Source organism: Streptomyces sp. NRRL WC-3742 (assembly GCF_000720635.1).
Lineage (GTDB): Bacteria > Actinomycetota > Actinomycetes > Streptomycetales > Streptomycetaceae > Kitasatospora.
This window is the reverse complement of record NZ_JOCF01000030.1, coordinates 57,202-104,262: the sequence shown is the minus strand read 5'-3', so window position 1 is coordinate 104,262 and position 47,061 is coordinate 57,202. Positions and strand designations below refer to the sequence as shown.

Below are 47,061 nucleotides of genomic sequence, written 5' to 3'. Positions count from 1 at the left end.
CCCGTGGGCTCCGCCGCAGGCCACCCCTGCCCCCGCCCCGGCCGCGGCCCCGCTCCAGCCGCCGCCCCCGCCGCTGCCCTCCGGCGGCTGGGCCTCGGTGCCGCCGTCCGCGCAGTCCGGCCTCCAGCCCGGCATGCCGGGCACCCCGTCCCCGTACGGCCAGCCCTACGGCCAGCCGTTCGGCCACCCCTACCCGGCGCCCGCTCCGGCCGTCCGGGCCACCAACGGCCTCGCCGTCGCCTCCCTGGTGACGGGCCTGACCCTGATCTCGCCGGTGGCCCTGGTACTCGGCATCGTCGCGCTCTTCCAGCTCAAGTCCAGCCGCGAGCGCGGCCGGGGCCTGGCCGTGACGGGCGTGGTGCTCGGCGCGATCGGCACGCTGCTGCTCGCCCTCGCCATGGGCGTGACGAACGTCAGCTCGGCCCGCAGCGGCGACCGGGCGGCCCGCGGTGGCGGCAGCGTGCCGGCGGGGATGGTGCACTGGTCCGACCTGAGGACCGGGGACTGCTACAGCTCGGCGGAGGGCGGCAGCTCGGCCGACCCGAGCGGCGACGAGACGGTGTACTGGGTGCATCGGGTGGCCTGCACGGAGGCCCACCACGGCGAGGTGGCCGGCGCCGCCTCGCTCACCGACGCCGCGCACACGACCTACCCGGGCGAGAGCGATCTCCGGGAGCGGTCCGCGCAGCTGTGCCGCAGGGTGCTCGACGAGTACGCGCTCGACAGCTGGGCCGTCCCGGACGGCATGGACGACGTCTACCTCTACCCGACCAAGCTCAACTGGCTGCGCGGCGAGCGGGTCGTCACCTGCGCCTTCGAGGACCGCGACGACCAGCACGTGGGGACGGTCCGCACCGACCGGAGCACGATGAACGCCGCCCAGCTGGCGTACCTGGAGGCCGTGCGGGACTTCAACGGCGCCTCCGCCAACCGGCCGAAGAAGGACGCGACCACCGACCCCGCCGCCCACCGCGAGTGGGCCCGGAAGATGGCCGCCGCCTCCCGCGGCGAGGCCGGGGCGCTGCGCGCGGCGTCGGCGAAGTGGACGCCGGAGGTCGCCCCGAAGGTGGCCAAGCTCGCCACGGCCCAGGAGCAGGCGGCCTCGGCCTGGGACGACGCCGTCGACGGCTCGGACCTGTCCGGCGACATCCGCCGGGCGCAGGCCCTGGTGGCGAAGACCGTCCCGCTGAGCGTGGAGGTGCGGCGCTCGCTGGGCCTGGCCACCGGGGAACAGGCACCCGACCTCCGGGTGTGAAGGCCCGCCCCACTGGCCGTTACCCGTCGTTAACCGCGTCCGTACCGCACGGTAGCGCGCCGCACGTACGGTCGCGGGCGAGCCCCGGCCCGACCCCCACGCGGGCCGGGGCCTCTCTAGCCTGTGACGCATGGGCGCTCATCGGGTGATGCGACAGGACGACAACGGCAACCGCTTCCTGGTCGCGGCGGGACTGGAACGGGCGGAGGCGGAGCGCCTGGCCGCCGAGTTCGAGGCCCGCGGCCACAAGCAGCTCTACTGGGTCGAGGCGGAGGCGCAGGAGCAGGACGACGCCGCCGGCTGAGGCCGTAGGGTCGGGGCATGGACGAGCCCATCGAGAACGCCACCGAGAGCTCCGCCGACAGCTCCACCGAGAACCCCGGCGCGACCCCCGCCCCCCGGATTGTCGTCGGCGGCGCCCTGGTCCGCGGCGGCCGGGTGCTCGCCGCCCGCCGCAACACGCCCGCGTCGGTGGCCGGCCGCTGGGAGTTCCCCGGCGGCAAGGCCGAGCCGGGCGAGACCGAGGCGCAGGCGCTGGAGCGTGAGCTGCTGGAGGAGCTGGGCGTACGGGCCCGGGCGCTGACCAGGCTGCCCGGCGCGTGGACGGTCCGGCCGGGCCTGGAGCTGCGGTTCTGGACGGCGGAGCTGCTGGACGGCGAGCCGCGGCCGCTGCTGGAGCACGACGAGTTGCGCTGGCTGGGGCCGGACGAACTGGACTCCGTCGACTGGCTCGTCCACGACCGCGACGTCCTGCCGCACGTCGTCCCGCTGCTGCGAGTCCGAGGCGCGAAACGACCGGCGACGCGCGCTCGCCCGGATAGGTCAATCGGACAAGACGCCCCATAAGCCGGGATAGCCTGGATCCTGCTGGGTATGTCACTTTTCGGCCCAGTTCGTCACCATCGGTGAGCCGCCCCAGCCGGCGCCGCCGATCCCGACCAGAGCCGGAGGTCTCGCCGGTGCCGAGTACCGGGAACGGTCGCGGGGGAGAGCGGCGGACAGCGGGGTCCGCGGGGAGCGCCGCCGCCCGCGCCCGGCTGCGCAGGGGCGCCGCAGCGGGCGGCCCGCAGCCCCCGCCGGCCCGCCGCCGGGGTAGGGGCAACCCGGACGACCCGGCCGGTACGAGCACCATCCCGGCGCCCGAGCTGGCGCCGCACGCCCCTCCCTCGCACCCAGCGCCCTCCCTCACGCTCCCCGACGCCGCCGACAGCCCGGGCCTGCGCAGCCGCCCCGGCCGACCCTTTCCCGGCGGCCCCGCCGACGCCCCGTACGGCCCCGCCGCGCCCCCCGAGGGCGGCCTGCTCGACATGCTCAAGGTCGCCATCGCGATCCTGGACACCGCGGGCCGGGTGGTGCTCTGGAGCCCCGCCGCCGAGGAACTGCTCGGCTGGCCCAGCGAACTGCTCGTCGGCCGCCGCATCGAGGAGCTGATCCCCGACCAGGCGCAGGTCGGCCGCATCCGGGCCGCGATCCAGGACACCCTGCGCAACGGCCGCTGGGCCGGCCACGCCGAGCTGTTCGACCGGGACGGCCTGCCGGTCGCCGTGGACGCCCGGATCTCCCTGCTCGTCGACGGCGACGGCACCCCGTTCCTCCAGGCCAACCTGGCCGAGGCGTCCGCGGTCCGGGCCGTCGAGCGCGACCTCGCGGTGCGCGACGCGCTGTTCGAGCAGTCCCCGCTCGGCATCGCCATCATGGACACCGACCTGCGCTACACCGCCGTCAACCGGACCCTCGCCGAAATGAACGGCGTCGCCCCGGAGGACCACGTCGGCCGCACCACCGGCGAGACCCTGCCCGAGCGCGCCGCCGACGAGGTCACCGCCATCCAGCGCCAGGTGCTGGCCACCGGCGAGCCCGTCATCGACGTCACCCTCGCCTCCCCGGTCACCGCGCGCTCCGGCTACCGCTCGATCTCCTACAGCCGGATGACCGACCGCTCCGGCCGCGTCCTCGGCATCTCCGGCACCGTCATGGACGTGACCGAGCGCTACCGGGCCGTCGCCAAGGTCGAACACGCCCGCCGCCGGCTCTCGCTGCTCAACGAGTTCGGCTCCCGCGTCGGCGACCTCCTCGACGCCTCCCGCATCGCCCAGGAGCTCGCCAGCTCCGTCGTCCCCCGCCTCACCGACCACTCGGCGGTGATCCTGCTCCAGGCCGTCGCCCACGGCGACGACCTGCCCCGGCACGGCCACGACCGGCGCACCTCCCTGCTCCAGCTCGGCACCGCCTCCGTCCAGGACGGTCCCGAGGTCGAGGTGATGCTGCGGCGCGGCGCCCGGATCACCTTCGCCGAGGACTCCGCCTGCGGACGGGTGCTGCGCACCGGCGTGCCCGAACTGATCTCCGGCGCCGACCAGCTGGACGACGTCACCTACCCCGGCGACCCCAAGATGCAGGCCGCCCACGACCTCGGCGTGCACTCCATGCTGGTCGTCCCGCTGCGCGCCCGAGGCATCGTCATCGGCCTGCTGCTCGTCAGCCGCGCCGGCTACCGCGAGGGCTTCGACCGCGACGACCTCGCCTTCACCGTCGAACTCGCCGACCGCGCCGGCAGCTCCCTCGACAACGCCCGCCTCTACGCCCGCGAGCGCACCGCCGCCCTCACCCTCCAGCGCACCCTGCTCCCGCAGCAGGTCCCGCAGCCCACCGGCGTCGAGGTCGCCTACCGCTACGTGCCCGGCAGCAGCGGCACCGAGGTCGGCGGTGACTGGTTCGACGTCATCCCGCTGCCCGGGGACCGTACCGCCCTGGTCGTCGGCGACGTCATGGGCCACGGCCTGCGGGCCGCCGCCACCATGGGCCGGCTGCGCACCGCCGTACGGGTGCTGGCCGCCCTCGACCTGCCGCCGGACGTCCTGCTGCGGCACGTCCACGAACTCGCCGACGACCTCGCCCAGGGCCCGGACGAGGCGCTGCTCGCCACCTGCGTCTACGCGGTCTACGACCCGGGCACCTCGAAGCTGACCGTCGCCAAGGCCGGGCACATCCCCCCGGTGCTGGTCGTGCCCGGCGAGGAGGCCGACGGGCCCACCCGCACCGGCGGCCCGCTGCTCGGCGGCCGCGGCCGCATCCTCGACCTGCCCTCCGGCGCCCCCCTCGGCGTCGGCGGCGTCCCGTTCGAATCCGTCGAACTCAAGATCCCCGAGGGCAGCCTGCTCGCCCTGTGCACCGACGGCCTGGTCGAGTCCCGGGACAAGGACCTCGACGTGGGCCTCGGACGGCTCGTCACCGTGCTCCAGGAGCCGTACGCCTCCATCCAGGCCGCCTGCGAGGCCGTCCTCGACACCATGGAGCAGGGCCGCGAACCCGACGACGTCGCCCTGTTGCTCGCCCGGCTCGGCCACGGCCAGGCCGGCACCCTCACCGCCGGCTGGACCCTGCCCGCCGAGCCCACCGCCGTCTCCCGGGCCCGCCGCCTCGTGCGCGCCACCCTCGCCGAATGGGGCGTCGAACAGCTCACCGACACGGCGGAACTGCTGGTCAGCGAGCTGGTCACCAACGCCGTCCGCTACGCCAGCGCCCCGATCGGGGTACGGCTGACGCTCGGTGAGGCGCTGCTCGTCGAGATCTCCGACCCGCTGCCCGACCCTCCCCGGGAGCGGCACGCGGCCGAGGCCGACGAGGGCGGCCGGGGCCTGGAACTCGTCCGCCGCCTCGCACTGCGCTGGGGCGCCAGGGCCGAGGGCATGGGCAAGGTCGTCTGGTTCGAACAGGCACTACCGGACGGCGAGGACGACCGGCTCTGAGCTCCGCCGGGCCCCCGCGGGCCCGGCGCGCATATGCCATCACGCCCCCAGGGGGAGCGCGCACCCCGGAAGGGGGCGCGGACGTGGCATTGTGGTTGCGCGGGCGGTAGGACAAAAACCTTCGCCCGATCTGATGTTGTGATGTTGAGGGCGTGTGAACGTACCCCTCGATGATGAATACTCGGTCTTCTCGACATCCGGACGGTCGCGGGTTGGAGGGGTCGGTCCGTTGAACAGCACCCCGGCGCGGAACGCGCCGAGCAGCAGCGGTCATGCCGCTGTACCCGGGCAGGCCGGTGCCTTGCACCTGCCCCCACCCCCGGGACCACCGGGCACGGACCCCGCCCCGCCCCGCCACAGCCCCACACCGGAGGACCGGACGTGGGGCGCCGGCGACCCGGGGTCGATCTACGACTACATCCGCGTCGCCACCTTCGCGATCGGCCCCGACGGGCGGATCAGCCAGTGGAGCGAGCGCGCCGCCGAGTTCTTCGGCATCCCCGCCGCCGAGGCGGTCGGCGCCGACCCCATCACCACCTTCGTCCCCCGCGAGCTCTGGCAGCGCGGCCGCGCCCGGCTGGAACGCACCCTCGCCGGCGAGGAATGGGTCGGCACCACCCCCTACCGGGAGGCCACCGGCGGCGAAGGGCTCGCCGAGCTCTACCTGATGCCGGACAGCGCCCTGCCCACCGCAGGCGCCACCTGCCTCGCCGTCGACCTCGGCCGGCTGCGCCGCATCGAGACCGACCTCGCCGCCTCCGAGGCCGTCTTCGGGCAGACCCCCACCGGCTTCGTGCTCTTCGACGACCGGCTGCGCCTGCAGCGCGTCAACGACGCCTTCGCCTCCGGCATGGGCCTGGCCCCCGCCGACCTCGAGGGGCTCACCGCCCACGACATCTTCCCCGCCAGCGAGGCCGACCGGCTCACCGCCGCCCTGCGCAAGGTCCTCGCCACCGGCGAACCCGTCTTCGACCTGCGCTTCCACGGCACCGTCCCCACCCGAGAGGGCAACCGGCTCTGGGCCGTCTCGCTCTACCGCCTCGACGGCGCGGCCGGGCAGCCCATGGGCGTCGCCGGGCAGGTCTCCGACGTCACCAGCCGCCACGTCGCCGAGCGCGAGGCGGACGGCGTGCGCCGCAACCTCGCCCTGCTCAACGAGGCCAGCGCGCACATCGGCTCCACCCTCGACCTGGAGACCACCGCCAAGGAACTGCTGGACGTCGTCGTCCCGCCGTTCTGCGACCTCGCCACCGTCGACCTCTACACCGCGCTGCTCTCCGGCGAGACCGTCCCCAGCGCCGGCCGCCTCGGGGACAGCGTCCTCACCGACGGCAGCGGCGAACTGCGCCGCGTCGCCGTCTCCAGCGTCATCGGCGGCGCCTCCTCGGTGCTCGGCTCCGTCACGGGCCTGCCGATCGCCGAGGCCGGCGGCACCCTCTGTTACCCCCGCCGCTCCCCGCACGCGCGGGCGCTGCGCACCGGCCGCAGCGTCGTCCCCGAGCCCGGCCCCGACCCGCTGTTGCGCTCCACCCTGATCGTGCCGCTGGTCGCCCGCGACCAGGTGCTGGGCCTTGTCCAGCTCTCCCGCGCCATCGGCAGCGAGCCCTTCGACGCCCGCGACGTCGCCATCGCCGAGGAACTCGTCGCCCGCGCCGCCGTCTGCATCGACAACGCCCGGCTCTACCGCCGCGAGCACGAGCGCGCCCTGATCCTCCAGCGCAGCCTGCTGCCCCCGGGCAACCCGGCCGCCAGCGGCCTGGAGATCGCCTGCCGCTACCTGCCCAGCAACAACAACACCGAGGTCGGCGGCGACTGGTTCGACGTCATCCCGCTGCCCGGCAACCGCACCGCCCTGGTCATCGGCGACGTCATGGGCCGGGGCCTGCGCGCCGCCGTCGCCATGGGCCAGCTGCGCACCGCCGTACGGACCCTCGCCATGCTCGACCTCGACCCGGCCGAGGTGCTCACCGCCCTCGACGAGATCGCCCGCGGGCTCGGCGACGACTCCGTGCCCGCCGGCCCGCCCACCCAGTACGGCCGGCTCACCTCCTCGGCCGACGAGGGGGCCCGCGAGGTCTACCTCGCCACCTGCGTGTACGCCGTCTACGACGCCGTCACCCGCCGCTGCGTCTTCGCCAACGCCGGCCACCTGCCGCCCGTCCTGCTCAGCCCCGGCGAGCCCGCCCGGATGCTCGACGTGCCGCCGGGCCTGCCACTGGGCGTCGGCGGCGAGCCCTTCGAGGAGGTCGAGCTGACCCTGCCCGACGGCGCCCTGCTCGGCCTCTACACCGACGGACTGGTCGAGAGCCGCAAGCACCAGCTGGACGAGGGGCTCAAGGCGTTCCGGGTCGCCCTCTCCGCCGAGGACAAGGGCCTGGAGGACCTCTGCGACCATGTGCTCGGCGAGCTCGACCCGCACCACGGCGAGGACGACATCGCCTTGCTGATGGCCAAGGTGCACGCCTTCCCCGAGGACGCCGTCGGCAACTGGTTCCTGCCGCCCGAGCCCACCTCCGTCGCCAAGGCCCGCGAACTGGCCTGCAGCTGGCTGCTCTCGCGCGGCCTGGAGGAACTGGTCGACACCACCGAGCTGCTGGTCAGCGAGCTGGTCACCAACGCGCTCAAGCACGGGCGCGGCGAGATCCGGCTGCGGCTGCTGCGCGAGCGGGGCCTGGTCTGCGAGGTCTGGGACGACGGCTACGCCCAGCCCCGGCAGCGGCGCGCCCAGGAGACCGACGAGGGCGGGCGCGGCCTGCAGCTCGTCAGCCTGCTGGCCGAGCGCTGGGGCAGCCGGCGCACGCCCAAGGGCAAGATCGTCTGGTTCGAGCTGGCGCTGTAGCCACACAGGGCGCTGGGCCGTACGGGTGTTGCGCGCGGCGGCCCGCCGTGTCGGGGCGGGCCGCGCCGGGCGCCAGGTGTTGCCTGTCCGCCATGCGCGTCCGCCAGCTCACCGCCGCAGCCGCCGCGCTGCTGCTCGCCGCCGCCCTCGGCGGCTGCACCGAGGGCCACCACCGCACCCCGGCGCCCGCGCCGGTCCCGGCGGACCCGACCGCCACCACCGGGGACGTCCGCCCCGCCGAGCGCACCGCCGTCCGCGACGGCGGCACCGTCCGCTGGGCCCTGGACGGCGTCCCGGCCACGCTCAACGTCTACCAGCGCGAGGCGAACGCCGACTCGGCCGTGCTCGCGCACGCGCTCTACCCCTCGCTGTTCCGGCCCGACGAGCACGGCCGGCTCGCCCCCGACCCGGACTACCTGGCCGCCGCCGAGTCCACCCCGCCCGGGCAGCAACCGCAGGTCGTCACCTACCGGCTCAACCCCCACGCCGTCTGGAACGACGGCACCCCGCTGTCCGCCGCCGACTTCACCGCCCAGCGGGCCGCCCTCTCCGGCCTCGACCCGGCCTATCGGGGCGGCGGCCGTCCGGCCGGGTACGAGGCCGTCGACTCGATCGTCCAGGGCGCCGACCCGCGCGAGATCAAGGTGACCTTCCGGCGGCCGTACGCCGAGTGGCGATCGCTGTTCGCCCCGCTCTACCCGGCCGCCGAGACGGCCACCTCCGGCGCCTTCAACCGGGCGCTCACCGGCGGGAGCCACCTGAGCGCCGGCCCGTACAGCCTCTCCCGCTACGACGCGGACGGCGGGCGGGTCACCCTCGCCCGCAACCCGCTCTGGTGGGGGGAGCGCCCCAAGGCCGACCGGATCGACTTCCTGGCCGCGCCGCCCGAGCAGCGCCTGGACGCCCTCGACCAGGACCGGCTGGACGTCGCCCCGCTCACCGCCGCCGTGGAGAAGGACACCCGGGCGCTGAAGCGGGCCGAGTCGCTGCCCGGGATCACCGTCCACCGGGCCGCCGCGCCCTCGCTCACCCAGCTCACCGTCAACGCCGCCCGGGGCCCGCTCAATGACCCGGCCCTACGCCGGGCCCTGGCCCGGGCCGTCGACCGGCGGCGCGTCGCCGAGGCCGCCCTCGCCCCGCTGGGCCTGCCCGGCGCCCCGCTCGGCAACCACCTCCTCGCCCAGGGCCAGGAGGGCTACCACGACGACAGCGCGGCCGCCGGGCCCGCGGACGCCGCGACCCTGCTGGACGAGGCGGGGTGGAAGCGGCGGGGCGGCGGCACCCGAACCAAGGACGGCAGGGACCTGTCCCTCACCCTGCTCCTGCCCGCCGGATCGGCGAGCGCCGAGCGCACCGCCGAGGCCCTGCGCACGGGCCTCGCCGAGTCGGGCATCGCGGTCAAGCCCGTCACCGTCCCCGCCGAGACCTTCGTCCAGGACCACCTGGCCGCCGGGGACTACGACCTCGCGCTCTTCTCCTGGCCCGCCGGCCTGAGCCCGGCCGACGAACAGCGCCCCGCCTACGCCAAACCCCGCCCCGACCCCGACGGCGCGCTCGCCCCCGGCACCAACTACGGCCGCAGCGGCACCGAGGAGATCGACCACCTCTTCGACCGCGCCGCCGCCGAACTCGACCCCGACACCCGCCTCGACCTCCTCCAGGAGGCCGACCTCCGCATCTGGCAGCTCGGCCACTCCGTCCCCCTCTACCAGCGCCCCGACCTCGTAGCCGTCCGCACGGGCCTCCAGGGCGCCGGCGCCTTCGGCCTCGCCTGGCCCCGCTTCCAGGACCTCGGCTGGAGCGGCTGATCCAGGCGGCCGGTTGTGATCTTGGTCCCGCCTGAGCTGCCCGTTTCTGCCGCCCTGGGCGCTTCCCCGTACGATAGGGGGAAGCCGAGGCATGTCCAGATGCCCGGTGGGTGGACCGGTAGTAGCAGGCGGAACGGGCGACGGCGACCGACAGGGGTCGCAAGTGCGCGTCACGCAGCCGGGCGCCGCAACCCACGATTCCGGGAGAATCAGCAAGGCATGCCCACGCGCAACGACATCCGTAACGTCGCCATCGTCGCCCACGTCGACCACGGCAAGACCACGCTGGTCGACGCCATGCTCAAGCAGGCCGGCGCCTTCGCCGCCCACCAGCAGCTCGACGACCGCATGATGGACTCGAACGACCTGGAGCGCGAGAAGGGCATCACCATTCTCGCGAAGAACACCGCGGTCAAGTACCACCCCAAGGATGGTGGCGCGCCGATCACCATCAACATCATCGACACCCCGGGCCACGCCGACTTCGGTGGCGAGGTCGAGCGCGGTCTGTCGATGGTGGACGCGGTCGTCCTGCTGGTCGACGCGTCCGAGGGTCCGCTGCCGCAGACCCGCTTCGTGCTCCGCAAGGCGCTCAGCGCCCGCCTGCCCGTCATCCTCTGCATCAACAAGACGGACCGCCCGGACTCCCGGATCGACGAGGTCATCAACGAGACCTACGACCTGTTCCTGGACCTGGACGCGGACGAGGACCAGATCGAGTTCCCGATCGTCTACGCCTGCGCCCGTGACGGCGTCGCCTCGCTGACCAAGCCGGAGAACGGCACCGTCCCGGCCGACAGCACCAGCCTGGAGCCGTTCTTCTCCACGCTGCTGGAGCACGTCCCGGCGCCGAGCTACGACGAGGACGCCCCGCTCCAGGCGCACGTCACCAACCTGGACGCCGACAACTTCCTCGGCCGCATCGCGCTGCTGCGCGTCGAGCAGGGCGAGCTGCGCAAGGGCCAGACCGTGGCCTGGATCAAGCGCGACGGCTCGGTCCAGAACGTGCGCATCTCCGAGCTGCTGATGACCGAGGCGCTCACCCGCAAGCCGGCCGAGGTGGCGGGCCCCGGTGACATCTGCGCCGTCGCCGGTATCGGCGACATCATGATCGGCGAGACCCTGGCCGACCCGGAGAACCCGATCGCGCTGCCGCTGATCACGGTGGACGAGCCGGCCATCTCGATGACCATCGGCACCAACACCTCGCCGCTGGTCGGCCGCGGCGGCTCCGGCAAGGGTGCGGACGCCAAGTCCGGCGCGGGCAAGGTGGACCGCAAGGTCACCGCCCGCCAGGTGAAGGACCGCCTGGACCGCGAGCTGATCGGTAACGTCTCGCTGCGCGTCCTGGACACCGAGCGCCCGGACGCCTGGGAGGTGCAGGGCCGCGGTGAGCTGGCGCTGGCCATCCTCATCGAGACCATGCGCCGCGAGGGCTTCGAGCTGACCGTCGGCAAGCCGCAGGTGGTCACCAAGGAGGTCAACGGCAAGACCCACGAGCCGGTCGAGCGCCTCACGGTGGACGTGCCGGAGGAGCACATGGGCGCGGTCACGCAGCTCATGGGCATCCGCAAGGGCCGCATGGACAACATGTCGAACCACGGCTCGGGCTGGGTCCGCATGGAGTTCGTCGTGCCGTCGCGCGGTCTGATCGGCTTCCGTACGGAGTTCCTCACCAACACCCGCGGCACCGGCATCGCCCACTCGATCCACGAGGGCCACGAGCCGTGGTTCGGCACCCTGACCACCCGCAACAACGGTTCGCTGGTCGCCGACCGGGCCGGTGTGGTCACCGCCTTCGCGATGACCAACCTGCAGGAGCGCGGCGTGCTGTTCTGCGAGCCGGGCACCGAGGTGTACGAGGGCATGATCGTCGGTGAGAACTCGCGCGCCGACGACATGGACGTGAACATCACCAAGGAGAAGAAGCTCACCAACATGCGTTCCTCGAACGCTGACGTGGCCGAGTCGATCGTCCCGCCGCGCAAGCTCTCGCTGGAGCAGTCGCTGGAGTTCTGCCGCGAGGACGAGTGCATCGAGGTGACCCCGGAGACGGTTCGCATCCGTAAGGTCGTTCTCGACCAGAAGGACCGCGGACGTACTGCCTCGCGCGCCAAGAAGGCTTGATCCTGATGGCATAGACGGCCTTTGGCCGGAATGCCCGCCCCCCTTTCCGTTGGAGAGGGGGGCGAACTTTTTCAACTACTCCAAGTTGTCGGGGCCGCTATTCCGTGAATAGCGCTCATCACGTCAAGACGTCCGCTGAGCGAACGTGACAGTTCGTCATCCGTGACGACTGTCCGTTTGGTGCCTGTCTGGCTATGTCTCATATGTCCGGTTTTCGAAACTAACCGACTGTTCATGTGACCTAATTGAGATCGTCACTGGTCACTTTCGTGTCCGTGCGTGACGGATAGTGGGTGCAGTCAGGCTCGGGTCAAGGGTGAACGCGCAGGGGTGCGCGCCGAAACCACGAGCGCGGACGGCACAGCGGGTCAGGTTTCAAACCGTCCGCAGTGCCCTCCTCGTTGCAACGTCGAATTCAGGAGGCACACCGATGCGTGGTGGGAGCCAGGCCAAGTGGGTTGTCGCAGCTGTTGCTGTCGCCCTTGCCGCGACTGCTTGCGGTAGCAACGGAGGCGGCAACTCCTCCAACGGTGGTGGTAGCTCCGACGGTGCTGCCGTCAACCCCGCCGGCGTGTTCAGCTACCAGAGCGGTGAGCCGCAGCGTCCGCTGCAGCCGGCCAACGCCATGGAGAACCAGGGCGGCCGTATCGTCAAGCAGCTGTTCCAGGGCCTCGTCGACTACGACCCGGCGACCGGCGCTCTGCGCAACCAGGTGGCCGACAAGATCGAGACCACCGACGCCAAGCACTTCACGGTCACGCTGAAGTCCGGCTGGACCTTCCACGACGGCACCAAGGTGACGGCGAAGTCCTTCGTCGACTCGTGGAACTGGTCGGCCAACACGGCCAACAACCAGATCAACTCCGACTGGTTCTCGGACATCGTCGGCTACGACGCCGTCCACCCGGAGAAGGGTGACCCGACCGCGAAGGAGATGTCCGGCCTCAAGGTCGTCGACGACACCCACTTCACGATCGACCTCTCCTCCCCGGTCTCGTACTTCACGTACAAGCTCGGCTACTCGGCCTTCTACCCGCTGCCCGAGGGTTTCTTCAAGGACCCGGCCGGCTACGGCGAGAAGCCGGTCGGCAACGGCCCGTACAAGTTCGTGTCGTGGGAGCACAACAAGGCCGTCACCCTGGCCGCCTTCGACCAGTACGCCGGCACCAACAAGGCGAAGAACGGCGGAGTTGTCTTCCGCAACTACACCGCCGGTGAGGCCGCGTACAAGGACCTGATGTCCGACACGCTGGACGTCCTGGACCAGGTCGACTCCACCGACCTGCCCAAGTACAAGGACGACCTGGGCAAGCGCGCCGTCGACCAGCCGCAGGGTGCCATCCAGAACATCTCGTTCGCTCTGTACAACGCGGAGTGGACCTCGATGGACAAGGACAAGGCCGCCAAGGTCCGCCAGGGCCTCTCGATGGCGATCGACCGCGACACCATCACCAAGACCGTGCTGAACGGCAACCGCCAGCCCGCCGACGCGTTCGTGGCGCCCGGCGTCATGGGCTTCAAGGCCGGCGCCTGTGGCGACGCCTGCAAGTTCGACCCGGCGAAGGCCAAGCAGCTGATCACCGAGAACGGCGGCGTTCCCGGCGGCAAGATCTCCATCCAGTACAACTCCGACGGTGGTCACAAGGAGTGGGTGGACGCGGTCTGCAACAACATCCGCCAGAACACCGGTGTCGAGTGCCTCGGCGACCCGAAGCCCGACTTCAAGACCTCGCGTGACATCGTCACGAAGAAGCAGGTCAAGAGCATGATGCGTACCGGCTGGGTGCAGGACTACCCGCTGAACGCCAACTTCCTGCGCGACGTCTACGGCACCGGTGCCGCGGCCAACGACGCCGGCTACTCGAGCCCCGAGTTCGACAAGCTCGCCAAGGACGCCGACGCGGCCACGACGGTCGAGAAGACCGCCGAGCTCTACCAGCAGGCCGAGGCCGTTCTGGCCAAGGACATGCCGGCCATCCCGCTCTGGTACTACAAGACCAGCTCGGGCTACTCGAACAACGTCCAGAACGTGAAGTTCGACTCCTTCGGCAACCCGGTCTACACCGACGTCGAGGTCAAGAAGAAGTAATCGGTCGGCACCGCCTGACCCGGTGACAACGGCCGGTGCCCGTCCATCCCCACAAGGGCGAGGACTGGCACCGGCCGTTGGCACGCCGACTTATCTCTCCGGGTTGACGGGCCCGGCAGAGCCAACATGGAGGCACGATGGGGCGCTTTGTCGCAAGGCGACTGCTCCAGATGATCCCGGTGTTCATCGGAACCACCGCGCTCATCTTTTTCATGGTGCACGTGCTGCCGGGTGACCCGGTGGCTGCGATGTGGGGCGACAAGGCACCGGACCCGGTCCAGCTCGCCGCATTCAGGCACCAGTTGGGATTCGACAAGCCGCTGGTCCAGCAGTACCTCGATTACATGGGGGGACTGGTCACCGGCGACTTCGGCAAGACGCTGGGGAACAACCGCCCGGTGCTCGACGTGATCACCGAGGCCCTGCCGGTCACCATCCGGCTGGCGCTGCTGGCATTCGCCATCGAGATCGTGTTCGGCGTCGGCATCGGCCTGGTCTCGGGCCTGCGCCGCGGGAAGCTCTTCGACAAGGGCACCCTGATCCTGACGCTGCTGCTGATCTCGATCCCGGTGCCGGTGTTCGGCTTCGTCCTGCAGACGGTCGTCGGCCAGAACCTGGGCTGGGTCACCCCGACCGTGCAGAACAGCGATGACCTCACCCAGTTGATCCTCCCGGCCGTGGTGCTCGGGTCGCTCTCGCTGGCGTACGTCGCGCGTCTCACCCGTACCTCCATAGCCGAGAACATCAAGGCCGACTACGTGCGCACCGCGGTGGCCAAGGGCCTGCCGCGTCGCAAGGTGATCACCACTCACCTGCTGCGCAACTCGCTGATCCCGGTCGTCACCTTCCTGGGTACCGACCTCGGCGCCCTGATGGGCGGCGCGATCGTGACCGAGGGCATCTTCAACGTCAAGGGCGTCGGCAATGCGCTCTTCCACGCGATCAACCAGAAGGAGGGCTCGACGGTCTCCGGGTTCGTCGCCTTCCTGGTGCTCGTGTACCTGGCCGCCGGCTTGATCGTCGACCTGCTCTACGCGGTCCTGGACCCGAGGATTCGTTATGCCTGACCTGACCGAGAAGAAGGACGCGGGGAACATCCCCTCCCCGCGCGACGCGGCCGTCGCGGTCGCCGCGCCCAAGCCGGAGAAGGCCCGCAGCCTCGGCTCCGACGCCTGGCACGACCTTCGCCGCCGGCCGATCTTCGTGATCTCCGCGGTGCTGATCCTGCTGCTGATCGTGATCGCGATCGCGCCGAGCCTGTTCACCTCGGTGGACCCGCGCGCCGCCGACCTGCGCAACCACTACCTGGGCAAGCCGAACTACGGCAACTTCTTCCAGGAGGACTGGTTCGGCTACGACGTCCAGGGCCGTTCGATCTACGCGCGTGTCCTCTACGGCGCCCGCGCCTCGGTCATCGTCGGCATCTGCGTGACCGTCGGCGTGACCCTCCTCGGTGGCCTCGCGGGCATGCTCGCCGGGTACTACGGCGGCTGGGTCGACACGATCATCTCCCGCCTCACCGACGTCTTCTTCGGTATCCCGCTGCTGCTCGGCTCGCTGGTGATCCTCAACGCCTTCACCTCGCGCACGATCTGGAGCGTGGTGTTCGCGCTGGTCATCCTCGGCTGGACGCAGATGACCCGCGTCATGCGCGGCTCGGTGATCACCGTCAAGCAGGCCGACTTCGTGACGGCCGCCAAGGCGCTGGGCGCCGGCACCGGCCGGATCATGTTCCGGCACATCCTGCCGAACGCGATCGCCCCGGTGATCGTCGTCGCCACCATCGCCCTCGGCGGCTACATCGCCCTCGAGGCGACGCTGAGCTTCCTCGGTATCGGCCTGCAGGACCCGACCATCTCGTGGGGCATCGACATCGCCTCCAACCAGAAGTCGATCCGTACGGCGCCGTTCGCCCTGTTCTTCCCCGCCGGCATGCTGAGCCTGACCGTGCTGGCCTTCATCATGCTCGGCGACGCGGTGCGCGACGCCCTCGACCCGAAGCTCCGCTGAGAGAAGAGGTGACGACCCGATGACCACCGTGATCGAGAACAACAACCAGAACAGTGACCGTCTCGAAGTCGGAACCCCGCTCCTGGAGGTCAAGGACCTCCACGTGGAGTTCCACACCCGGGACGGCGTCGCCAAGGCCGTGAACGGCGTCAACTACTCCGTCGCGGCCGGCGAGACCCTCGCCGTCCTCGGCGAGTCCGGCTCCGGCAAGTCCGTGACGGCGCAGACCATCATGGGCATCCTGGACATGCCGCCGGGGAAGATCACCAAGGGTGAGATCCTCTTCCGCGGCAAGGACATGCTCACCATGAGCAACGAGGAGCGGCGCAAGATCCGCGGCCGGAAGATCGCGATGATCTTCCAGGACGCGCTCTCGGCCCTCAACCCGGTGCTGAGCGTGGGCTACCAGCTCGGCGAGATGTTCCGGGTGCACCAGGGCGCCTCCCGCGCCGAGGCCAAGGCCAAGGCCATCGAGCTGATGGACCGCGTGCGCATCCCCGCCGCGGCCCAGCGGGTGAACGACTACCCGCACCAGTTCTCCGGCGGCATGCGCCAGCGCATCATGATCGCCATGGCGCTGGCCCTGCAGCCCGACCTGATCATCGCCGACGAGCCCACCACCGCCCTGGACGTCACCGTCCAGGCCCAGGTGATGGACCTGCTCGCCGAGCTGCAGGCCGAGTACAACATGGGTCTGATCCTGATCACCCACGACCTCGGCGTCGTCGCCGACGTCGCGGACAAGATCGCCGTGATGTACGCCGGTCGGATCGTCGAGACCGCCCCGGTGCACGACCTGTACGCCAACCCGGCGCACCCGTACACCAAGGGCCTACTCCGCTCGATCCCGCGCCTGGACCAGAAGGGCCAGGACCTGTACGCGATCAAGGGCCTGCCCCCGAACCTGCTCAAGGTCCCGACCGGCTGCGCGTTCAACCCCCGCTGTGACGTCGTCACCGACCTGTGCCGCACCGACGCCCCGGAGCTGCACCAGGTGACCGACAAGGACGGCGTGGAGCTCACCGGCCGCCGCAGCGCGTGCCACCTCTGGAAGGAGACCCTCCATGGCTGAGCCCATCCTGGAGGTCAAGGACCTGGTCAAGCACTACCCGCTGACCCAGGGCGTTCTCTTCAAGAAGCAGGTCGGCGCGGTCAAGGCCGTCGACGGCATCTCCTTCGAACTGGCCAAGGGCGAGACCCTCGGCATCGTCGGCGAGTCCGGTTGTGGCAAGTCCACGCTGGCCAAGGTTATGACGGTCGGCGACATCATCGGGGAGCCGTTCGAGATCCACCCCGAGGTGGCGCCCAAGGGCGACCGCCGCAAGGCCGTCCAGGACCTCCTGGACGTCGTGGGTCTGAACCCGGAGTACATCAACCGGTACCCGCACCAGTTCTCCGGCGGCCAGCGCCAGCGCATCGGCATCGCCCGCGGTCTCGCGCTCAAGCCCGAGATCATCATCTGCGACGAGCCGGTCTCCGCCCTGGACGTGTCCGTCCAGGCGCAGGTCATCAACCTGCTCGAGCAGCTGCAGGGCGAGTTCGGCCTCTCGTACATGTTCATCGCGCACGACCTCTCCATCGTCCGGCACATCTCCGACCGCGTCGGCGTGATGTACCTGGGCAAGATGGTCGAGATCGGCTCCGACGAGCAGATCTACGAGAACGCCACCCACCCGTACACCCAGGCGCTGCTCTCCGCGGTGCCGGTGCCGGACCCGACGGCGCGCGAGTCCCGCGAGCGGATCATCCTGAGCGGTGACATCCCCTCGCCGGCCAACCCGCCGTCCGGCTGCCGCTTCCGAACCCGGTGCTGGAAGGCGCAGGACCGCTGCGCGGAGGAGGTCCCGCTGCTGGCGATCCCGACCACGCTGGAGGGCGCGGCCGCCCACGAGTCGGCCTGCCACTTCCCCGAGGTCCGGGAGTCGGCCGCGGCCTGACGCTCCCGTACGACACCCGGAAGGGCCCGCGGCTCCGGCCGCGGGCCCTTCCGCGTTCCCGGTGCGGACCGGACGTCGCGTCAACTCGGCGGGGCGCTCAGGCACCCATCCGGGTGCTCCCGACTCGCGCCGTCGACGGGCCGCGCTTCTCATGGGGTGTGATGCGACACACACCATGAGGAGGGACCTCCATGCCCGTAGCCGTCCGCGCCCGTTGGGTCCTCGCCGCCGCTACCTCCGTGGCCCTGGTTGCCACCGGATGCAGCAGCAGTGGCGGAGGCAGCAGTTCATCGGACGCCAACAAGACGTTCAGCTACCAGAGCAGCGAGCCGCAGAACCCGCTGCAGCCCGCCAACGCGAACGAGGTGGGCGGTGGTCGCATCATCCAGAACCTCTTCAAGGGGCTGGTGGACTACGACCCGAGCAACGCCAAGATCCGGATGCAGGTGGCCGACAAGATCGAGACCGCCGACTCCCAGACCTACACCGTCACCCTCAAGGACGGCTGGAAGTTCCACGACGGCACCCCGGTGCACGCCAAGAACTTCGTCGACGCCTGGAACTGGTCGGCGAACCCGAAGAACGCCCAGATCAACAGCTCCTGGTACTCCGACATCGAGGGCTACAAGGACGTCCACCCGACGACCGGGCAGCCGACCACCGACAAGATGTCCGGCCTGACCGTCACCGACGACCTGCACTTCACGGTCAAGCTGAACAACAAGGTCTCGTACTTCGAGTACAAGCTCGGCTACATCGCCTTCTCGCCGCTGCCGGACGGCTTCTTCAAGGACCCGGCCGGCTACGGGCAGAAGCCGGTGGGCAACGGCCCGTACCAGTTCGTCAGCTGGACCCACAACACCCAGGTCGTCACCAAGGCGTTCCCGGACTACCAGGGCGTGGACAAGCCGAAGAACGGTGGCGTCATCTTCAAGATGTACACCACGTCCGAGGCGGCCTACGCGGACCTCCAGTCCAGCAACCTGGACGTGATGGACCAGGTGCCGCCCTCCGCGCTGGCCACGTACAAGAACGACCTCGGCGACCGGGCGATCGACGCCCCGCAGGGTGCCATCCAGAACATCGGCTTCACCCTCTACCAGGCCGACTGGAGCGCCCCCGACAAGGCCAAGGTGCGCCAGGGCCTGTCGATGGCGATCGACCGGGACACCATCACCAAGACGGTGCTCCAGGGCTCCCGCAAGCCCGCCAGTGCCTGGGTGGCCGAGGGCGTCGAGGGCTACAAGGACGGCGCCTGCGGCGACTTCTGCAAGTTCGACCCCGCCAAGGCCAAGCAGCTGATCCAGGAGGGCGGCGGTGTCCCCGGCAACAAGCTGACGATCACGTACAACGCGGACGGCGGCCACAAGGAGTGGGTGGACGCGGTCTGCAACTCGATCCGGCAGAACACCGGCGTGGACTGCCTCGGCGACCCGAAGGCGGACTTCAAGACCGCGCGGGCCGCGATCACCGGGCACACCGTCAACGGCGCCTTCCGCACCGGCTGGGTGCAGGACTACCCGCTGAACGCCAACTTCCTCAACGAGGTGTACCGCACCGGCGCCGCCTCCAACGACTTCGGCTACAGCGACCCGAAGTTCGACGAGGCCGCCACCAAGGCCGACGAGGCGGCCAGCGTCGCCGACACGGTCAGCGGCTACCAGCAGGCGGAGGCCGTGCTGCCGAGCGGGATGCCGGCCATCCCGCTCTGGTACTACCGCACCAACTCCGGCTACTCCACCAAGGTGCAGAACGTGAAGTTCGACTCCTTCGGCAACCCGGCCTGGACCCAGGTCGAGGTCAAGGGCTGACCTTCGGCCCCGCCGGCCCCGCCCTCCCCGCACGGAGGGCGGGGCCCGGCCCTCCCGGCCGACCGGCCCGGCCGGTCGGGTTCCTAGGAAGGAGGCTCGGATGGGCAGTTACGTTCTGCGGCGGGTGCTGCAGATGATCCCGGTGTTCTTCGGCGCCACGCTGCTGATCTTCCTGATGGTCTACTCGCTGCCGGGTGACCCGGTGGCGGCGCTCTTCGGCGAGAAGGCCGCCGACCCGGCGACCGTCGCCAGCCTGAAGCACCGGTACTTCCTCGACCAGCCGCTCTGGAAGCAGTACCTGCACTACATGGGGAACCTCTTCCAGGGGGACTTCGGCACCAGCTTCACCGGGCGGTCGGTCGCGGACATCATGAAGGACGCCTTCCCGGTGACGATCCGGCTGGCGCTGATGGCCTTCGTCTTCGAGTTGGTCCTGGGCCTCGCGCTCGGTGTGCTCTCGGGCCTCAAGCGCGGCAGCATCCCGGACACCCTGGTGCTGATCCTGACCCTGGTGGTCATCTCGGTGCCGGTCTTCGTGCTGGCGTACATCGCGCAGACGATCTTCGCGACGAACCTGGGCTGGGTCACCCCGACCGTGCAGGACTCCCGCGACCTGTCCCAACTCGCCCTGCCCGCCGTGGTGCTGGGCTCGCTCTCGCTCGCGTACGTGGCCCGACTCACCCGGACCTCCATCGGCGAGAACCTGCGGGCCGACTACATCCGTACGGCGGTGGCCAAGGGCCTGCCCCGGCGGACCGTCATCGTGCGCCACCTGCTGCGCAACTCGCTGATCCCGGTGGTCACCTTCCTCGGCACCGACCTCGGCGCGCTGATGGGCGGCGCGATCGTGACCGAGGGCATCTTCAACGTGCAGGGCGTCGGCAACGTCCTGTACCGGGCCATCAACCAGAAGGAAGGCCCGACCGTGGTCGGCATCGTGACCGTCCTGGTGATCGTCTACCTGGTCGCCAGCCTGCTCGTCGATCTGCTCTACGCGGTCCTGGACCCGAGGATTCGCTATGCCTGACATCCATGACGAGGACTCACTGAAGCCGAACCCCAAGCCCGGCGTCTCCCACCTCGACTACGCCGGCGAACAGGGCATGGCCGTCGAACAGGAGACCCTGGTCGAGCGGAGCGCGGAGAAGCGCGAGGAGGCCAGGAGCCTCTGGGGCGACGCCTGGCGGGACCTGCGCCGGCGGCCGATCTTCCTGATCTCGGCGGCGCTCATCCTGCTGCTGGTCGTCATGGCGATCTTCCCCTACGCGTTCACCGACACCGACCCGCGCAAGGCCGACCTGGTGCACGACTACCTGCGCCGGCCCGACTACGGGGACGTCTTCGGCGGCGGCTGGTTCGGCTACGACGCCCAGGGCCGCTCGATCTTCGCCCGGGTCGTGTACGGCGCCCGGGCCTCGATCACCGTCGGCATCTTCGTCACCGCCACCGTCACCGTGCTCGGCGGGCTGACCGGCATGGTCGCCGGGTACTTCGGCGGCGCCGTCGACGCGGTGATCTCCCGGATCGTCGACATCTTCTTCGGCATCCCGCTGCTGCTCGGCGCCCTGGTACTGCTCAACGCCTTCTCCACCCGCACGGTGTGGAGCGTGGTCGTCGCCCTGGGCGTGCTCGGCTGGACGCAGATCGCCCGCGTCATGCGCGGCGCGGTGCTGACCGTCAAGCAGGCGGACTACGTGGTCGCCGGGCGGGCGCTCGGCGCCGGTACGGGCCGGCTGATGTTCCGGCACATCCTGCCGAACGCGATCGCCCCGGTGATCGTCGTCGCCACCATCGCCCTCGGCGGCTACATCGCCACGGAGGCGACGCTGAGCTTCCTCGGCATCGGCCTCCAGGACCCGACCATCTCCTGGGGCATCGACATCTCCTCCGCCCAGAAGGTGATCCGCACGGCTCCGTACGTGCTGTTCTTCCCGGCCGCGGCGCTGTCCGTCACGGTGCTGGCCTTCATCATGCTGGGCGACGCCGTGCGCGACGCCCTCGACCCGAAGCTTCGCTGAGCGAAGGGGAGCGCCTCGTGAGTACAGCTGTGGACAAGACCCCCGGACGCGAGCGGGGGGCGCCGGACGACGGGCCCTTGCTCGAAGTCCGGGACCTGCACGTCGAGTTCGTCACCAGGGACGGTGTGGCCAAGGCCGTCAACGGCGTCGACTACAGCGTCCGGGCCGGGGAGACGCTGGCGGTGCTCGGCGAGTCCGGCTCGGGCAAGTCGGTGACGGCGCAGGCGATCATGGGCATCCTGGACATGCCGCCGGCCCGGATCCCGCGCGGGGAGATCCGCTTCCGCGGCCGGGACATGCTGACGATGGGCAAGGACGAGCGGCGCAAGATCCGCGGCCAGAAGATCGCGATGATCTTCCAGGACGCGCTCTCGGCCCTCAACCCGGTGCTGAGCGTGGGCTTCCAGCTCGGCGAGATGTTCCGGGTGCACCAGGGCGCCTCCCGCGCGGAGGCCAAGGCCAAGGCCGTCGAGCTGATGGACCGGGTGCGCATCCCCGCCGCGGCCCAGCGGGTGAACGACTACCCGCACCAGTTCTCCGGCGGCATGCGCCAGCGCATCATGATCGCGATGGCCCTGGCGCTGGAACCGGACCTGATCATCGCGGACGAGCCCACCACCGCCCTGGACGTCACCGTCCAGGCCCAGGTGATGGACCTGCTGGCGGAGCTCCAGGCGGAGTTCCACATGGGGCTGATCCTGATCACCCACGACCTGGGGGTGGTCGCGGACGTCGCGGACAAGATCGCCGTGATGTACGCCGGTCGGATCGTCGAGACCGCGCCCGTGCACGAGCTGTACGCGCGGCCCGCGCACCCGTACACCCGGGGGCTGCTGGACTCCATCCCGCGCCTGGACCAGAAGGGCCAGGAGCTCTACGCGATCAAGGGCCTGCCGCCCAACCTGCTGCGGATCCCGCCGGGCTGCGCGTTCAACCCGCGCTGCCCGCGCGCCCAGGACCGCTGCCGGGTGGAGGTGCCGGAGCTGTACCCCGTCGCCGAGGACGACGGGACGCCGCTGGAGGGGCGCGGCAGCGCCTGCTTCTTCTGGAAGGAGACCCTCCATGACCGTTAACGGGGCCAGTGCGCTGGGCGCCGCGGTGCCCGAGGAGGTCGCCTTCGCCCAGGAGGTGCCCAGGGGCGAGCCGATCCTCGAGGTCCGCGGCCTGATCAAGCACTTCCCGCTGACCCAGGGCGTGCTGTTCAAGAAGCAGGTCGGGGCGGTGAAGGCCGTCGACGGGGTCGACTTCGACCTGATGCAGGGCGAGACGCTGGGCATCGTCGTATGACGGTCGGCGACATCATCGGGGAGCCGTTCGAGATCCACCCCGAGGTGGCGCCCAAGGGCGACCGCCGCAAGGCCGTCCAGGACCTCCTGGACGTGGTCGGGCTCAACCCCGAGTACATCAACCGGTACCCGCACCAGTTCTCCGGCGGGCAGCGCCAGCGCATCGGCATCGCCCGGGGGCTGGCACTCCGGCCGGAGGTCATCATCTGCGACGAGCCGGTCTCGGCGCTGGACGTGTCGGTGCAGGCGCAGGTCATCAACCTGCTGGAGCAGCTGCAGGGGGAGTTCAACCTCTCGTACATGTTCATCGCGCACGACCTCTCGATCGTGCGGCACATCTCGGACCGGGTGGGGGTGATGTACCTGGGGAGGCTGGTCGAGATCGGCAGCGACACCGAGATCTACGACCACGCGACGCATCCGTACACCCAGGCACTGCTCTCCGCCGTGCCGGTGCCGGACCCGAGCGCGCGGGAGTCGCGGGACCGGATCGTGCTCACCGGGGACGTGCCCTCGCCGGCGAATCCGCCCTCGGGGTGCCGGTTCCGGACGCGGTGCTGGAAGGCGCAGGACCGGTGCGCGGTGGAGGTCCCGCTGCTGGCGGCGCCCTCGTGGCTGAAGGGGCAGGCGGTGCACGACTCGGCCTGCCACTTCGCGGCGGAGCGCGATATCGGGCAGGGCGCGGCGGAGCGCGACAACGGGCAGGGCACGGCGGAGCGCGACATCGGGGACTGAGGGGTTCGAACGGCGAAGGGCGCGTTCCCGGATCGGGGGCGCGCCCTTCGCCGTGATGGAACCGAGATCCACCGTGGACTCGCCAAGTGCGGCCCGCTCCCTGATAGTTGCTCTGCGCCCGGCGACGGTCGGGCCGTGCGGACAAGGGGGCGGGCCATGGACGACGCGGTGCAGGTGGTCGGCGGTGGGCGGGAGCGACTGGTGCCCGGGACGCCGTTGCTGGAGGTCGAGGACCTGCACGTGGAGTTCCGCACCCGGGACGGCGTGGCCAGGGCCGTCAACGGGGTCACCTACTCGGTGGCAGCCGGGGAGACGCTGGCGGTGCTGGGCGAGTCCGGCTCGGGCAAGTCGGTGACGGCGCAGGCGATCATGGGCATCCTGGACATGCCGCCGGGCAGGATCACCGCCGGGCGGATCCTCTTCCGGGGCCAGGACCTGCTCACGATGCCGTCCAGGGAGCGCCGCTCCGTCCGGGGCCAGCGGATCGCGATGATCTTCCAGGACGCGCTCTCGGCCCTCAACCCGGTGCTGAGCGTGGGCTACCAGCTCGGCGAGATGTTCCGGGTGCACCAGGGCCTGACCAGGTCGGAGGCCCGGGACAAGGCCGTCGCGCTGATGGACCGCGTTCGCATCCCGGCGGCCCGGCAGCGGGTGGGCGACTATCCGCACCAGTTCTCGGGCGGCATGCGCCAGCGCATCATGATCGCGATGGCGCTCTCCCTGCAGCCCGACCTGATCATCGCGGACGAGCCGACCACCGCCCTGGACGTCACCGTCCAGGCCCAGGTCATGGACCTGCTGGCCGAGTTGCAGGCCGAGTTCCGGATGGGTCTGATCCTCATCACCCACGACCTGGGCGTGGTGGCCGACGTCGCGGACAAGATCGCCGTGATGTACGCCGGGCGGATCGTCGAGACCGCGCCCGTGCGCGACCTGTACGCCCGCCCGGCGCACCCGTACACCCGGGGGCTGCTGGACTCGATCCCGCGCCTGGACCAGAAGGGCCGCAACCTGCACGCGATCAAGGGCCTGCCGCCGAGCCTGCTGAAGCTGCCGGAGGGCTGCGCCTTCCACCCGCGCTGCCCGCGCGCCCAGGACCGCTGCCTGAGCGAACCCCCGGGGCTGTCACCGGTGGTGGCCGAGGACGGCCGCGAGCTGCCGGGCCGGCACAGCGCCTGCCACTACTGGCGGGAGACGCTGCGCGGCTGAGGCGTACGGGCGCTCTGTCGCGGGGCGCCCTACTTGGTGAAGCCGACGTTCTCCCAGACGATGTCGGACAGCCCCTGCGCACCGATGTTGGCGAGCTCGGGCTTGGCGCCGTACAGCTGCGGGCGCTGGTAGAGCGGCAGGATGCCCGCCACCTTCCACAGCTCGGCGTCGGCCTGGTTGATCGCCTCGGAGGCGGAGGCCGCGTCGGGTGCGGCGGCGGCCCGGTCGAGCGCGGAGTCGGCGGCCGGGCTGCCCGCGCCGACGTGGTTGGTGCCGCCGTTCTGGGCGAAGTTGGAGCGGCTGCCGCTGGCCGGGAACGGGGTGCCCATCAGGGAGTAGGCCGCGATGTCGAAGTCGTTGCGGTTGACGTACTTGTCGAAGAACTCGTTGATGGGCGCCGTCACGGTGGTGACCTTGACGCCGACGTCCTTGAGCATCTTGGTGGCGCTCGCGGCCTCGTTCTGGGCCTGGGTGACGCCGGCCGGGATGACCATGCGCAGGTTCAGCTCGCGGCCGTCCTTCTTCCGTACGTCGCCGTCCATCCTCCAGCCCGCCGCGTCCAGCTTGCGGGAAGCCTCGGCGGGGTCGTAGCGGGCCAGGCCCAGGGAGTTGTCGCGGTAGGCGTTCTGGTTGGCGACCAGCAGGTGGTTGTTGAGCGGGACGGCGGGCCAGTCCAGGCCGCCGAGGTCGGCGCGGATGACGGTGTCCCGGTTGATCGCCTGGAAGACGGCCTGGCGCACCGTCGCGTCGGAGAGCGCGGGGGTGCGGGCGTTGAGGGTGAACTGGCGGAAGTCCGGGCCGCCGGCGCGGCGGAAGGCGGCGCCCTTGGTGGAGCGGACGGTCTGGTAACCGGCCACGTCGGGGCCGATGTTGACGAGGTCGATGTCGCCGCGGGAGAAGGCCGCGGGCATGGCGGCGGGCAGCATGACGTGGAAGACGATCCGGTCCAGCATCGGCCTGTCGCCCCACCAGGCGGGGTCGGCGACCAGGCTGACGGTCTGGGTGGCGCGGTCCAGCTTCTCCACCTTGAACGGGCCGGCGGTGACCGGGATCGCGTCCAGGTAGGCGGAGTTGAACTGCTCGGGGGTGGAGAGCAGGGCGGCCGGCAGCAGCGGGGCGTTGGCGGCGCCGTTGAACATCGACTGCCACTCGTTGAACGGGCGGTCGAAGGTCATCACCGCCTGGAAGTCGTCCTTGCCGGCCACCACGGAGGAGACCAGTTCGAAGCCGGTGCTGCTGGACGGCTTGTAGGCCGGGTCCTTGCCGTTCAGCGCCTTCCAGTTGGCCTCGATGTCGCGCCAGGTGATCGGGGTGCCGTCCGACCAGTGGGCCTTCGGGTTGAGCGTCCAGGTGACCACCTGGCGGCCGTCCTTGGTCTCGGCGCGCGCGTCCAGGAGGTAGGCCGGGTTGACGGTCTGGGTGCCGGCGGCGTCCGAGCGGAAGAAGGTCGGCAGCAGCGGCTTGGTGACGCTGATGGTCGAGCTCTCGCTGCCGTCCGTGTGGATCGGCGACCACTGGCGGGAGAACTGGGGGATCGCCAGGTTCAGGGTGCCGCCGCGGCGCAGCTGGGCGCGGTCGTGCGGGTTGATGTCGATCGAGGTGAGCTTGGGTGCGGCGGCCGCCCTCGGCCCGGCGTCCCCGCCCCCGCCGCTGCCGTCGCCCTGGCCGGAGGCGCAGGAGCAGAGTGCGAGGGAGAGCGTGACGGCGGTCAGACCGGCGAGCAGCGCCGTCCGGTGGTGCTGGAGGCGGCGGCCCATCGGCGTGCTCCCGAGGTGGTTGTGACGGAAGGTGAGGCGTCACATCTTGCTGACCAGGAGGTGGAGTTGTCGAGTAGCGGGGCCCGTCGTAACCGATCGGATACGACGGGCCCGAACTACCGGGGTGCGCTTGTCAGGCGACGGTGAACTTGAAGGTGCGGTCCTTGTCGCCGGTCTTGTCGAACAGCGAGCCGACGGCGTCCGCGACGTCCTGCGGGGTGATCGCCGCGCTCTGGCCGTTCTTCTTGACCTTCACCTTGTCGAACACGCCGCCCAGCTGGCCGTTCAGCGCGTCCAGGTCCCACTTGGGCACGATCTTGCCGGAGGCGTCCGGTACGAGCGTGAGGACCTTGGCGGCGGTCTTGGGGCCGAAGTCCCAGGACTTGGCGCCGGCGACGAGGTGGATCTTCCCGCTGGTCACCTGCTTGCCGAGGCCGTCCGCGGCGGCCTGGAGGGCCTGGGTGGAGACCTTGGGCTGGGCGGCCGTCAGGGCGAGCGCGACGGGCTGCTCGGGCTTGCCGGCGGCGCGGTCGCGGTACGCCTGCTCGACGGCGTCGACGGCGTTGGCCGAGTCGACGGACTGACCCGCCTTGCCGGGCACCACGACCGGGTCACCGGAGTCGGAGAACTTGACGTAGCCCTCCTGCAGGCCCTGGCCGGAGCCGGCGGCCAGCGAGTCCAGCGCGGCCTTGAGCTTGGCCCGGTCGACCTTCACCTCAGGCGAGACGGCCTTGTTGCCGCCCTTGATCGACTTGATGACGTCGACCGGGTTGTAGCTGTGATGGGCGAGGCCGTCCACGGTGGCCGTGGTGTCGAAGCCCAGCCCGGCCGCGGTCGGGTCGAGGTCCACGCTCTGGTCGCCGACCTTGAGCTTGAGCGGCAGGGCGCCGGTCTTGCCGATCGACTCGTCCAGCGCGTGGATCGCCTGGTCGCGGCTGTTGCCGCCGATGTCGGTGCCGAGCACGACGGTGCCCTTGGGGACGTCCGACTGGTTGAGCATCAGGCCGGTGCCGTACGCGGCGGCGCCGAGGAACAGCACCCCGGCGACGGCGTAGACGCCGAGCTTGACGACCTTCTTGCCGCCGCCGCCCTTCTTCTTGCCCTTGGCGGGAGCTTCGGACCTGGGGGCCGCGGGGGCCGGCACCGGGGAGGGCGCGGCCGCCGCGGGGGGCGGGGTCGGGCCGTTCGGGGCGCCCGGGCCGCCCGGGGGCACGGGCAGCGGGATGGCCTCGGTGGTCTCCGGGTCGGGGCCGCCCGGGTGCGGACGGGCGGCGGCGCCCGGCGGGTTGGGGAACAGCGCGCCGGGGGCGGCGGCCTGGGGGGCGAACGCGTCCTGACCGGGCTGGCCGGGCTGGCCGGGCTGACCCGTGCGCTGGGTGCCGAAGGGGTCGGTGCCGGTCGGCGCCGAGGCGAACAGGCCCGGCTGCGGGCGGCCCTCGGCCGGGCGGGGGGCGCCGTTCCGGCCGGGTATCGAGCCGGGCGCGGGGGCGCCGTCGCGGATCGGCTCGAAGCCGTCGACGGAGGTGTCCTCCGGGTCCGGCGCACCGGCCGCGGGGCCCTGCGGGCGGCCCTGGGCGCCCGGGTGGCCCTGCCCGGGCTGGGGGCGGTTGGGGCGGGGTCCGCGTGCGGGGGCGCCGGCGGCGAACGGGTCGGCGGGGCGGTAGACGCCGTCCTCGACCGGGGCCTCGGCCCCGTACGGCGCGGCGGGGGCGCCGCCCTGACGGGGGGCCGGGTGGGGGCCCTTGGCCTGGGCGGGCACCGGGCGGCCGCCCGGCCGGGCCTGGCCCGTACCGCCGGGGGAGGGACGGTTGCCGGCGGCCGGGGAAGCCAGGGGGCGCGTCTCGGCGGCGGGCGCGGCCTGGGCCTGCGGCGCGCCGGGGGCCGCCGGGGCGGCGGCCGGCACGGGCTCGCCGGGCTGGGCGGCCTTCTTCTGCCGCGGCCGGAACCAGGCGCCGGTCGACTCGGACTCGGAGGTCGCCGCCGGGATCGGCGGGATCGGCGGGATCTGCCACTCCGGCGGCAGGTTCGGCGGCGTGGCCGCGCGGCCGGTCTCGCCCCCTTCCATCACGCCGAGGACGGGCGAGGCGGGCGCGGAACGGTGGCGGGGGCGGGGGCCGCCCGGCTCGGCGGCCGGGGCCTCCTCGGCCGGGGCGTCCTCGTTCTTGACGGTGCTGCGGACGACGACCGGCGGGATCGGGCGCGAGCCGGGGATGTTGATCCGCACCCGGGTCGTCAGCGTGGTCTCGGTCTTGGGACCGTCGTCCTCGCCGCCCGACGCGGCGCCCTGGGCGGCACCGGCCGCGGACCGGTCGCCCTCGAACGGGGTGCCGTAGGGCGGGGTGCCCGACGGGTAGGCGTCCGGACCCGTGCGCCGGGGCGTCGGGTTGGCGTTGTCAGATTCGCGGCTGCTCAATGCTGCTCTGCTCCGGGTTCGCGGGCGGGTCGTGCGGCGCGACCGCGGTTCGTGGTCGCCGGGCCTGGGGAGGGTCTCACAGGTGTTCCGCTCAGGCGGGCGGCGGTCGGGTACGACGTTCTGCGGGACCACCATACTGGGAAGAACCGAGCGGCGAACGGCTTCGGACAGATCCTGATACGTCCGAATCCTCCCGTATGAGAGTACGGCCGAACGGTCCTGACTGCGCGTCGCGTGCTGTACCGTACGCGGCCCCGCTCCAGATCAGCGCGGCGGGCCGGGCACCCCCGGGAACCAGCTGGTGCGGGTGGGCAGGGTGGCGCAGATCACGCCCAGCACCGAGCCGGCGAACAGCCAGGCCAGGGACGTGGCGTTGGCCCAGAGCACGTTGTCGCCCTCCGGCCGGGGGACCATCACCATCAGCATCGCCAGGAACCAGCCGGCCGCCGGGAACGCGGCGCCCAGCCGGGTGCCGGTGATCCGCAGGCCCGCGTAGAAGGTCGCGGCGGTCGCGGCCAGGGCGAGCAGGACGCCCACCGGCGGCCACAATGCCTGCACGAATGCTCCGCACACCGACACCGCGACACCGAGGGCGAAGAACACCACGTACACCGCGATCCGGGCGGCGCGCGGCGGCTGGGCCTCGGCGAGGCGGTGCTCCCTGGTGCCGAGGACGGCGACCGTCAGCGAGCGGCGCTGGGCCGGCTGGGCCTTGTCGGTTCGGTCGGTCCGGCCGGTCCTGCCCTTGGTCTGGTCTGCGGGCCCGCTCATCGGGCGCTCCCCTCGGTCTGGGCCTCGGTCCGGGCATCGGTCCGGGCCTCGGTCTCGGCCTGGGGGAGGGCCCCGCCGGACGCCCCGGTGTCGAGGCCCGCGAACAGGTCGTCCTCCAGGGCCCGCCCGGGGCCGGTCGGCCCCGCCTGTCCGCGCGCCAACTCGTAGTACTCGGTGGTGAGCAGCGGCTGGCCGAGGTCGTTGGAGAGGGCGAAGGAGTCGCCGTCCACGGTGATCTGGGTGGCGTGCGCGGCCATGGCGGCGCTCTTGGCCGCGGCGTACCCGGAGCCGTCGACGAGGGTGGTGACCCGGGAGTCGTCCACCACCCCGGGGAGGTCGTCGATCGCGGCGACGCCGGGGAAGGCTCCCCGGGCGGCTGTTTCGGCGAGGGCGGACTCGACCACCGTGCGGGGCAGCCGGTTCCAGTACACCTTCGCGACGTGCCAGGCCGGGCCCAGCTCCGGGCGGAACTCCGCGTCCGCGGCGAGCTCGTGGGCGCGCATCGCGACCCGGTGCGCCTGGATGTGGTCCGGGTGCCCGTAGCCGCCGTTCCCGTCGTAGGTGACCAGCACCTGCGGCCGCGTCTCGCGGATCACCGCGACCAGGTGGGCGGCCGCCTCGTCGACCTCGGCCCGCCAGAAGCAGCCGGGGACGTCGTTGTCGGGCACGCCCATCATCCCGGAGTCGCGGTAGCGGCCCGGCCCGCCGAGGAAGCGGAAGTCGGTCACGCCGAGGGCGCGCATCGCCTCGGTCAGCTCGCCGATCCGGTACGGGCCGAGCATGTCTCCCCCAGCCTCCGGCCGGGGGTACCCCCATCGACCGGCCGTCAGGTGGGCCAGCTCCGGCGGGATCACCTCGCCGCCCTCGCCGAGGGTGCAGGTCACCAGCGTGACCTGCGCGCCCTCGGCGGCGTACCGGGCCATGGTGGCGCCGTTGCCGATCGACTCGTCGTCGGGGTGTGCGTGCACCAGGAGCAGGCGGCGGCCGGTAGTCGCGGTCATGGGAGGAAGCCTAACGACCGCGGGTGAGGGGTCAGAGCTTGAGGCCGTTGATCATTCCGGCCAGGTTGCTGGTGACCTGGCTGATGGACGGGGCGATCGAGCTGGACGCCAGGTAGAAGCCGAGCAGCGCGCAGACGATCGCGTGTGCCAGCTTCAGGCCGGAGCGGCGGATCAGCACCACCACGATGATCAGCATCAGCACGACGGCGGAGATGTTCATGGCCATGTCGGCTCGTACCCCTCTCGGGTGCGCCGCCCCCTGGGGGAGGGCGACGGTGGGACCGTGTGGAACGCGGGGCCGGGTGACCGGGGGCGGGACGGGCCCGACGATCACTCGCTCGACCAGTCATACCCGATGGGTAAGGGGAGCATTACATTCGGTGAGTCCGCGCGCGCCGGGGCATCGGGTCACTTGCGGAGCGCATGGGCCGGTCGGAGGGGGTTTGCGCCCCTTTGGGGCGTACTCGCAAAGGATGCTCCGAACGAGTGATCACGACGCCCACGGCGGTGGAGGTACGGCGTCGTAGGGTCTGGTGCCATGACCTCCCACACCCCTGCGGACACCTTCCCCCGGCAGTACGCGCGGACCCTGCGCTACACCGTCGGCGCGCCCCGGTCGTTCTCCGTCGCACCGGACGGATCGCGGGTCGCCTTCCTGCGCTCGAAGTCCGGCGGCGACAAGGCCAACCTGCTGTGGACCCTCGACACCGCCACCGGCGAGGAGCGGATCGCCGCCGACCCGGCCGTGCTGCTCGGCGGCGGCGAGGAGGACCTCTCGCCCGCCGAGAAGGCCCGCCGCGAGCGCAGCCGCGAAGGCTCCGCCGGCATCGTCGGCTACGCCCTGGACGCCGCCGGCCGCCTGGCCGCCTTCGCCCTCTCCGGCCGGCTCTTCACCGCCGACCTGACCACCGGCGCCACCGCCGAACTGCCCGCCCGAGGGCCGCTGGTCGACCCGCGCCCGGCCCCGGACGGCAGCGTCGTCGCGTACGCCAACACCGCCGGCGAACTGCGGCTGACCCGCGCCGACGGCAGCGGCGACCGGGCGCTCGCCGAGCCGGACGGGCCGAACGTCACCTGGGGGCAGGCCGAGTTCATCGCCCAGGAGGAGATGAGCCGCGACCGCGGGTTCTGGTGGTCCCCCGACAGCCGCCGGCTGCTCGTCGAGCGCGCCGACGACACCCCGGTGCGCCGCTGGTGGATCGCCGACCCGGCCAACCCGCAGAGCGAGCCCGCCGAGGTCGCCTACCCGGCGGCGGGCACCGCCAACGCCGAGGTCGGGCTCTGGGTGCTCGACCTGGACGGCGGGCGCACCGAGGTCGACTGGGACCGTACGGCGTTCCCGTACCTGGCCCGGGTGCACTGGTCCGCGGGCGGGGTGCCGCTGCTGCTCGTCCAGTCCCGCGACCAGCGCACCCAGCGGATCCTGGGCCTCGACGTGGCCACCGGTGCCACCGAGGTGCTGTACGAGGAGAAGGACGAGGTCTGGCTGGAGGTCTTCGACGGCGCCCCGGCCTGGACTCCGGACGGGAAGCTGGTCCGGATCTCCGACGAGGGAGGGGTGCGGGCGCTGGTGGTCGGCGACCAGGCCGTCACCGGGGCCGACCTGCACGTGCGGTCCGTCGTCGCGGTGACGGCGGAGGAGGTGTTCTTCTCCGCCTCCGGCGGCGCCGAGGAGGCCGACCCCGAGCCCGGGTGGATCGCCGTCGGCCGGATCAGCCACGACGGCAAGCACCTCGCCTGGGAGTCCGCCAACGGCCGTCCGTTCACCTCCGTCACCAGTGCGGTGCACGCGGGCGGGATCACCGTGCGGGCCACCGCCGAGCCGGACCTGCCCGGCAGCCTCGTCCAGGTCGCCCGCGACCTGCCCGAGGGCGTGGTCGTCGACGACGTGGCCGTCATCGCCTCCCACGCCGAGAAGCCGGTCATCACCGCGCGCCCCGTCTTCCGCTTCGCCGGCGAGCGCCGCATCCCCAGCGCCGTCTTCCTGCCCACCGGCTACGACCACGAGCGTGACGGGCTGCTGCCCGTCCTCATGGACCCGTACGGCGGCCCGCACGGCCAGCGCGTCGTCCAGGCGCACAACCCGCACCTCAACTCGCAGTGGTTCGCCGACCAGGGCTTCGCCGTCGTCGTCGCGGACGGGCGCGGCACGCCCGGGCGCGGGCCGGCCTGGGAGAAGGCCATCGCCTTCGACTTCGCCGGCGCCACCCTGGACGACCAGGCCGACGCGCTGCGGGCGCTCGCCGACGAGTTCCCGCTCGACCTCGGCCGGGTCGCCATCCGCGGCTGGTCCTACGGCGGCTACCTCGCCGCGCTCGCCGTGCTGCGCCGCCCCGACGTCTTCCACGCGGCCGTCGCCGGGGCGCCGGTGACGGACTGGGAGCTGTACGACACCCACTACACCGAGCGCTACCTCGGCGACCCGAACGAGCGGCCGGACGTCTACGCCGCCAACTCGCTGAGCGGCTACGCGGCCGGGCTGGAGCGCCCGCTGATGATCATCCACGGCCTCGCCGACGACAACGTGGTGGCCGCCCACACCCTGCGCCTCTCCTCCGCGCTGCTCGCGGCGGGCCGTCCGCACACCGTGCTGCCGCTGTCCGGCGTCACGCACATGACGCCTCAGGAGGAGGTCGCGGAGAACCTGCTGCTGCTCCAGGTCGACTTCGTGAAGCGCGCGCTGGCCATCTGACCAGCGCGTTCGGAGGCCGGTGCCCCGTGATCGGCGTACCGGCCTCCGGCATGACATCCGTCATACCGAAGCCACGACGGCCGACACTGCCGCCGCCACCCCGCCGCGCGGGACTCTGAGGTGGTGCGAACAGCACCGATGCGACAGCGACAGGGGAGAGGAGCGGTTCCGATGGTTGCCGAAGTGGCCGCCTTCCGAGGCGTGGGCAAGAGCTACGGGCGGGTGCGTGCCGTGGACGGGCTGGACCTGGTGCTGAGGCCGGGCGAGACCGTCGCCCTGCTCGGCCCGAACGGCGCCGGCAAGTCCACCAGCCTGGATCTGCTGCTCGGCCTGCGCGAGCCCGACCAGGGTGCCGTCACCCTGTTCGGCGGATCGCCGCGCGCGGCGATCGAGGCCGGCCGGGTCGGCGCGATGCTGCAGAGCGGCGGGCTGATGGCCGACGTCAAGGTCCGCGAGATCGTTCAGTTCGCCTGCGACGTGCACCCGCGCGGCCGGTCGGTCACGGGGGTGCTGACCGACGCCGGGATCACGGAACTGGCGGAGCGCAGGGTCGACAAGCTCTCCGGCGGCCAGGAGCAGCGCGTGCGCTTCGCCCTCGCCATCGCGGGCGACAGCGACCTGATCGTGCTGGACGAGCCCACCACCGGCATGGACGTCAGCGTCCGGCAGGCGTTCTGGGCGAGCATGCGGGCCCAGGCCGACGCCGGTCGTACGGTGCTGTTCGCCACCCACTACCTGGAGGAGGCCGACTCCATCGCCGACCGGGTGCTCGTGCTGCACCGCGGCCGGCTCATCGCCGACGGCACCTCCGCCGAGATCAAGGCCCGGGCCGGCGCCCGCCGGGTCACCTTCGAACTCCACGACGGGGACGGGCAGTTCATCGACGACTCGGTGCTGCGCACCCTCCCCGGGGTGCAGTCCCTGGACGTCACCGCCCGGGTGGCGGGCGTGCGCACCGTACGCATCCGTACCGCCGACGCGGACGCGAGTGTCGCCGCGCTGTACCGGGCCGGGCTCTACCCGCGCGGCCTGGAGGTCGCCGGGCTGGGCCTGGAACAGGCGTTCCTCACCATCACCGGAGAGCTGGACGAGGCCGAGAAGGAGCCCGTGCGATGACCACCCTGATCAAGCTGGAGATCCTGCGGACGCTGCGCAACCGGCGCTACCTGTTCTTCACCATCGCCTACCCGGCGCTGATGTACGTGTTCTTCATCCACGCGTACGGCTCCACCGACCAGGCGGGCGGGCTGCCGGTGAAGACGTACTTCATGGTCTCGATGGCCACCTTCGGCGCCGTCGGCGCGGTGCTCACCGGCAACGCGCAGCGGATCTCGCTGGAGCGCAAGAGCGGCTGGGTGCGCCAGCTGCGGCTGACCGCGCTGCCCGGTCGGGCGTACACCGTCAGCAAGATCGCGGCGAGCTCGGTCACCACACTGCCGTCCATCCTGGTGGTCTTCGCGGTCGGCGCGAGCCAGGGAGTCTCGCTGGGCGCGGCGCAGTGGATCGGGCTCGCGGCCGCCCTGTGGCTGGGCAGCTTCGTCTTCTCGGCGCTCGGCGTGGCCCTCGGGTACGCGGCGGCGCCGGACGCGGTGCAGCCGATCGTGATGATCACCTACATGGCGATGGCGCTGCTCGGCGGCACCTGGTTCCCGGTGAGCGGCTCGCTGGAGAAGTTCGCGCAGTTCAACCCGGTGTTCCTCTACAACAAGCTCGCCACCTTCACCCGACCCGGGCACTCCTTCGACCTGGTCGCGGTCGCCGGGCTGGCCGCCTTCCTCGCCGTGTTCGTCGCCGCCGCGGCAACCCTGTACCGGCGCGACACCCGGCAGGCATGATGATCGACATGAGTGACACGCGCCGCACCGACCTCCCCGACGATCAGCCGGAGACGGGCGCGGCGCGCGCCTCGTTCATGAACGTTCCCGGCGGCCCGGCGGAGACCAGACGGCAGTTGCTGGTCAAGGTCGCCTGGATGCTGCTGTGGATGCTCTACCTGGCCTACCCGGCGAGCGACCTGCTGAACGGGGAGCACGGCCAGGTCGGTCGGGTGCTCGGCTGGTGCTGCCTGGCGGGGTTCGTCGTCGCCTACGTCCTGCTGGTGATCTTCCGTTCGCAGGCGGGGATGAGGCCACGGGCCTGCCAGGTCGTCGTCGCGACGATGATCGTGCTCGCCGTCAGCGCCTCTCTCGTCCTCGGCGGCGCCTTCCTGACCCTGTTCATCTACGCCTCGGTGTGCGTCGCGATCATCACGCCGATGCGGTACACGGTGCGGGCGCTCGGTGCCATGGCCGCCCTCACCGCCGCGACGGGCCTGCTGATCCACGCCGGCTCGGACAACATCGCCACCTTCGCCCTCAGCGCCTTCCTCTCCGGCATCGCCATGGCCGGCCTGCAGCGGCTCGTCAGCACCATGAAGGAACTGCGCGAGGCCCGCGCCGCCGTCGCCCACCTCGCCGCCTCCGAGGAACGGCTGCGCCTCGCCCGCGACCTGCACGACCTGCTCGGGCACTCGCTCTCCCTGATCACGCTGAAGAGCGAACTGGCCGGGCGGTTCATGGACGCCGGCAAGGACGAGGCGGCGCGGGCCCAGGTCGCCGACATCGAGCAGGTCGCCCGGCAGTCCCTGATCGACGTCCGCGAGGCCGTCACCGGCTTCCGCCGCCCCACCCTGCCCGTCGAACTCGCCGCTGCCCGTACGGCGCTGGCCGCCGCCCAGGTCCGCCTGGACGCCGCCCCCGAACTGGTCGACGCCTGGCCCACCCTCGCCAACGAGGAGGCCGGCGCCCTCGCCTGGGCCCTGCGCGAGGCCGTCACCAACATCGTCCGCCACGGCGAGGGCGCCACCGTCTGCACCGTCCGCGCCGACGAGACCTGGGAGGCGGACGGCGAGCGCTACGCCGTCCTGGAGATCACCGACAACGGCCCCGGCCCCGGCAAGTCCCACCCGGGCAACGGCCTCTCCGGCCTCCAGGAACGCCTCGCCCTCGTCGGCGGCCGCCTCACCACCGGCCCCGGCGACCACGGCAAGGGCTTCCGCCTCCGCGCCTCCGTGCCGCTTCGCCCGGCCCCTGTCCCGGCAGAGCCCCGCGTGCCGTAGTGCCGCCCTTCCAGGTGACGCACCCTGCGCTCGCGCTGCAACGGGCACTGATCGCGGAACAGCCGCGTCGAACCGAGGAGGAGTCGTGACAGCGAACCAGCAGTACCAGGTGCGGGCGATCGGCTGGGTGGAGTCGCCGCTGACGGACCGCGCAGGTGCGCCCAAGCAGGGGGACGAGGGCGGGCCCGACGCCTGGCTGGAGTTCGATCCGGCGGTCGAGCGGGGACTGCGCGACCTGGCCGCCGGGCAGGAGGTGCTGCTGCTGACCTGGCTCGACCGGGCTGACCGCGAGGTGCTGGCCGTCCACCCGCGCGGGGACCTCTCCCGGCCCGAGACCGGAGTCTTCGCCACCCGTTCCCCCGACCGCCCCAACCCCATCGGCCTGCACCGGGTCACGATCCTGGCGGTGGACGGCCTGCGGATCCGGGTCAGCGACCTGGAGGCCATCGACGGCACCCCGATCCTGGACGTCAAGCCCGTGCTGCCCCGCAGCGCCGAGCGGTAGGCGAGTAGGAAGTCGGCCGGGCCGACTTCCTACTCCAGGGTGCGGTGGAGGCGGAGGGCGGGGCGGTCGTCGAGGGTGAACTCCTCGACGGCCTTGAACTCGTTGTGGGTGAGGACGGCGATCGATGCCGGGTTGTCGAGGGTGGTTCTGGCGGTGAGGGCGGTCAGGGCGTAGGTGGTGGCGGCTTGGTGGCAGATGTGGGCTACGGCGGCTTTGGCGTAGCCCTGGCCGGTGGCGGATTCGGCCAGGCGGTAGCCGAGTTCGGCGGTGCCGTCGATGGCGTCGATGAGGTTGATGCGGCCGATCAGCGTTCCGGAGGCGTCGCGGATGATGTGGAAGTGGGAGATGCCCTCGGCCTGTTCGGCCAGCAGGGCGGCGTGCCGCGCCGGGAACTCGGCGAAGTAGGTGTCGCCTCGGTCGGGGATGGTGCGGGTGAACCAGGCCCGGTTGGTGAGTTCGAAGGCGTACAGGGCTTCGGCGTGGTCGGGGCGGAGGCGTTCGAGGGTCAGGAGCATCAGGCCAGTGTGGTGCGGAGGGCCTCGGTGAACCACTGGAATACGTCGGCGAGGCTCTCGGGGACGGGCCAGCCGTTGATGGTGGCGAGCAGGTGCCAGTAGCGCTCGGCGCGGGGGTCGTTGGCGGTTTCGAGGCGCCCGAGGAGCCAGGTCCGCAGTGCCGCGTCGTCGGGGCGCTGGAAGGTTTCGGCGTAGGCGGCGGTGAGGGTGTCGACGATGGGGGTGGCGGCGGGGGAGGTGGGGGAGACACCGGCGGCCAGGGCTTCGCCGACGACCGTACGGACGGTGTCGGTGAGGGCGTGGTGGAGGCCGCCCGGGTCACCGTCCGCGCGTTCGGCGGCCTGGTGTTCGGCCATCCTGCGGATGGAGGCCCGGAAGTCGGCGTCCTGGACGAGTTCGCCGAGTTCGACCCATGCCTCGACCTGCTCCGCCCGTGGCTCGTCGGGCAGTTCGGGCATGGCGCCGCGCATCATGGCGACGAACTCGGGGTTGGCGTCGAGGCCGCCGAACGCCTCGTCGATGAAGTCCTCGATCAGGCGCCGGCGTTCGGCGTCGGAGAGCTTGGCGAGCTTGTGCATGAGTCTCATCTCCTCTGGGGTGGACGAACGTTGGGCTACCGCGAGCAGGACGGCCCGGCGCAGCCTCAGTGTGCGGATCTGTACGTCGAGCGCCTCGGCGTGCGCCGCCGCGACCTCGGCGAGCGGGGTCTCGCGGTCCAGGACCCGCCGGACGGCGGGCAGGTCGAGGCCGAGCTCGCGCAGGGTGCGGACGAGGTCGAGGCGGGCGAGGGCGTGGAGGTCGTACAGGCGGTACCCGGTCGGGGTGCGGTCGGTGGGCGGGACGAGCCCGGTGTCGGCGTAGAACCGGATGGTCTTGACCGTGAGCCCGGTGCGCCGGGCGAGGTCGCCGATGGAGTACAGGTGGTCGTCCATGGGCTCCACCTTGGCGTCTCCCCCTACGGGAGACACAAGCCCGGCGCCCTCTATGGTCGTGACCATGAGTGAGAACGAGAACGGCCCCTCGATCCGCGTGCTCCTCGCCGAGGACCAGGGGATGGTCCGGGAGGCGCTGGCGGCGCTGCTCGGGCTGGAGGGGGACCTCGACGTGGTGGCCCAGGTCGGGCGCGGGGACGAGGTGGTGGAGGCGGTGCTGGCGCACGACGTGCAGGTGGCCGTGCTGGACATCGAGATGCCGGGGATGACGGGCATCGAGGCGGCGGCCGAGCTGCGGCGCCGGGCGCCGGGCACGAAGGTGGTGATCGCGACGACCTTCGGACGGCCGGGCTATCTGCGCCGGGCGATGGAGTCGGGTGCGGACGCGTTCCTGGTGAAGGACGCCCCGGCCTCGGAGCTGGCGGAGGCGGTCCGCCGGGTGCTGCGCGGTGAGCGGGTGATCGACCCGGCGCTGGCGGCGGCCGCGCTGGCGGAGGGGGCGAACCCGCTGACCCCGCGCGAGCGGGACGTGCTGGGCGCGGCGGCGGACGGCGCGGTGAACGCGGACATCGCCAAGCGGCTGCACCTGTCGGAGGGGACGGTCCGCAACTACCTGTCGATGGCGATCCAGAAGACCGAGGCCCGCAACCGGACCGAGGCCGTGCGGATCGCCCGCGAGAAGGGTTGGTTGTAGAGCCTTGTGAGAAGCCTCAGTTGAGCCGGTGTCTGGCCGCCCGCGCCTCCTGGCGGACCTTGGCGGCCGTGTCCGGGTCGAAGGTGTCCAGGATCTGCGCGTAGTCGTCCATCTCGGCCGAGCCGCCGAGGAAGTCGCCCATCCGGACGAGCAGTTCGGCCCGTTCCAGCCGCAACTGGGCGGGGTGACGCGGCAGGAGCAGGGCGAGTTCGGTGGCCCAGAGCTGGGTGCGGGCGTGTTCGGGGCGGTCGGAGGCCCAGGCGCGGATGTTGCCGAGGACTCGCAGCACGATGTCCAACGGCTGGGCGGGGGTGAGGAGCTCGGGGCCGTACGGGTGTCCGGCGGCGGCCACCAGGTGTTCGACGTCGGCGGGGTCGAGCAGTCGGCCGCCGTGGAAGGGGTCGGCGAGGACGAACTCCCCGCCGCCGCCCGGGCCGCCGACCGCGACGATGAAGTGCCCGGGCAGCGCGATGCCGTGGACGGCCAGCCCGGCGCGGCGCCCGACCTCCATCCAGACCAGGGACAGCATGATCGGCAGCCCGCGCCGCCGCCGCAGCACCTCGGGCAGCAGCGAGGATTCCAGCCGCCGGTAGTCGGACTGCCGCCCGTGGAAGCGCTCCCGCCCGCCGAGGACGGCCGCGAGCAGGGCGGCGGTCTCCTCGGGCCCGGTCGGCAGCCGTTCGGCGACGGCGCGGCGGACGGCGCCCGCGTGCCGGTCGAGCGCGGCCTCGCAGGCGGCGAGCAGCTCGTCCGTGCCGACGGCCTCGGTGGGTTCCGGCCCGTGCTCGGTGGCGGCGAGCAGGCAGAGCAGCACCGGGTCGGGCTGCTCGGCGCGGGCGGCGGTCCGGAAGCGGTCTCTGCTCTGCTCGGTCACGGTGACGGCGACGGCTTTCGTACGGCGGGAGGCGGAAACGGGAAGGCGGCTACGGCTGCGGAAGAAGCGCGTAGTGGTAAGTGTGACTGGTCGTGAACCCCAGTCCGTCGTACAGGGCGATCGCCCCCGCGTTCTCCGCCTCGACCTGGAGGTACGCCCCGGTCGCCCCCTCCTCGGCGGCCCGCCCCGCGAGCACCGCCATGACCGCCGTCGCGAGCCCCGCCCGCCGCGCGTACGGCTGGACCTCGATGGCGCCGAAGCACGCCCAGGGCCCGTCGACCACGCAGCGCCCGATGGCCAGCGGCGGCTGCCCGGCGGCGCCGGGGACGCTCGCGAACCAGACCGAGGGCCCGCCGTGCAGCACCTTGCGCGCGGCCTCCTCCACCGCCGCGTCCTCGCCGACCCGCCGGTACACCGACATCCAGGAGGCCCCCGCCGTCCGCGACAGCCGTACGCGCTCGTGCCCCGCCCCGATCCGGGTGAGCCCGGCCAGCGGTGCGACCCGGACCAGCGTGGGCGCCAGCGCCGCCCCGAGCCGGTCGAGTTCGGCGCGCAGGGCCTCGGGCGAGCCGGGCTCGATCACCTCGACGTACGCGGGCAGCCCGCGCGCCGCGTACCACCGCCGGACGGCGTCCAGGGCCTGAGGCAGCGGCAGGCCCGGTTCGCCGAGCGCCTGGACGGAGTTGGCCCGCCGGGTGAACCCGGCGGCGGCCCGCAGCGTCCACTCGCCGAGCCGCTCCTGCTCGACGGCGGGCCACCCGCGCCCGGCGATGCGCTGGAGTTCGACGGGCGTGGCGGCGGGCAGCGGGGCCCGCCGCGCGGGGAACACCGGTACGGTCTTGCCCGCGACCAGCAGACGTTCGGGGAAGGAGACCGGCTCCCCGATCCGGGGGGTGACGGTCAGCCCGGCGTCGTCCCACGATGTGAGCACGCCGATCGAATCGCGGAACACCGGCCGGTCGTCCACGAACTCCGAGATGCGCCGGACGGACACTCGTCGTCCCACGTCAGAGCGATCTATCCGGACCTCCGGACGGCTCTCCACCGGGCCTTCGGCGATCATCTGGCCACCTCCTGTGCATTTGCGGTCCCCGACCCGCGATACTAGGGGCGGGCATCGACGACGCCGCGCTCACCGCGCACGCGAGTAGAACAGAACGGGCCGCCACACGGCCCTTCCGAGGAGGAACGACAGCGTGACCTACGTCATCGCGCAGCCTTGTGTCGACGTCAAGGACAAGGCGTGCATCGAAGAGTGCCCGGTTGACTGCATCTACGAGGGCGAGCGATCGCTCTACATCCACCCGGATGAGTGTGTCGACTGTGGCGCGTGCGAGCCGGTCTGCCCGGTCGAGGCGATCTTCTACGAGGACGACACTCCGGAGGAGTGGAAGGACTACTACAAGGCGAACGTCGAGTTCTTCGACGACCTGGGTTCGCCCGGTGGCGCCTCGAAGCTGGGCCTGATCGAGCGGGACCACCCGTTCATCGCCGCCCTTCCGCCGCAGAACGCCGACCACTGACGAGCGGTGGATTTCCAGCTGTGACTACCAACAGCACGCACGCGCCGTTCCCGGGCCACCCGGGGGCGGCGCGCCGCGTTTCCGATCTGCTCCCGGTCTTCCCCTGGGACAAGCTGGAGCCGTACAAGGCCACCGCGCTCGCCCACCCGCGCGGCCTGTGCGACTTCTCCGTCGGCACCCCGGTGGACCCGGTCCCCGAGGTGATCCAGAAGGCGCTGGCCGCCAACACCGACACCCCCGGCTACCCCACCGTCTGGGGCCCGCTGGAGCTGCGCCAGGCGATCGCCGGCTGGCTGCACCGCCGGGTCGGCGCCGAGATCGGCCCGCAGGCCGTCCTGCCGACGGTCGGCTCCAAGGAGCTGGTGGCCTGGCTGCCCACGCAGCTGGGCCTCGGCCCCGGCGACCAGGTGGCCTACCCGCGCCTCGCGTACCCCACGTACGAGGTGGGCGCGCTGCTGTGCGGCGCCGAGCCCGTCGCGTACGACTCGGTGGACGAGCTGGACGGCTCCCGGGTGCGCCTGATCTGGGTGAACTCGCCGTCCAACCCGACCGGCCGGGTGCTCGGCGCGGACGAGCTGCGCCGCCTCGTGGCCTGGGCCCGGGAGCACCGGGCGCTGCTGGTCAGCGACGAGTGCTACCTGGAGCTGGGCTGGGAGGCCGAGCCGGTCTCCGTCCTGCACCCCGAGGTGTGCGGCGGCGGCCACGAGGGGCTGCTGACCGTCCACTCGCTCTCCAAGCGCTCCAACCTGGCCGGCTACCGCGCCTCCTTCGTCGCGGGCGACGAGGTGGTCGTCAAGGAGCTGCTGGAGGTGCGCAAGCACGGCGGCATGATCGTGCCGGCGCCCGTGCAGGCGGCGACGATCGCCGCGCTCGCGGACGACGCGCACGTGACCGAGCAGCGCGAGCGCTACGCGGCCCGGCGGGCGGCGCTGCGCACCGCACTGGAGGCGTACGGCTTCCGGGTCGAGCACTCCGAGGCGAGCCTGTACCTGTGGGCGACCCAGGACCGGCCCTGCTGGGAGACCGTGGCCGAACTGGCCGAGCTGGGCATCCTGGTGGCGCCCGGGGACTTCTACGGGCCCGCGGGGGACCGGTTCGTGCGGGTCGCGTTCACCGCGACCGACGAGCGGGTGGCCTCGGCCGTGGAACGGCTGAACGCCGCGCGTCAGCGGTGAGGTGAAGGCACACGTGTGGGGCCGGTGTCCGAGGACACCGGCCCCACCGTCGTGAGCGCCGATTGAACGAGACCGAGCGCCCGGCAGCCGGTCGGACCGGCGGCCGTCCTAGAGCGGCAGGCCGCTGATGCTGCCGCCGTTCACGCCGTGCAGCAGGCCCCCGACGGGGCCGAGCGCGCCGGTGAGGCCGGACAGCGGGTTGTTCGGGCCGAGGTCGGCGCCGCCGAGGCGGTTGGCCGAGCCGTGCTGCGCCAGGCCCAGGACGTCGGTGCCGGGCAGGCCCGCGGGCAGGGCGCGCTCCACCGAGCCGAGCGGCAGCGCGTCGGTGACGGCGCTGGTGCTCGGGACGGCGCCGGAGAGCTTGTCGGCCCCGGGCAGGCCCTGGGCGACGGAGCCCGCCTGGGCGAGCCCGCCGACCGGGCTGGAGCCGGCGTTGGCGCTGCGGGTGCCCATGCCCTTGCCGGTGACGGCCTCGCCGAGCTTGCCGGCCAGGGCGGAGGCGACCTTCGGGGTCACGCCCGCGAGCTGGCCGGTGGTGGCGGCGGTCTGGTCGACCGGCGCGGTGACCGAGCTGGCCTTCTCGTTCGCCTCGGGGAGCTGGTGGGCGACGATGTTGCCGGCGGCGTCGGCCGAGGCCGGTACGCCGGCGGCGACGGTGGCCGCGCCGGTGTTGCCCGCGGCCTGGCCGAGCTGGTGGGTGGTGTGCTGGAGGGTGGAACCGGTGTCGGTGTTGGTCAGCTGGCCGAGAGGCGCCGCGAGATCGCTCTTGGGCAGCAGGGCGTCTCCGCCCACGGCGGACGCGGAGCCGGCCGCGACCAGCGGGGTCGCTCCGGCCGCCACGATGAGCGCGGCCTGGGCGATCCGACGCGTGAGGGGGTGAGACATGGGGCTCCTCGAAGGGGGTCTGGGTCCGTCCCGTCCGCCGGAGGACGGCCGAATGGACGACCGGGCGGACGACGTTGTTACCGCTTGAGAAGCCAGAAGGTTTCGGCCGGAGCAAGGAAAGTGTCTGACTGATCGTCAGATTGTATGACCATCCTCGGGTGCCCTCGAGGGGCCGTGGGGGCGCCGCGGAACGGGCCAGGGTCAAGGGAAGTGACGGTTCTCCACCCGGGTCCGCCGGAACAGGTGCCCCGTCCACCGGGGTTGACCAGAATCACCCGACCGGCCGTAACCCGAACGTGAGTGCGTCAGCTCTTCCCGTACGGGGCCAGGGTGACCTGAACGAGCTTGGTCGACGTCCCCGAGGACTGCGTGCGCCAGCCGTCCTCCGACGCGTCCTTGCTCCAGATCTTCCCGTCGTAGGCCACCGTCGCGATGCCCAGCTGCTGCGCCTGGGCCACCGCCCAGTGCGCCACCGCCCAGCCGCTCGCCCGCTCCGCGTCCACCCCGGCGCCGGCCGTGCCGTCCGAGGAGGAGGTGAGCGCGGCGTTGGCCGGGTCCGGGGTGAGGGAGACGGCGTTCTCCGCGCCCTTGATCGTCGAGGTGTAGCCGGTGGCCGGGGTGACCGCGCGGCCGAACTCCCGGCGCACCCGGTCGGAGAGCACCTGCGTGCGGTCCGGCTGCGCGGCCGCGGCCGCGGTCGGGCTCGCGGTGGCGCCCGCGGTGGGGGAGGGGGAGGAGGTGTCCGCCGGGTCCGGCTTGGCGTAGTCGTGCACCACGCAGGAGAACGAGCCGGGCGCCCGGCCGGCCAGCGCCGAGGTCAGCAGCGTCGCCTTGGTCTCGTGCTTGGCGTACGCCTGCGGGTAGCCGCTCTTCTGCACGGCCTGCGCCGCGTCGGTCAGCGGCAGCAGGGTGTACCCGTTCACCTTCACCAGGCCGTCGAGGAACTTGTTGGTCGCGTACACCGGGTCGGCGATCTGCGCCGGGGTGCCCCAGCCCATCGACGGGCGCTGCTGGAACAGGCCGATCGAGTCCCGGTCGCCGCCCGCGAGGTTGCGCAGCTTGGACTCCTGCATCGCCGTCGCCAGCGAGATCGTCGTCGCCCGGTCGGGCAGGCCCCGCGAGCGCGCCACGGCGGCGATCGTCGCCGCGTTGGCCGCCTGCGGCAGCTCCAGGGTCCCGCTGCCGTTGGCCGTCTTCACCGTGCAGCCCTCGGCCTCGCCCTGCCGGAACCCGAACCACCAGACGGTGGCCACCGCCAGCCCCGCGACCAGGGCCAGGCCCAGCAGCCCGATCAGCACCGACAACAGCGCGCGCAGCGGACCGCGACGGGCGGGCGCCGACTCCTCGTCGCCCAGATCCTCGTCGCGCCTTTTCCTGGCCACCGTCGCCCCTCTCGCGCCTGCTTCCTTGATCCGACACCGTACCCACTCGGACGGATGTGCGGCGCCGCCGGTTGCCGTTCCGTTCCCGACCCGTGTCCCTACGGCCCGCTCCGGATGCCCGCAGGGGCGCCGTACCGCGAGGGCTAGGCTGGCGCGCATGAGCAGCCCGAACCCGACGCCCCTGGACCTGACTCTCGACGGCGGCACGCTGACCGCCCGCCTCGTCGACTTCCCCTCGGTGAGCGGCGACGAGCAGGCCCTCGCCGACGCCGTCGAAGCCGCCCTGCGCGCCTACCCGCACCTCACCGTGGACCGCCACGGCAACAACGTGGTCGCCCGCACCGACCTGGGCCGCAAGGAGCGCGTCCTGCTCGCCGGCCACCTGGACACCGTCCCGATCGCCGACAACCTGCCCTCGTACGTCGACGGCGACCTCCTCTACGGCTGCGGCACCTCCGACATGAAGTCCGGCGTCGCCGTCCAGCTGCGCCTGGCCGCCACCCTGACCGAGCCCAACCGCGACCTGACCTACGTCTTCTACGACTGCGAGGAGGTGGAGGCCCACCGCAACGGCCTCGGCCACCTCGTCAAGGACCACCCCGACTGGCTGACCGCCGACTTCGCGGTGCTGATGGAGCCCAGCGGCGCCATGGTCGAGGGCGGCTGCCAGGGCACCCTGCGGGCGCAGATCCGCCTCACCGGCGTGCGCGCCCACGCCGCCCGCAGCTGGCTCGGCGACAACGCCATCCACCACGCCGCCGAGGTGCTCACCCGGCTCGCGCGTTACGAGGCGCGCAAGGTGGAGATCGACGGCCTGGAGTACCACGAGGGCCTCAACGCCGTACGGATCGACGGCGGCGTGGCCGGCAACGTGATCCCCGACGAGTGCGTCGTCACGGTCAACTTCCGCTACGCGCCCGACCGTAGCGAGGCCGAGGCCGAGAAGCACGTGCGCGAGGTCTTCGACGGCTTCGAGGTCACCGTCACCGACTACGCCCCCGGCGCCCTGCCGGGCCTCGCCCAGCCCGCCGCCCGGGCCTTCCTGGAGGCCACCGGCGGTCGCGCCCGCGCCAAGTTCGGCTGGACGGACGTCGCCCGGTTCAGCGCCCTCGGCGTCCCGGCCGTCAACTACGGCCCCGGCGACCCGGACCTCGCCCACAAGCGCAACGAGCACTGCTCGCTGAGCTCCATCGCCGAGACCGAGGACCGGCTGCGCGCCTGGCTGACCAGCTGATTCGAACAGGCCGTACACGGGCCGGACGCGGGCGGGACACAAGCGAGACGAAACCCTCCGGATGCCCAACCGACCTTCCCCCGTTGCCTGAAAACGGGGGAGGCCGGGCGTAGGGTTTCGTCATGACAGGCACAGGAGACGAAAAGCACTACGGACACGGCCCCGAGCAGGTCGGCGTGCCCCGAACCACGAAAGCCTGGCCCGAGAAGCAGAAGGGCCCGGTGCTCGTGCGCCGGGACCAGGTCGGCACCAGCACGACGGACCAGCGCCTGCTGGACACCACCGGCCCCACCGACTGGCTGCACACCGACCCCTGGCGGGTGCTGCGGATCACCTCCGAGTTCGTCGAGGGCTTCGGCGCCCTCGCCGAACTCCCGCCCGCGATCAGCGTGTTCGGCTCCGCCCGGACGCCGGTCGACTCGCCCGAGTACGAGGCGGGCGTGGCCATCGGCCGGGCCCTCGCCGAGGCCGGCTACGCGGTGATCACCGGCGGCGGCCCCGGCGCCATGGAAGCCGCCAACCGCGGCGCCTCCGAGGCCGGGGGCCTGAGCGTGGGCCTGGGCATCGAGCTGCCCTTCGAGCAGGGGCTCAACGAGTTCGTCGACCTCGGGCTGAACTTCCGCTACTTCTTCGTCCGCAAGACGATGTTCGTCAAGTACGCGCAGGGCTTCGTGGTCCTGCCCGGCGGCCTCGGCACCCTGGACGAGCTGTTCGAGGCGCTCACCCTGGTGCAGACGA

At 72.1% G+C, this 47,061-nt stretch carries 38 protein-coding genes and 1 pseudogene (1 of these 39 only partly in view); 28 read left to right on the top strand and 11 right to left on the bottom strand.

Going from position 1 to position 47,061, the window contains the following annotated elements:
* The 18 genes and pseudogenes from IH61_RS0118195 to IH61_RS0118110 form a co-directional block, all read left to right on the top strand.
* The coding region (locus IH61_RS0118195; protein WP_031070968.1) for a DUF4190 domain-containing protein at positions 1–1,255 on the top strand (1,255 nt) is incomplete at its 5' end.
* A gap of 130 nt (positions 1,256–1,385) precedes the next feature.
* A complete protein-coding gene (locus tag IH61_RS47755; protein WP_199823342.1) occupies positions 1,386–1,559 on the top strand; it encodes an SPOR domain-containing protein in 174 nt (57 codons plus the stop codon).
* Between the two features lie 17 nt (positions 1,560–1,576).
* Positions 1,577–2,101, top strand: coding sequence for an NUDIX domain-containing protein (locus IH61_RS0118185; RefSeq protein ID WP_078911198.1), 525 nt, complete (start codon positions 1,577–1,579; stop codon positions 2,099–2,101).
* A gap of 113 nt (positions 2,102–2,214) precedes the next feature.
* Positions 2,215–5,004 (top strand): SpoIIE family protein phosphatase, encoded by a 2,790-nt coding sequence (locus IH61_RS0118180; protein WP_234327233.1) that lies wholly within the window; start codon positions 2,215–2,217, stop codon positions 5,002–5,004.
* Between the two features lie 307 nt (positions 5,005–5,311).
* A complete protein-coding gene (locus tag IH61_RS0118175) occupies positions 5,312–7,843 on the top strand; it encodes a SpoIIE family protein phosphatase (RefSeq protein WP_078911203.1) in 2,532 nt (843 codons plus the stop codon).
* A gap of 92 nt (positions 7,844–7,935) precedes the next feature.
* Positions 7,936–9,651, top strand: coding sequence for an ABC transporter family substrate-binding protein (locus IH61_RS0118170; protein WP_031070959.1), 1,716 nt, complete (start codon positions 7,936–7,938; stop codon positions 9,649–9,651).
* A gap of 219 nt (positions 9,652–9,870) precedes the next feature.
* Positions 9,871–11,778 (top strand): translational GTPase TypA, encoded by a 1,908-nt coding sequence (gene typA / locus IH61_RS0118165; RefSeq protein WP_031070958.1) that lies wholly within the window; start codon positions 9,871–9,873, stop codon positions 11,776–11,778.
* 430 nt (positions 11,779–12,208) lie between these two features.
* The gene (locus IH61_RS0118160; RefSeq protein ID WP_031070956.1) at positions 12,209–13,867 is read left to right on the top strand and encodes a peptide ABC transporter substrate-binding protein; all 1,659 of its coding nucleotides are present in this window, start codon (positions 12,209–12,211) and stop codon (positions 13,865–13,867) included.
* Between the two features lie 137 nt (positions 13,868–14,004).
* Positions 14,005–14,934 (top strand): ABC transporter permease, encoded by a 930-nt coding sequence (locus IH61_RS0118155; RefSeq protein ID WP_031070954.1) that lies wholly within the window; start codon positions 14,005–14,007, stop codon positions 14,932–14,934.
* Entirely contained in the window at positions 14,927–15,877 is a 951-nt protein-coding gene (locus IH61_RS0118150) for an ABC transporter permease (RefSeq protein WP_031070952.1), read from the top strand. Before IH61_RS0118155 ends, IH61_RS0118150 begins: the two co-directional genes overlap by 8 nt.
* 19 nt (positions 15,878–15,896) lie before the next feature.
* Positions 15,897–16,949 (top strand): ABC transporter ATP-binding protein, encoded by a 1,053-nt coding sequence (locus IH61_RS0118145; protein WP_031070950.1) that lies wholly within the window; start codon positions 15,897–15,899, stop codon positions 16,947–16,949.
* Entirely contained in the window at positions 16,942–17,814 is an 873-nt protein-coding gene (locus tag IH61_RS0118140; RefSeq protein WP_031070947.1) for an ABC transporter ATP-binding protein, read from the top strand. Before IH61_RS0118145 ends, IH61_RS0118140 begins: the two co-directional genes overlap by 8 nt.
* Before the next feature lie 191 nt (positions 17,815–18,005).
* Entirely contained in the window at positions 18,006–19,625 is a 1,620-nt protein-coding gene (locus IH61_RS0118135) for a peptide ABC transporter substrate-binding protein (protein WP_031070945.1), read from the top strand.
* Between the two features lie 100 nt (positions 19,626–19,725).
* On the top strand, positions 19,726–20,652 hold the full coding sequence (locus IH61_RS0118130; RefSeq protein ID WP_031070943.1) for an ABC transporter permease: 927 nt from the start codon (positions 19,726–19,728) through the stop codon (positions 20,650–20,652).
* Positions 20,645–21,643, top strand: coding sequence for an ABC transporter permease (locus tag IH61_RS0118125; RefSeq protein WP_031070941.1), 999 nt, complete (start codon positions 20,645–20,647; stop codon positions 21,641–21,643). The genes IH61_RS0118130 and IH61_RS0118125 overlap by 8 nt, the downstream gene beginning before the upstream one ends.
* A 17-nt stretch (positions 21,644–21,660) precedes the next feature.
* Positions 21,661–22,716 (top strand): ABC transporter ATP-binding protein, encoded by a 1,056-nt coding sequence (locus IH61_RS0118120; protein WP_031070939.1) that lies wholly within the window; start codon positions 21,661–21,663, stop codon positions 22,714–22,716.
* Positions 22,706–23,664: pseudogene (locus IH61_RS40990) on the top strand (ABC transporter ATP-binding protein). Before IH61_RS0118120 ends, IH61_RS40990 begins: the two are co-directional and overlap by 11 nt.
* Positions 23,665–23,820: 156 nt before the next feature.
* Complete coding sequence (locus IH61_RS0118110) at positions 23,821–24,873, top strand: ABC transporter ATP-binding protein (RefSeq protein WP_051837327.1); 1,053 nt, start codon at positions 23,821–23,823, stop codon at positions 24,871–24,873.
* 29 nt (positions 24,874–24,902) lie between these two features.
* Here IH61_RS0118110 and IH61_RS0118105 read toward each other — a convergent pair whose 3' ends face one another.
* From IH61_RS0118105 to IH61_RS0118085, 5 genes are all read right to left on the bottom strand, one after another.
* Positions 24,903–26,630 carry an ABC transporter family substrate-binding protein gene (locus tag IH61_RS0118105; RefSeq protein ID WP_031070934.1) on the bottom strand — a complete coding sequence of 576 codons (1,728 nt, stop codon included), beginning with the start codon at positions 26,628–26,630 and terminating at the stop codon, positions 24,903–24,905.
* A gap of 133 nt (positions 26,631–26,763) precedes the next feature.
* Positions 26,764–29,043, bottom strand: a complete 2,280-nt coding sequence (locus tag IH61_RS0118100; RefSeq protein WP_031070932.1) for a peptidoglycan binding domain-containing protein — start codon at positions 29,041–29,043, stop codon at positions 26,764–26,766.
* A gap of 264 nt (positions 29,044–29,307) precedes the next feature.
* Entirely contained in the window at positions 29,308–29,814 is a 507-nt protein-coding gene (locus IH61_RS0118095; protein WP_234327232.1) for a DUF6113 family protein, read from the bottom strand.
* A complete protein-coding gene (mshB, locus tag IH61_RS0118090) occupies positions 29,811–30,815 on the bottom strand; it encodes an N-acetyl-1-D-myo-inositol-2-amino-2-deoxy-alpha-D-glucopyranoside deacetylase (protein WP_051837326.1) in 1,005 nt (334 codons plus the stop codon). The genes IH61_RS0118095 and mshB overlap by 4 nt, the downstream gene beginning before the upstream one ends.
* Positions 30,816–30,846: 31 nt before the next feature.
* Entirely contained in the window at positions 30,847–31,041 is a 195-nt protein-coding gene (locus IH61_RS0118085; protein WP_031070925.1) for a DUF2304 family protein, read from the bottom strand.
* Between the two features lie 312 nt (positions 31,042–31,353).
* Between IH61_RS0118085 and IH61_RS0118080 the strand changes: the two genes are divergently transcribed.
* The 5 genes from IH61_RS0118080 (at position 31,354) to tsaA (ending at position 37,109) form a co-directional block, all read left to right on the top strand.
* Positions 31,354–33,507: a prolyl oligopeptidase family serine peptidase gene (locus IH61_RS0118080; RefSeq protein ID WP_031070923.1), complete on the top strand. Its 2,154-nt coding sequence runs from the start codon at positions 31,354–31,356 to the stop codon at positions 33,505–33,507.
* A 171-nt stretch (positions 33,508–33,678) separates the two neighbouring features.
* Entirely contained in the window at positions 33,679–34,623 is a 945-nt protein-coding gene (locus IH61_RS0118075) for an ABC transporter ATP-binding protein (protein ID WP_031070921.1), read from the top strand.
* Complete coding sequence (locus tag IH61_RS0118070) at positions 34,620–35,342, top strand: ABC transporter permease (RefSeq protein WP_031070920.1); 723 nt, start codon at positions 34,620–34,622, stop codon at positions 35,340–35,342. Before IH61_RS0118075 ends, IH61_RS0118070 begins: the two co-directional genes overlap by 4 nt.
* An 8-nt stretch (positions 35,343–35,350) precedes the next feature.
* Positions 35,351–36,604, top strand: a complete 1,254-nt coding sequence (locus IH61_RS0118065) for a sensor histidine kinase (RefSeq protein WP_234327231.1) — start codon at positions 35,351–35,353, stop codon at positions 36,602–36,604.
* Positions 36,605–36,689: 85 nt separating this feature from the next.
* Complete coding sequence (gene tsaA / locus IH61_RS0118060) at positions 36,690–37,109, top strand: tRNA (N6-threonylcarbamoyladenosine(37)-N6)-methyltransferase TrmO (RefSeq protein WP_031070915.1); 420 nt, start codon at positions 36,690–36,692, stop codon at positions 37,107–37,109.
* A gap of 29 nt (positions 37,110–37,138) precedes the next feature.
* Here the strand turns inward: tsaA and IH61_RS0118055 are convergent, their stop codons facing one another.
* Positions 37,139–37,624: a GNAT family N-acetyltransferase gene (locus tag IH61_RS0118055; protein ID WP_031070913.1), complete on the bottom strand. Its 486-nt coding sequence runs from the start codon at positions 37,622–37,624 to the stop codon at positions 37,139–37,141.
* Complete coding sequence (locus IH61_RS0118050; protein ID WP_031070911.1) at positions 37,624–38,556, bottom strand: MerR family transcriptional regulator; 933 nt, start codon at positions 38,554–38,556, stop codon at positions 37,624–37,626. The genes IH61_RS0118055 and IH61_RS0118050 overlap by 1 nt, the downstream gene beginning before the upstream one ends.
* Before the next feature lie 64 nt (positions 38,557–38,620).
* On the opposite strand from IH61_RS0118050, the gene IH61_RS0118045 reads away from it, so the two are divergent.
* Complete coding sequence (locus IH61_RS0118045; RefSeq protein WP_031070909.1) at positions 38,621–39,250, top strand: response regulator transcription factor; 630 nt, start codon at positions 38,621–38,623, stop codon at positions 39,248–39,250.
* A 16-nt stretch (positions 39,251–39,266) separates the two neighbouring features.
* Here IH61_RS0118045 and IH61_RS0118040 read toward each other — a convergent pair whose 3' ends face one another.
* Both IH61_RS0118040 and IH61_RS0118035 read right to left on the bottom strand, forming a co-directional pair.
* Complete coding sequence (locus tag IH61_RS0118040) at positions 39,267–40,124, bottom strand: transglutaminase-like domain-containing protein (RefSeq protein ID WP_031070907.1); 858 nt, start codon at positions 40,122–40,124, stop codon at positions 39,267–39,269.
* A gap of 49 nt (positions 40,125–40,173) precedes the next feature.
* Positions 40,174–41,187, bottom strand: a complete 1,014-nt coding sequence (locus tag IH61_RS0118035) for a GNAT family N-acetyltransferase (protein WP_031070905.1) — start codon at positions 41,185–41,187, stop codon at positions 40,174–40,176.
* 133 nt (positions 41,188–41,320) lie between these two features.
* Here IH61_RS0118035 and fdxA point away from each other — a divergent pair, with 133 nt between their 5' ends.
* Together fdxA and dapC are read left to right on the top strand one after the other, a co-directional pair.
* Positions 41,321–41,647, top strand: coding sequence for a ferredoxin (fdxA, locus tag IH61_RS0118030; RefSeq protein ID WP_030061559.1), 327 nt, complete (start codon positions 41,321–41,323; stop codon positions 41,645–41,647).
* A gap of 20 nt (positions 41,648–41,667) precedes the next feature.
* Positions 41,668–42,822 carry a succinyldiaminopimelate transaminase gene (gene dapC / locus IH61_RS0118025; protein WP_051837324.1) on the top strand — a complete coding sequence of 385 codons (1,155 nt, stop codon included), beginning with the start codon at positions 41,668–41,670 and terminating at the stop codon, positions 42,820–42,822.
* 108 nt (positions 42,823–42,930) lie between these two features.
* Here dapC and IH61_RS48585 read toward each other — a convergent pair whose 3' ends face one another.
* Together IH61_RS48585 and IH61_RS0118015 are read right to left on the bottom strand one after the other, a co-directional pair.
* Complete coding sequence (locus IH61_RS48585) at positions 42,931–43,707, bottom strand: hypothetical protein (RefSeq protein WP_051837322.1); 777 nt, start codon at positions 43,705–43,707, stop codon at positions 42,931–42,933.
* Positions 43,708–44,012: 305 nt separating this feature from the next.
* The gene (locus IH61_RS0118015; RefSeq protein WP_234327230.1) at positions 44,013–45,089 is read right to left on the bottom strand and encodes a hypothetical protein; all 1,077 of its coding nucleotides are present in this window, start codon (positions 45,087–45,089) and stop codon (positions 44,013–44,015) included.
* Positions 45,090–45,246: 157 nt separating this feature from the next.
* Between IH61_RS0118015 and dapE the strand changes: the two genes are divergently transcribed.
* Together dapE and IH61_RS0118005 are read left to right on the top strand one after the other, a co-directional pair.
* On the top strand, positions 45,247–46,323 hold the full coding sequence (gene dapE, locus IH61_RS0118010) for a succinyl-diaminopimelate desuccinylase (protein ID WP_031070897.1): 1,077 nt from the start codon (positions 45,247–45,249) through the stop codon (positions 46,321–46,323).
* A 122-nt stretch (positions 46,324–46,445) separates the two neighbouring features.
* Positions 46,446–47,061, top strand: the 5' portion of a protein-coding gene (locus IH61_RS0118005; RefSeq protein ID WP_078911196.1) for a TIGR00730 family Rossman fold protein. The gene runs 197 nt beyond the window's last position; the window shows 616 of its 813 coding nt (coding positions 1–616); it begins with the start codon at positions 46,446–46,448; its stop codon lies beyond the right edge, outside the window.

Excerpts from the sequence above, each read along its gene's own strand:
- IH61_RS47755 (WP_199823342.1), top strand. The coding sequence starts at position 1,386 with ATGGGCGCTCATCGGGTGATGCGACAGGACGACAACGGCAACCGCTTC.
- IH61_RS0118185 (WP_078911198.1), top strand. The coding sequence starts at position 1,577 with ATGGACGAGCCCATCGAGAACGCCACCGAGAGCTCCGCCGACAGCTCC.
- IH61_RS0118170 (WP_031070959.1), top strand. The coding sequence starts at position 7,936 with ATGCGCGTCCGCCAGCTCACCGCCGCAGCCGCCGCGCTGCTGCTCGCC.
- typA (WP_031070958.1), top strand. The coding sequence starts at position 9,871 with ATGCCCACGCGCAACGACATCCGTAACGTCGCCATCGTCGCCCACGTC.
- IH61_RS0118160 (WP_031070956.1), top strand. The coding sequence starts at position 12,209 with ATGCGTGGTGGGAGCCAGGCCAAGTGGGTTGTCGCAGCTGTTGCTGTC.
- IH61_RS0118155 (WP_031070954.1), top strand. The coding sequence starts at position 14,005 with ATGGGGCGCTTTGTCGCAAGGCGACTGCTCCAGATGATCCCGGTGTTC.
- IH61_RS0118150 (WP_031070952.1), top strand. The coding sequence starts at position 14,927 with ATGCCTGACCTGACCGAGAAGAAGGACGCGGGGAACATCCCCTCCCCG.
- IH61_RS0118145 (WP_031070950.1), top strand. The coding sequence starts at position 15,897 with ATGACCACCGTGATCGAGAACAACAACCAGAACAGTGACCGTCTCGAA.
- IH61_RS0118140 (WP_031070947.1), top strand. The coding sequence starts at position 16,942 with ATGGCTGAGCCCATCCTGGAGGTCAAGGACCTGGTCAAGCACTACCCG.
- IH61_RS0118135 (WP_031070945.1), top strand. The coding sequence starts at position 18,006 with ATGCCCGTAGCCGTCCGCGCCCGTTGGGTCCTCGCCGCCGCTACCTCC.
- IH61_RS0118130 (WP_031070943.1), top strand. The coding sequence starts at position 19,726 with ATGGGCAGTTACGTTCTGCGGCGGGTGCTGCAGATGATCCCGGTGTTC.
- IH61_RS0118125 (WP_031070941.1), top strand. The coding sequence starts at position 20,645 with ATGCCTGACATCCATGACGAGGACTCACTGAAGCCGAACCCCAAGCCC.
- IH61_RS0118110 (WP_051837327.1), top strand. The coding sequence starts at position 23,821 with ATGGACGACGCGGTGCAGGTGGTCGGCGGTGGGCGGGAGCGACTGGTG.
- IH61_RS0118105 (WP_031070934.1), bottom strand. The coding sequence starts at position 26,630 with ATGGGCCGCCGCCTCCAGCACCACCGGACGGCGCTGCTCGCCGGTCTG.
- IH61_RS0118095 (WP_234327232.1), bottom strand. The coding sequence starts at position 29,814 with ATGAGCGGGCCCGCAGACCAGACCAAGGGCAGGACCGGCCGGACCGAC.
- mshB (WP_051837326.1), bottom strand. The coding sequence starts at position 30,815 with ATGACCGCGACTACCGGCCGCCGCCTGCTCCTGGTGCACGCACACCCC.
- IH61_RS0118085 (WP_031070925.1), bottom strand. The coding sequence starts at position 31,041 with ATGGCCATGAACATCTCCGCCGTCGTGCTGATGCTGATCATCGTGGTG.
- IH61_RS0118080 (WP_031070923.1), top strand. The coding sequence starts at position 31,354 with ATGACCTCCCACACCCCTGCGGACACCTTCCCCCGGCAGTACGCGCGG.
- IH61_RS0118075 (WP_031070921.1), top strand. The coding sequence starts at position 33,679 with ATGGTTGCCGAAGTGGCCGCCTTCCGAGGCGTGGGCAAGAGCTACGGG.
- IH61_RS0118070 (WP_031070920.1), top strand. The coding sequence starts at position 34,620 with ATGACCACCCTGATCAAGCTGGAGATCCTGCGGACGCTGCGCAACCGG.
- IH61_RS0118065 (WP_234327231.1), top strand. The coding sequence starts at position 35,351 with ATGAGTGACACGCGCCGCACCGACCTCCCCGACGATCAGCCGGAGACG.
- IH61_RS0118055 (WP_031070913.1), bottom strand. The coding sequence starts at position 37,624 with ATGCTCCTGACCCTCGAACGCCTCCGCCCCGACCACGCCGAAGCCCTG.
- IH61_RS0118050 (WP_031070911.1), bottom strand. The coding sequence starts at position 38,556 with ATGGACGACCACCTGTACTCCATCGGCGACCTCGCCCGGCGCACCGGG.
- IH61_RS0118045 (WP_031070909.1), top strand. The coding sequence starts at position 38,621 with ATGAGTGAGAACGAGAACGGCCCCTCGATCCGCGTGCTCCTCGCCGAG.
- IH61_RS0118035 (WP_031070905.1), bottom strand. The coding sequence starts at position 41,187 with ATGATCGCCGAAGGCCCGGTGGAGAGCCGTCCGGAGGTCCGGATAGAT.
- IH61_RS48585 (WP_051837322.1), bottom strand. The coding sequence starts at position 43,707 with ATGTCTCACCCCCTCACGCGTCGGATCGCCCAGGCCGCGCTCATCGTG.
- dapE (WP_031070897.1), top strand. The coding sequence starts at position 45,247 with ATGAGCAGCCCGAACCCGACGCCCCTGGACCTGACTCTCGACGGCGGC.